This window comes from Edaphobacter paludis (assembly GCF_039993895.1).
Lineage (GTDB): Bacteria > Acidobacteriota > Terriglobia > Terriglobales > Acidobacteriaceae > Edaphobacter > Edaphobacter paludis.
Map to the genome: position 1 here is coordinate 3795347 of NZ_CP121194.1, position 56947 is coordinate 3852293.

The 56947-nt window shown below is 58.5% G+C and carries 54 protein-coding genes and 1 tRNA gene (2 of these 55 cut by a window edge); 24 read left to right on the plus strand and 31 right to left on the minus strand.

Translation table 11 applies throughout. The features are described 5' to 3' along the window. Nucleotides 1–198 carry the end of an Rrf2 family transcriptional regulator gene (locus P4G45_RS15825; RefSeq protein ID WP_348267441.1) on the plus strand. 333 nt of this gene lie to the left of the window's left edge, so the window shows 198 of its 531 coding nt (coding positions 334–531); its start codon lies beyond the left edge, outside the window; the stop codon is at nucleotides 196–198. On the opposite strand, the gene P4G45_RS15830 is transcribed toward P4G45_RS15825, so the two are convergent. The 3 genes from P4G45_RS15830 to P4G45_RS15840 are packed head-to-tail and all read right to left on the minus strand — an operon-like array spanning nucleotide 107 to nucleotide 1605. After that, the gene (locus tag P4G45_RS15830) at nucleotides 107–538 is read right to left on the minus strand and encodes a gamma-butyrobetaine hydroxylase-like domain-containing protein (protein ID WP_348267442.1); all 432 of its coding nucleotides are present in this window, start codon (nucleotides 536–538) and stop codon (nucleotides 107–109) included. The genes P4G45_RS15825 and P4G45_RS15830 overlap by 92 nt on opposite strands. Beyond that, the gene (locus tag P4G45_RS15835; RefSeq protein ID WP_348267443.1) at nucleotides 535–825 is read right to left on the minus strand and encodes a SemiSWEET transporter; all 291 of its coding nucleotides are present in this window, start codon (nucleotides 823–825) and stop codon (nucleotides 535–537) included. Before P4G45_RS15835 ends, P4G45_RS15830 begins: the two co-directional genes overlap by 4 nt. Then, nucleotides 826–1605 carry a sulfite exporter TauE/SafE family protein gene (locus P4G45_RS15840; protein ID WP_348267444.1) on the minus strand — a complete coding sequence of 260 codons (780 nt, stop codon included), beginning with the start codon at nucleotides 1603–1605 and terminating at the stop codon, nucleotides 826–828. Nucleotides 1606–1737: 132 nt separating this feature from the next. Here P4G45_RS15840 and P4G45_RS15845 point away from each other — a divergent pair, with 132 nt between their 5' ends. Beyond that, nucleotides 1738–2328, plus strand: coding sequence for a regulatory protein RecX (locus P4G45_RS15845; protein ID WP_348267445.1), 591 nt, complete (start codon nucleotides 1738–1740; stop codon nucleotides 2326–2328). A gap of 118 nt (nucleotides 2329–2446) precedes the next feature. Here the strand turns inward: P4G45_RS15845 and P4G45_RS15850 are convergent, their stop codons facing one another. Further along, entirely contained in the window at nucleotides 2447–2638 is a 192-nt protein-coding gene (locus P4G45_RS15850; protein ID WP_348267446.1) for a hypothetical protein, read from the minus strand. Between the two features lie 89 nt (nucleotides 2639–2727). Between P4G45_RS15850 and P4G45_RS15855 the strand changes: the two genes are divergently transcribed. Beyond that, entirely contained in the window at nucleotides 2728–3654 is a 927-nt protein-coding gene (locus P4G45_RS15855; protein WP_348267447.1) for a hypothetical protein, read from the plus strand. Between the two features lie 47 nt (nucleotides 3655–3701). Continuing rightward, nucleotides 3702–6392, plus strand: coding sequence for an alanine--tRNA ligase (alaS, locus tag P4G45_RS15860; protein ID WP_348267448.1), 2691 nt, complete (start codon nucleotides 3702–3704; stop codon nucleotides 6390–6392). 182 nt (nucleotides 6393–6574) lie between these two features. On the opposite strand, the gene P4G45_RS15865 is transcribed toward alaS, so the two are convergent. From P4G45_RS15865 to infC, 3 genes are all read right to left on the minus strand, one after another. After that, on the minus strand, nucleotides 6575–7489 hold the full coding sequence (locus P4G45_RS15865) for a hypothetical protein (RefSeq protein ID WP_348267449.1): 915 nt from the start codon (nucleotides 7487–7489) through the stop codon (nucleotides 6575–6577). A 106-nt stretch (nucleotides 7490–7595) separates the two neighbouring features. Beyond that, entirely contained in the window at nucleotides 7596–7772 is a 177-nt protein-coding gene (locus tag P4G45_RS15870; RefSeq protein WP_348267450.1) for a hypothetical protein, read from the minus strand. Between the two features lie 564 nt (nucleotides 7773–8336). Further along, nucleotides 8337–8954 (minus strand): translation initiation factor IF-3, encoded by a 618-nt coding sequence (gene infC, locus P4G45_RS15875; protein WP_373695308.1) that lies wholly within the window; start codon nucleotides 8952–8954, stop codon nucleotides 8337–8339. A 219-nt stretch (nucleotides 8955–9173) separates the two neighbouring features. Here infC and P4G45_RS15880 point away from each other — a divergent pair, with 219 nt between their 5' ends. Next, nucleotides 9174–9734, plus strand: coding sequence for a response regulator (locus P4G45_RS15880; RefSeq protein ID WP_348267451.1), 561 nt, complete (start codon nucleotides 9174–9176; stop codon nucleotides 9732–9734). Here the strand turns inward: P4G45_RS15880 and P4G45_RS15885 are convergent, their stop codons facing one another. Then, nucleotides 9735–9998 (minus strand): hypothetical protein, encoded by a 264-nt coding sequence (locus tag P4G45_RS15885; RefSeq protein ID WP_348267452.1) that lies wholly within the window; start codon nucleotides 9996–9998, stop codon nucleotides 9735–9737. Nucleotides 9999–10149: 151 nt separating this feature from the next. Here P4G45_RS15885 and P4G45_RS15890 point away from each other — a divergent pair. Then, nucleotides 10150–10236, plus strand: a tRNA-Leu gene (locus P4G45_RS15890). 101 nt (nucleotides 10237–10337) lie between these two features. Then, nucleotides 10338–11453, plus strand: a complete 1116-nt coding sequence (gene pheS, locus P4G45_RS15895; protein WP_348267453.1) for a phenylalanine--tRNA ligase subunit alpha — start codon at nucleotides 10338–10340, stop codon at nucleotides 11451–11453. A gap of 49 nt (nucleotides 11454–11502) precedes the next feature. On the opposite strand, the gene P4G45_RS15900 is transcribed toward pheS, so the two are convergent. Together P4G45_RS15900 and P4G45_RS15905 are read right to left on the minus strand one after the other, a co-directional pair. Further along, entirely contained in the window at nucleotides 11503–11940 is a 438-nt protein-coding gene (locus P4G45_RS15900; protein WP_348267454.1) for a universal stress protein, read from the minus strand. A gap of 69 nt (nucleotides 11941–12009) precedes the next feature. Then, nucleotides 12010–12366 carry a phage holin family protein gene (locus tag P4G45_RS15905; protein WP_348267455.1) on the minus strand — a complete coding sequence of 119 codons (357 nt, stop codon included), beginning with the start codon at nucleotides 12364–12366 and terminating at the stop codon, nucleotides 12010–12012. 165 nt (nucleotides 12367–12531) lie between these two features. On the opposite strand from P4G45_RS15905, the gene P4G45_RS15910 reads away from it, so the two are divergent. The 3 genes from P4G45_RS15910 (at nucleotide 12532) to pheT (ending at nucleotide 16503) form a co-directional block, all read left to right on the plus strand. Further along, the gene (locus P4G45_RS15910; protein WP_348267456.1) at nucleotides 12532–13095 is read left to right on the plus strand and encodes a pyridoxamine 5'-phosphate oxidase family protein; all 564 of its coding nucleotides are present in this window, start codon (nucleotides 12532–12534) and stop codon (nucleotides 13093–13095) included. A gap of 74 nt (nucleotides 13096–13169) precedes the next feature. Then, nucleotides 13170–14363 carry an ATP-binding protein gene (locus P4G45_RS15915; protein WP_348267457.1) on the plus strand — a complete coding sequence of 398 codons (1194 nt, stop codon included), beginning with the start codon at nucleotides 13170–13172 and terminating at the stop codon, nucleotides 14361–14363. Between the two features lie 55 nt (nucleotides 14364–14418). Beyond that, complete coding sequence (gene pheT, locus P4G45_RS15920) at nucleotides 14419–16503, plus strand: phenylalanine--tRNA ligase subunit beta (protein ID WP_348267458.1); 2085 nt, start codon at nucleotides 14419–14421, stop codon at nucleotides 16501–16503. Nucleotides 16504–16558: 55 nt separating this feature from the next. Here the strand turns inward: pheT and P4G45_RS15925 are convergent, their stop codons facing one another. After that, nucleotides 16559–18211, minus strand: a complete 1653-nt coding sequence (locus P4G45_RS15925) for an acyl-CoA carboxylase subunit beta (protein WP_348269273.1) — start codon at nucleotides 18209–18211, stop codon at nucleotides 16559–16561. 118 nt (nucleotides 18212–18329) lie between these two features. Between P4G45_RS15925 and P4G45_RS15930 the strand changes: the two genes are divergently transcribed. Next, nucleotides 18330–19682 (plus strand): glycoside hydrolase family 27 protein, encoded by a 1353-nt coding sequence (locus P4G45_RS15930; RefSeq protein ID WP_348267459.1) that lies wholly within the window; start codon nucleotides 18330–18332, stop codon nucleotides 19680–19682. Nucleotides 19683–19694: 12 nt separating this feature from the next. Here P4G45_RS15930 and P4G45_RS15935 read toward each other — a convergent pair whose 3' ends face one another. Beyond that, nucleotides 19695–20492, minus strand: a complete 798-nt coding sequence (locus tag P4G45_RS15935) for an NIPSNAP family protein (protein ID WP_348267460.1) — start codon at nucleotides 20490–20492, stop codon at nucleotides 19695–19697. Between the two features lie 115 nt (nucleotides 20493–20607). Here P4G45_RS15935 and ruvB point away from each other — a divergent pair, with 115 nt between their 5' ends. Both ruvB and P4G45_RS15945 read left to right on the plus strand, forming a co-directional pair. Next, on the plus strand, nucleotides 20608–21672 hold the full coding sequence (gene ruvB, locus P4G45_RS15940; protein ID WP_373695309.1) for a Holliday junction branch migration DNA helicase RuvB: 1065 nt from the start codon (nucleotides 20608–20610) through the stop codon (nucleotides 21670–21672). A 305-nt stretch (nucleotides 21673–21977) separates the two neighbouring features. Beyond that, on the plus strand, nucleotides 21978–22670 hold the full coding sequence (locus P4G45_RS15945; protein ID WP_348267461.1) for a hypothetical protein: 693 nt from the start codon (nucleotides 21978–21980) through the stop codon (nucleotides 22668–22670). A 148-nt stretch (nucleotides 22671–22818) separates the two neighbouring features. Here the strand turns inward: P4G45_RS15945 and P4G45_RS15950 are convergent, their stop codons facing one another. The 3 genes from P4G45_RS15950 to murQ all read right to left on the minus strand — a co-directional run bounded on the left by P4G45_RS15950 (nucleotide 22819) and on the right by murQ (nucleotide 26076). Beyond that, a complete protein-coding gene (locus P4G45_RS15950; protein ID WP_348267462.1) occupies nucleotides 22819–23616 on the minus strand; it encodes a hypothetical protein in 798 nt (265 codons plus the stop codon). A gap of 382 nt (nucleotides 23617–23998) precedes the next feature. Continuing rightward, nucleotides 23999–25102 carry a glycerophosphodiester phosphodiesterase family protein gene (locus tag P4G45_RS15955; protein WP_348267463.1) on the minus strand — a complete coding sequence of 368 codons (1104 nt, stop codon included), beginning with the start codon at nucleotides 25100–25102 and terminating at the stop codon, nucleotides 23999–24001. A gap of 77 nt (nucleotides 25103–25179) precedes the next feature. Further along, entirely contained in the window at nucleotides 25180–26076 is an 897-nt protein-coding gene (gene murQ, locus P4G45_RS15960) for an N-acetylmuramic acid 6-phosphate etherase (protein ID WP_348267464.1), read from the minus strand. A gap of 181 nt (nucleotides 26077–26257) precedes the next feature. Here murQ and bamA point away from each other — a divergent pair, with 181 nt between their 5' ends. Further along, complete coding sequence (gene bamA / locus P4G45_RS15965; protein ID WP_348269275.1) at nucleotides 26258–29218, plus strand: outer membrane protein assembly factor BamA; 2961 nt, start codon at nucleotides 26258–26260, stop codon at nucleotides 29216–29218. Nucleotides 29219–29617: 399 nt separating this feature from the next. Then, nucleotides 29618–30043, plus strand: a complete 426-nt coding sequence (locus P4G45_RS15970; RefSeq protein ID WP_348267465.1) for an OsmC family protein — start codon at nucleotides 29618–29620, stop codon at nucleotides 30041–30043. Nucleotides 30044–30263: 220 nt separating this feature from the next. Here the strand turns inward: P4G45_RS15970 and P4G45_RS15975 are convergent, their stop codons facing one another. Then, nucleotides 30264–31214 carry a cation diffusion facilitator family transporter gene (locus P4G45_RS15975; protein ID WP_348267466.1) on the minus strand — a complete coding sequence of 317 codons (951 nt, stop codon included), beginning with the start codon at nucleotides 31212–31214 and terminating at the stop codon, nucleotides 30264–30266. Between the two features lie 56 nt (nucleotides 31215–31270). Next, nucleotides 31271–31756: a hypothetical protein gene (locus tag P4G45_RS15980; RefSeq protein WP_348267467.1), complete on the minus strand. Its 486-nt coding sequence runs from the start codon at nucleotides 31754–31756 to the stop codon at nucleotides 31271–31273. 305 nt (nucleotides 31757–32061) lie between these two features. Between P4G45_RS15980 and frr the strand changes: the two genes are divergently transcribed. Beyond that, nucleotides 32062–32646 (plus strand): ribosome recycling factor, encoded by a 585-nt coding sequence (gene frr / locus P4G45_RS15985; protein WP_348267468.1) that lies wholly within the window; start codon nucleotides 32062–32064, stop codon nucleotides 32644–32646. 355 nt (nucleotides 32647–33001) lie between these two features. Next, a complete protein-coding gene (locus P4G45_RS15990) occupies nucleotides 33002–34015 on the plus strand; it encodes a hypothetical protein (RefSeq protein WP_348267469.1) in 1014 nt (337 codons plus the stop codon). A gap of 3 nt (nucleotides 34016–34018) precedes the next feature. Here P4G45_RS15990 and P4G45_RS15995 read toward each other — a convergent pair whose 3' ends face one another. Both P4G45_RS15995 and P4G45_RS16000 read right to left on the minus strand, forming a co-directional pair. After that, nucleotides 34019–34489: a nuclear transport factor 2 family protein gene (locus tag P4G45_RS15995; protein ID WP_348267470.1), complete on the minus strand. Its 471-nt coding sequence runs from the start codon at nucleotides 34487–34489 to the stop codon at nucleotides 34019–34021. Between the two features lie 103 nt (nucleotides 34490–34592). After that, nucleotides 34593–35180 carry a TMEM175 family protein gene (locus P4G45_RS16000; protein ID WP_348267471.1) on the minus strand — a complete coding sequence of 196 codons (588 nt, stop codon included), beginning with the start codon at nucleotides 35178–35180 and terminating at the stop codon, nucleotides 34593–34595. A 211-nt stretch (nucleotides 35181–35391) separates the two neighbouring features. On the opposite strand from P4G45_RS16000, the gene P4G45_RS16005 reads away from it, so the two are divergent. Both P4G45_RS16005 and P4G45_RS16010 read left to right on the plus strand, forming a co-directional pair. Beyond that, entirely contained in the window at nucleotides 35392–37554 is a 2163-nt protein-coding gene (locus P4G45_RS16005) for a molybdopterin-dependent oxidoreductase (protein WP_348267472.1), read from the plus strand. 41 nt (nucleotides 37555–37595) lie between these two features. After that, nucleotides 37596–38528 carry a hypothetical protein gene (locus P4G45_RS16010; protein ID WP_348267473.1) on the plus strand — a complete coding sequence of 311 codons (933 nt, stop codon included), beginning with the start codon at nucleotides 37596–37598 and terminating at the stop codon, nucleotides 38526–38528. Nucleotides 38529–38614: 86 nt separating this feature from the next. Here P4G45_RS16010 and P4G45_RS16015 read toward each other — a convergent pair whose 3' ends face one another. The 9 genes from P4G45_RS16015 to dnaG all read right to left on the minus strand — a co-directional run bounded on the left by P4G45_RS16015 (nucleotide 38615) and on the right by dnaG (nucleotide 47815). Then, nucleotides 38615–39037, minus strand: a complete 423-nt coding sequence (locus P4G45_RS16015; RefSeq protein WP_348267474.1) for an NINE protein — start codon at nucleotides 39035–39037, stop codon at nucleotides 38615–38617. Between the two features lie 106 nt (nucleotides 39038–39143). Then, a complete protein-coding gene (locus tag P4G45_RS16020; protein WP_348267475.1) occupies nucleotides 39144–40328 on the minus strand; it encodes a glycosyltransferase family 2 protein in 1185 nt (394 codons plus the stop codon). Between the two features lie 28 nt (nucleotides 40329–40356). Beyond that, complete coding sequence (locus P4G45_RS16025; protein ID WP_348267476.1) at nucleotides 40357–41565, minus strand: acyltransferase; 1209 nt, start codon at nucleotides 41563–41565, stop codon at nucleotides 40357–40359. 135 nt (nucleotides 41566–41700) lie between these two features. Further along, nucleotides 41701–43413, minus strand: a complete 1713-nt coding sequence (gene rpoD / locus P4G45_RS16030; RefSeq protein ID WP_348267477.1) for an RNA polymerase sigma factor RpoD — start codon at nucleotides 43411–43413, stop codon at nucleotides 41701–41703. A gap of 204 nt (nucleotides 43414–43617) precedes the next feature. Next, entirely contained in the window at nucleotides 43618–43872 is a 255-nt protein-coding gene (locus P4G45_RS16035; RefSeq protein ID WP_348267478.1) for a hypothetical protein, read from the minus strand. Nucleotides 43873–43874: 2 nt separating this feature from the next. Further along, nucleotides 43875–44228, minus strand: a complete 354-nt coding sequence (locus P4G45_RS16040) for a type II toxin-antitoxin system death-on-curing family toxin (RefSeq protein WP_373694126.1) — start codon at nucleotides 44226–44228, stop codon at nucleotides 43875–43877. 41 nt (nucleotides 44229–44269) lie between these two features. Further along, on the minus strand, nucleotides 44270–44497 hold the full coding sequence (locus tag P4G45_RS16045; protein WP_348267480.1) for an AbrB/MazE/SpoVT family DNA-binding domain-containing protein: 228 nt from the start codon (nucleotides 44495–44497) through the stop codon (nucleotides 44270–44272). Between the two features lie 55 nt (nucleotides 44498–44552). After that, entirely contained in the window at nucleotides 44553–45947 is a 1395-nt protein-coding gene (locus P4G45_RS16050) for a lipopolysaccharide biosynthesis protein (RefSeq protein WP_348267481.1), read from the minus strand. Nucleotides 45948–46021: 74 nt separating this feature from the next. Further along, nucleotides 46022–47815, minus strand: a complete 1794-nt coding sequence (dnaG, locus tag P4G45_RS16055; RefSeq protein WP_348267482.1) for a DNA primase — start codon at nucleotides 47813–47815, stop codon at nucleotides 46022–46024. A gap of 169 nt (nucleotides 47816–47984) precedes the next feature. Here dnaG and P4G45_RS16060 point away from each other — a divergent pair, with 169 nt between their 5' ends. From P4G45_RS16060 to P4G45_RS16080, 5 genes are all read left to right on the plus strand, one after another. Next, on the plus strand, nucleotides 47985–48209 hold the full coding sequence (locus P4G45_RS16060) for a hypothetical protein (RefSeq protein WP_348267483.1): 225 nt from the start codon (nucleotides 47985–47987) through the stop codon (nucleotides 48207–48209). Between the two features lie 113 nt (nucleotides 48210–48322). Then, entirely contained in the window at nucleotides 48323–49687 is a 1365-nt protein-coding gene (locus P4G45_RS16065; protein ID WP_348267484.1) for a DUF2252 domain-containing protein, read from the plus strand. 308 nt (nucleotides 49688–49995) lie between these two features. Beyond that, nucleotides 49996–50943: a hypothetical protein gene (locus P4G45_RS16070; RefSeq protein ID WP_348267485.1), complete on the plus strand. Its 948-nt coding sequence runs from the start codon at nucleotides 49996–49998 to the stop codon at nucleotides 50941–50943. A gap of 102 nt (nucleotides 50944–51045) precedes the next feature. Beyond that, nucleotides 51046–51804, plus strand: a complete 759-nt coding sequence (locus P4G45_RS16075) for a TrmH family RNA methyltransferase (protein ID WP_348267486.1) — start codon at nucleotides 51046–51048, stop codon at nucleotides 51802–51804. 17 nt (nucleotides 51805–51821) lie between these two features. Next, on the plus strand, nucleotides 51822–54206 hold the full coding sequence (locus P4G45_RS16080; protein WP_348267487.1) for a DPP IV N-terminal domain-containing protein: 2385 nt from the start codon (nucleotides 51822–51824) through the stop codon (nucleotides 54204–54206). A gap of 66 nt (nucleotides 54207–54272) precedes the next feature. On the opposite strand, the gene P4G45_RS16085 is transcribed toward P4G45_RS16080, so the two are convergent. The 3 genes from P4G45_RS16085 to purF all read right to left on the minus strand — a co-directional run. Continuing rightward, nucleotides 54273–54929: a hypothetical protein gene (locus tag P4G45_RS16085; RefSeq protein ID WP_348267488.1), complete on the minus strand. Its 657-nt coding sequence runs from the start codon at nucleotides 54927–54929 to the stop codon at nucleotides 54273–54275. Nucleotides 54930–55018: 89 nt separating this feature from the next. Further along, nucleotides 55019–56338: a DNA polymerase gene (locus tag P4G45_RS16090; RefSeq protein ID WP_348267489.1), complete on the minus strand. Its 1320-nt coding sequence runs from the start codon at nucleotides 56336–56338 to the stop codon at nucleotides 55019–55021. Between the two features lie 74 nt (nucleotides 56339–56412). Next, a protein-coding gene (gene purF / locus P4G45_RS16095; protein WP_373694209.1) for an amidophosphoribosyltransferase crosses the window boundary here: on the minus strand, nucleotides 56413–56947 show its final stretch. 938 nt of this gene lie beyond the right edge of the window; 535 of the gene's 1473 nt are visible here — the last part of the coding sequence; its start codon lies beyond the right edge, outside the window; its stop codon occupies nucleotides 56413–56415.

A 56947-nucleotide genomic window follows, 5' to 3' on the forward strand; every position in this document is an offset into this window, starting at 1 on the left:
GATAGCGCTTACGCTGCCTTCCTGGACAAACTCGACGAATATTCTCTCGCCGAGGTCGCGCGAACTCCACGCCTGCAGAAGCTTGTTTACCTTAAGCCGGGAGTTCTCAGCCCTTCGCCAGGCACTCGGAGCACTGGCAGACGCGCCGCAGATAGTCCCACGAGTAAATCCCGGTCTCGTGCCCGTCGTTCCATTTGAACTTCAGGGCATACTTGCCCACCGGCGTTACCTCGACGGGTCGCGCCGGTGCCTCATACATCGCCAGCAACGCTTGTGCTTTGGGCTTGGCAACGCCTGGCTTGCGACCACTCTTGTCGCGCTCCTCGTGGCAGGTCGCGCAGGGACAGGCATTGCGCAGCCATGCAAAATTCCATGCGCTGTGATGACCATCCTTCCAGTCGATCTCGACTCCAGTTCCCTCGGTCTTCATCACGCGTACCTTCTTTGGAGTCACCGCGTCCGCATGCAACGCCTTGTCCTCCTCGGCCTCGCGCCGGGCGTCATCCGCGTTCACAATTCGAATTCCTTCGTGGCTCATACGGTGGTTACCTCCTTCAGTACGTTGCGATCGAAGCGCAGCTTCAATACCAGGATGCTCATCGACAATACAAATGTCACCGCATTTGCTGCTACGACCGGCCTGGAGTGGGACAGCAGGCCATAGGTCAGCCACAGCGCCGTTCCAATGGAGAAGATCAAAAACATGCCCAGCGATATCTCTCTCGCAGAACGGAGCCTCAGCACCCGGACCAACTGCGGCAGAAAAGATAACGTCGTACATGTGGCTGCAACATAGCCGATAAGGTCAATTGTGTTCCGTTGCATCTAGTATTGCCTCCAGAAAAAATACGCCGAGATGACACATCCCGTGAGAACGACGATCCTTCGTAATACATCAGGATTCATGCGTCGGGCATATCGCGCGCCGATATACCCTCCCATCGCGGCAAACACCATTGAAATCAGGCAGTAGTGCCACAGGACCGCTCCTCTCACAATAAATGTGATGATGGCCACCAGGTTTGAGAGGCAGGCGGTTACGATCTTCATGGCATTGAGAGCATGCATCTCCTCCACGCCAAATAACGCAAGGACCGTCATGATAAGAAAGCCGCCGCCGGCGCCAAAGTAGCCGATATAGAAGCAGATTGGAAACAATGCGCAGAACAGCGGAAAGTATCTTGGGGTACGCTTCGCGTGAGGCTCGGCGGACCGCGCCCGCAACCATCGCGATACCGGTCCGCTGATGCCGAAGATCACTGCCCCCATGAGCAGCAGCCAGGGGATGAGATGCAAAAACGTGACCTGCCTCGTCCGCAGCAGGACTTCCGCGCCCGTCAATCCGCCAAGAATCGAAGCAAGCGCTGCTACCGGCAGCAGGTCTTTGCGAAGATCTGACTTCAACGCAGCTAGCGAAGTCAGTTGGCCCGGCCAGAGCGCGACCGTATTGGTGGCGTTCGCTTGAACTGGCAGAATCCCCATCGACAGCATCGCCGGAAAGGATAAAAATGAGCCGCCACCCGCCATGGCATTCATCACACCGGCGATCAACGAAGCCGCAACCAGCCAGAGATAGTGCCAATGCGAGCTAAAACCTGAGAGCATCCATCTTCAATTGTATTTGCAGCGATGCGATATGGCCGCCGCTAAGTCCATACAGCAGCTCGCCGACCCACTCTAGAAATAGAGGGCGAGTCGCCGAATATTTGAAGGAGAATGGTGGGGAGGAATAAAGTGATGGCGTTTGCGAGACCGAAGAAGCGCGAGCCAGTGGGCGAGGCGGGCCTGTTTGAGTATGCGGTGGGCGTGCTGGCGCGGCGGATGCGGACGGTACGCGATCTGCGCCGGTTGATGAAGAGCCGTGCCGAGGAAGGCGAGGCCGGGGAACGGGCGATGGATGCCGTCGTGGCTCGGCTGAAGGAATTGAATTATCTGAGTGATAGGAGATTTGCGGCGGACTACACGCGCCTGCGCAAGGAGAACGAGAAGCATGGCCGCCGCCGTGTGCAACAGGATCTTGCGCAGAAGGGTATTCACAAAGACCTGGTCACAGCTACGCTGGCCAAGGCATACGACGATGTGGATGAGGTGGCGCTGGCTCGGGAGTACATTGCCCGCAAACGACTGAAGCAGCCGAGTGGAGCGGATGCTCAGAAGCAGACGGTGCGTGTGATGGGCAGGCTGATGCGTGCGGGGTTTTCTGCTTCGGTTGTCTTTAAGGTATTGCGCGAGTGGAATCTGCCGGAGGAGGCCCTAGCAGGGATCGACGAGGGTGGGCGGGATTCAGACTCTTATGCGGAGCGAGATGAAGATTTGCCGGAGTTCTAGGGTGGCCTTTGAATATAGTGCGGTGCAATGTCTCCAGGCGGGATTCCCGATCGTGTTAGGTACTCAGACAGCTGCTTCCCCGCTTCGCTACGGAATGACAAGCAAAGAGACATTCTGTCTAGATGGCCCGGAGAGCCTTTGCCGGAAGAAGGAAGATGGCGGCGATGAGCGCGAATGTGCCTTCGACTACGATGCCCAGCAGGCGGAAGGGCAGCAGGCATAGCCAGATGAGCGGATAGAGGAAGAGAGCGGCGAGCGCGAGCGGCCAGCAGATGAGGAGGAGGATGCAGAAGAGGAAGAGTTTGAGCATGATGTCTCCGGCTTTCCAAGGCGGGGCTTGGGGGATGACTGCATAGAAGTTTACGCTGGAAGGAGGGCAAAGGTTCCAGGCGGGTGGAGATGCGGGCAGAGGCGATAGAGCGGGTGGTAGCGGTGGATTGGTCGGGCGATAAGGGGCCAGGACAGCGAAAGAAGATCTGGGCAGGAGTGTGGACGGCGGCCACAGGGAGGGTGAGCCTTGAGAGTGGGCGAACTCGCGTGGAGCTGGGGGAGTGGCTGGTGGAGCTGGCGCGGGAGACTCCGCGGATGGTGGTGGGCATCGATTGCTGCTTCAGTTTTCCGGCGTGGTTTCTGGCCGAGCATGGGTGCGCGACGATCTTCGACTTCTGGCAGCACGTGGCGGCGGGGCATGGCGAGCGCTGGCTGGCGCGGGAGTGCGAGGACGGGCGATTCTGGGGAAAGGTTGGCGCGTCGCGGACGGGAAAACGGCCGATGGAGTTTTGCGGCGATGGGCTGCGGCGGATGATGCGCGCAACGGATTGGGAGAATAAGATCGCGCCACGGCAGGAGGGAGGCGATCCGGAACGCGCGGCGAAGATGTTTGGGATTACGGCGAAGTCGCCGTTTCAGATCGGCGGCTCGGGCAGCGTCGGGACGGGGTCGCTGCGGGCGATGCCGTTTCTGCTGCGGATGCGCGAGGCGGGATTTCGGGTTTGGCCGTTTGAGGACGCGGCTTTGGACGCGAAGAAGCCGCAGTCCTTACTGGTCGAGATGTATACACGGCTGCTGACGGGGCCGGTGGCGAAGAGCAATCCTGCGGCGCGGAAGGCTTATCTGGCGGCGAAGCAAAAGGAAGATGCCGCATATGCGGGGTTGTCCCGTGGCGTGATGGCGAAGGCACTGGGGTCGGAAGATGCCTTCGATGCTCTGGTTTGCGCGTTGGAGATGGTTCGGTGGCGGGAGGAGTTTGCGAGGTTAAAGGCGACGAAGGATGCTGCATTGCGGCTGGAGGGGATTACGTGGCGGCCTGGAGTGCAAGCGGAATGAAGCTGCGTGTGCGAGAGCTTGAATCAGGCTGATAAACTTTCAGCTATATGGAATATCGTTCGGGAAGCCAGATTCGAGAAGACTTTTTGCGGTTTTTTGAGACCAAGGGGCACCGGCGCGTGCACTCTTCTTCGCTGGTGCCGGCGAACGATCCCACCCTGCTATTTACCAACGCAGGGATGAATCAGTTCAAAGACGTCTTCCTGGGCGCGGAGAAGCGCGAGTATTCGCGGGCGGCCAGTTCGCAGAAGTGTGTGCGTGCAGGCGGCAAGCACAACGATCTGGAGAACGTCGGCTTCACGCGGCGGCACCATACCTTCTTCGAGATGCTGGGGAACTTCAGTTTTGGCGACTATTTCAAGAAGGATGCTATCGCGTATGCGTGGGAGCTGCTGACCTCGCCGCAGTGGTTCGGCATCGATAAGGCGAAGCTGTACGTCACGATCTTTGAGGGCGACGCAGCGGTTCCGCGCGATACGGAGGCGTACCAGTTCTGGCTCGATGTTGGCGTTCCAGCGGAGCGCATCTTCGCACTGGGCGCGGCGGATAACTTCTGGGCGATGGGCGATACCGGGCCTTGCGGACCGTGTTCGGAGATTTATTACGACCTCGGTATCGCGGCTTCGGAGACAGGCGAGGACGTTCCTTTTCCAAAAGACGAGCAGCGCTACGTCGAGATCTGGAACCTGGTCTTCATGCAGTTCGACCGCAGCAGTGATGGCGTGTTGACCCCCCTGCCCAAGCCTTCGATTGATACAGGCATGGGGCTGGAACGGGTGTCAGCGGTGTTGCAGGGAGTATTGTCGAACTTTGAGACGGACTTGTTTACTCCGCTGATTATGCGGGCGGAGCAGTTGACGGGGCATAAGGTTGAACCCGAACACGAGGTGGATGATCGCTCGCGCGCTTCACTGCGGATTATCGCTGACCATGCCCGCGCGGCTACGTTTCTTATTTCGGATGGGGTTCATCCACAGAATGAAGGCCGCGGCTATGTGCTGCGGAAGATTCTGCGTCGTGGGATTCGGCATGGACGCCTTCTGGGGCAGGAGAAGCCCTTCATGCATGAGATGGTCTTCGCCGTTCGCGATGAGATGGGTGCAGCCTATCCGGAGCTGAAGGAGTCCGCTGACCGTGTGGCGAAGGTGGTGTTGGCTGAGGAGCAGCAGTTTGCGCGCACGCTGGAGCTTGGGCTGCGGCAGATGAATGAGGAGACCTTGCGGTCGGGCGCATTGGCGTTCCGGCTGTACGAGACGTTTGGAATGCCGCTGGATTTCATGGTCGATGCGGCGCGCGATGCCGGCATTGAGTTTGATATGACGGGCTTCGATGCTGCCAAGGAAGAGGAGCAGCAGCGGGCGCGTGCTTCGTGGAAGGGTGGCTCGCAGAAGTCGGCGGCGCCGGTCTATCGCGAGTTGCCGAAGACGGAGTTTGAGGGCTACCTGGCGCTGCGGGTCGATGGCGCTCGGATCCTTGCACTGGTGAAGGATGGCGTAGGCGTGCCGGAGCTGAAGGCTGGGGAGCAGGGCGAGGTGGTGCTTGATGCGACCAGCTTTTACGCCGACTCGGGTGGGCAGGTGGGCGATAGGGGCTGGCTGTATTCGGACGACCACAATACGGTTGTGGCCGACGTCAGCGGGGCCACCAAGCCGGTGCAGGGCGTCTTCGCGCATAAGGTCGTGGCGCGGCAGACGCTCGCCGTCGGCGATGTGGTGGATACAGTCGTCGATGCGGAGAATAGGCGTGCGACGGAGCGAAATCATACCGGCACCCACCTGCTCCACGCGGCGTTGCGCGAGGTTTTGGGCAAACATGTGAAACAGGCGGGGTCGCTGGTGAACGCTTCGCGGCTGCGATTTGACTTTTCGCACTTCACCGGCGTCGCCGATGAGGAGTTGCAGGAGATTGAGGACATCGTTAATCGGCAGGTGCTGGGAAACGCGACCGTGCAGACCCTGGTGGACGTGCCTATCGACGTTGCCGTGAATGAGCTTGGCGCGATGGCGTTGTTTGGGGAAAAGTATGGCGACCGAGTGCGCGTCGTCAAAATCGGCGACTTTTCGACCGAGCTTTGCGGCGGAACCCATACTGAAGCGACTGGAGAGATTGGGCTAATCAAGCTGGTTGGCGAGGGCTCGGTCTCGTCCGGCGTGCGCCGGGTTGAGGCCGTGAGCGGCATAGGAGCGCTGACGGAGTTCCGGCGTGGATTTGACGTTGCCAAGGTTGTCGGTCAGATGGTCGGAACTGGCTCTGATGACGCGAGCCCTGCGGACGCGTTGCGCCATAGGATCGCGGCGCAGGAAGAAGAGATGAAGAAGCTGCGACGCGAGCTGGACACCGTTCGTATGAAGTCGGCTTCGGCTTCCGTCTCGGACGCGGCTTCTTCCGCTGTTGAAGTCAAGGGAATCAAGGTGTTGGCGCTGCGAGTCGATGCGCTGGGTAATTCGCAGGACGCCAAGGGCCAGATGAGGACGCTGGTGGACAACCTGCGTACCAAACTCGGCAGCGGCGTCGTGGTTCTTGGCGCTGGTTCGGATGGCAAGGTCTCGTTGATCGTTGGCGTGACCAAGGACCTTACCGCGAAGTTGCAGGCCGGAAAGATCGTAGGACTGCTGGCGGGAATGGTCGGCGGCAAGGGCGGAGGGCGGCCCGATCTGGCGGAGGCTGGAGGCAACGATGTCTCGGCACTGGATGGCGCGCTTGCCAAGGCAGCTTCGATTGTCGAGGGATTGTTGTAGCTAATTAATTAAGCTCCCGACAAACTGGACCAATCTGCACCGATGACCCCGATGTCTGACTATTTGAGGGCGCTGGAGATTGGAATACCAGGAAGTTGTCTTTGAAATTGATAGGGACGGTGGAAAGGGAAACGGCAACAGCGGAGAGCTGTTGCCGTTTTCTTACAGGTATTCAGTAGTTCTTATGCGGAGATGGAGCGCAGATTGGAGGTTGGGTGCGCTTCAACCTTCTGCGGGGCCATCATCGCGGAGGCACGCTTCATGAGCTCTATCTCAGCCGGGGCAAAGAGCTCCGGAGGGATACCGCCGATTGCAACGTAACCAGGCTCGTCGCCCAGAGCAGCAGAAATCTGATTCCAGCGATGAAAGGGCGAGGTAGTGGGCAGTAGGATCATCCGGCGCTTCGGTTCCGGTAACGCAAAGTAAGTCGACCAGATGCAAAGGGTAACGCATATGGCAAAACCACCAATCAAGTTTACAGCTGATTCCATGGTCGAATTGTGGGCAATCCAAGCTGCTCGCACTAGATCGGTCGTCGCCAGAATTCCAAGACCGAGGCTAACCCCAAATATCCGGCTGCGATGAGACAGTCCCATGGGCCGAATCGCGAAGCACACAAAAATAAGCAGACAGAGGGTGAGGATACTCGATGTCCGCTGCATCTGCGTGACTAAGCCGACGATAAACTCTTTGCCTGATTGATTTGGGGCAATGGCGAGACCAACGGTAACTGCTACCGAGATTGCAGCCACCCAACGGAAGATCAACATTCCTAATGCTTGAAGTCCCTTCAATGGGGCCATGGCAAGTTTGAAGATGCTATAGATGATTAAAATCGAGAGGATAGCCTCGATAGCGTAGGAACCCCAGTAACTGTAGAAATAAATACGATAAGCACTGCCAGCTTCAACGACACTCACATGAATCATGGCTTTCAGGCCTAAGTACACCAAGTCAGAAGCCAACCTGACCGAAAGCAATGCCACGAGATAGATGTAGTTACGCCAAGGCTTGATGCGCAAAAGAAACAAGAGAGCCGCCGCACATAGCAGAGGTTCGAGATAAGTGAAGAACGATACTAGCCACGTACTGATCATCTTGCCGTCCCCGTGAGGCTATTAAGAAGCCTAGTCGATTCCACGGGGGTGCACAACAATTAAATCGCACTATTTTGCACAAATTGGATGATCAGGAACCTCGGAACTACCAGCCACCGTTCATACCGCAGGCATTAGGGGCGTTCGGGGGGCATACAGGAGTCGGACCGGCGCTGACCTTGGCGGTGATGATGGTCTTGGCGGAGGCGGAGGAGGTCTGGGTGGAAGCAGCGGCGCCGGTGAGAACGAGGACGATTGCGAAAGTGCGGACGATGTTTTGCATGATGTGTACCCCAGAAGTTGTATTTTCTATCCACGAATTTTGCTGGACAGATTCGATGAATTGAGATTAAGATGGATTTGGAACTAAGTCCATTAGAATCAAATACATACTGGAATATGAACCTGCTGAAGTGACCGACGTAATCACGAATTTTCGCAAATACGCAAAATCCTGCAGTTAATTTCTTCGATAAACGGAATCTGTATTCTCTTTTTTAGCGCGGGATCGGAAGAAATTACCTAATGCGGAAACCCTGAGATGCCTAAAATCATTCCCTAGTTGCCGAGTTTTGGGTTGAGAAATCAGGCTCTATCTCTCGTCTTCCATAGTGCGGCACGCAGGATATCCCCGCTCAGACACTCAACGTCGCTTGGATCGACGTGACGAAAGCTCATGCAGGATTCTTCAAGGCAAGGAATGCCTTGGTCCAGATGACGTGGATTTACGTATTTTAGGGGAGGCTATCCCTCCCCATCCTTCGCAAAAATGTGAAGGATGGGCCACCAGGGATTTGTGGGCTTAAAGAGGAAAAACGGTCGAATCAGCGTGCAGAATCGAGATAAATCAGGCCTGAGTGGGAGCTGGTTCAGCAGGTTCTGCCGACGCGGGAAACGCAGGTACCGGTTTCTTTGCCGGAACGACTTCAGCCTTCTTTGAAGGCGCAAGAATGGCATGGAGGGTCGTGCCTTCCATGCGCGGCATGAATTCGACCAGTCCGGCGTCTCCTATATCTAGGATGAGGCGGTTAATGATCTTGTAACCGAGGTCGCGGTGCGCCATCTGGCGACCTTTGAAACGGAGCGATGCCTTGACCTTGTCGCCATCGCCGAGGAAGCGGACGGCCTGGTTTTTCTTGGTCTGGTAATCGTGTTCGTCTACCGTGACCGAGAACTTGACCTCTTTAATGACAATGATCTTTTGCTTCTTGCGGGCGGCGCGGTCGCTCTTGTCTTTCTCGTAGAGGAACTTGCCGTAGTCCTGGATTTTACAGACGGGGGGAACGGCGTTGGGGGATATCTCTACGAGATCCAGCGCGCGTTCGCGGGCCATTTTAAGGGCTTCGAAGGGAGCCATGACGCCGAGTTGTTCGCCGTTCTCGTCGATGACGCGAATTTCGCGGGCGCGGATACGTTCATTGGTGCGGATGAAAGACTTGGCGGAACGTTTATCAATTGGGGGAATAGGTCGCCTCCACAGCGTGCATTGCGGCTCGCTATGCGTTTGTATAGGGTTAGGCGCATCCTTAAGGTTAAAGGTTGCGCTGCAACGTAAAGTATAGCACTTTCGATGCCACGGTCGGCATGGAGCGCCACGGGGCTCCAGCGGCTTTCATAACCGAGTTTGCTTTGGAGATGCGATAACGGATACTGTGTGTATGCTCCCAATGGTGAGAGGAAACGAATGAAACGTCGAATACTGCTTGTAGATGATGAAGTTGCTGTGCTGTTGACTTTGAAGGCTGTGCTGGAGATTAGCGGATTCGAAGTGGATACCGCCGCTTCAGCGAAAGAAGGCAAGTCGAAGCTGCATACGCATGAGTATCACATGGTGATTACAGACATGCGTATGGAGAAGGAGGCATCAGGCCTGGAAGTGATCAAGGCAGCGCGGGCGGCATCGTACCGGCCGGCAGTGGCACTGCTAACGGCGTTTCCGACGGCGGACGAGGACTGGCAGGAGATGGGCGCAGACAAGATGCTGGTCAAGCCAATGCACACGCGCGTCCTGCTTGAACAGCTTGAAAAGCTCTTGGCTTCACATGAAAACAAACTGGCGAATGGGGCGGGATCAAAGAAGGACCCTGCGCCGAAGACGCCGAGCAAGAAAGCTCCGGCAAAGACAGCTCTGGCAAAGAAGACCCCAGGCATCAAGGCTCCGGCAAAGAAGGCGGCAGCAAAGAAGACACCTGCTAAAGCTTCTACCAAGAAGACAGCGAAGAAGGTTTCGGCTCGAAATAAATAATTAGCTGGGGCTATGAGTCTTGATGTAGTTGCGAAGGGCACCGTTGAGATCGAGAGCCTTCTGAACGCCGCCGTCTAACATCCGCAGCCAGTCGGAGGCGGGCTCCTTCATCTCGGTGGTGCTGAGGAGATAGCTCGTCTGCACGATGATCTCGAGGGCATTGCTGAGGTCGTGGGCGAGCTTGCGTATCTCGATGGCCAGGTCTTCGGGAATCTGAGGAGTGCTGCCGCCGTTCTGAGAGAGTAAGGGATTTTGTTCGGTCATAGGTAAATGTTCCTGCGTCACAGGTAATGAGATGCCAGATCGAGGAATAGGTCTCTTACGCTGTAGTGGAATTGACAGCGGCCCGCACGTTTGCGAGACTGAATGCTCGGGGTTTAGTGGTTTTCGGCTCTGGCTGGAACGCTTACACCGTGCCGTAGTGGCGGAATTGGCAGACGCGCATGGTTCAGGTCCATGTACTCGCAAGGGTGTGGGGGTTCGAGTCCCCCCTTCGGCACCAAAGATCTATGAAAATGAGCACCTTTCGAGGTGCTCATTTTGTTTGTGGCACTCTGCCTCTGACCCCATGGAGTCGGCGGTCATTTATCCTGAATCTCGACTATGAACGAAGCCATCCCACAACTCCTGACCTACGATGAAGCCTCGCTTGATCGCGCCTTTGCCGCCGTCGCCGAGGAGGTCCGCGGCGGGACCTCGTCCCTTGAGACCTCGGAAGCACAGGAAGCCTTTCGGCTGCATTGGCTGGGTCGGAAGCAGGGACGCCTGAAACTTATCAGCGAGGCATGGCTGAAGTCAGCTCCCGCAGAAGCGCGCAAGCCATTGGGTATCCGGTTCAACCAGCTTAAGCAGGAGATCGAAGCGGCACTGCAGGCTCCCGTGGCTGCGGCTGGTGCGGCTGTGGTGCGGGGAATCGATATCACCCTGCCGGGAACGGTTCGGCAGCCGGGAATCGCCCATCCCCTGCTCGAAACGATGCAGGAGATCGTTCGGGTATTTCACCATCTTGGGTACTCAACGAATCTTGGGCCGCAGGTGGAGACCGACTTCTATAACTTCGAGGCGCTGAACTTTCCTCAGAACCACCCAGCGCGGGATACGCAGGACACCTTGCAGATCGCCGATCAAGGCGCGAAGCCCAGCCGCGACCGACTGCTGATGCGGACGCATACCTCCCCTGTCCAGATCAGGACGATGGTCGCCCAGGCTCCGCCGATTCGCATCGTCATTCCCGGCAAGGTGCATCGCAACGACGCCGCGGACGCCACGCACTCGCCTATTTTCCACCAGGTGGAGGGGCTTTGTGTGGATACGAACATTACCTTCTCCGACCTGAAGGGTACGCTCGACCATGCGATGAAGGCGCTGTTCGGGTCAGGGGTCAAGACCCGCTTCTTTCCCAGCTTCTTCCCTTTCACCGAGCCCTCGGCGGACGTGCAGATCTCGTGCATCTTCTGCGGCGGCAAGGGCTGCCGGAAGTGCAAGCACTCAGGCTGGATCGAGCTGCTGGGCTGTGGGATGGTAGACCCTGCTGTCTTTGCCAGCGTGACCGAAGAGCGCCGCAAGCTGGGGCTCGATGACGATGCTTATAATCCTGACCGGATTACAGGTTTCGCCTTCGGCATGGGTGTCGAGCGCATTGCAATGATTCAGCATGGCATTTCGGATATTGGACAGTTCTACTCCGGCGATATGCGGTTTCTGGAGCAGTTTGCCTAAAAAACAGACGGAGGCCGGAACAGTTTCTATGGACTGGCAGCCACAGTTTCTAGCGAACTCCGAGAACATCGCATTTTGCATGCAACGCTAATTGGTGAGCCGTTCCGCCCAGATAGCGACTGATTCCTCCTGGGTCGCGGCGAAGGCCGACTACCAGAAGCTCAGGCAGCAACCGGCCTACGCCCTGAAGCAGGGCATCGATCTCGTTTCCTTCAATCATCTCGGAATGCAGGCTGACACCGGCCTTCTCTGCCGTGGCCCTGGCTTTGTTGTGCAGGTCGTCATAAAACGCACGCTTCTGATTTTTCAACAACAGTGGAACCTCGGGAGCGATTGCCGACACGTAGCTCATGTAAGCGGGCTGGTTCTCGATGACGGTAATCAGGTAGAGTTCCCCTCCAACAAGCTTGGCCAAACCGAGCGCCGAACGAAAGGCGCGTTCCGCTTCCGGTGATTCATCGTATGCAACTGCAATTTTCTTGAACATCGAATCCCTCCACTGCTTGCGAGCTACGGACTCGGGATGCTTCCGACTTCGAGGCCGACGTTTTAAATGCTAGGAGTGCCTTTTCTTTGAAATCCCAAGAAAGCCAAAGAGCAGATGAAGCACCGCCAGCGCGAGCGCACCCCAAAATGCTGCCCCGAAGGTGGTTACGGCGAAGCCCGGTACAAACTGGCTGGAGAACCAGAGAATCACTGCATTGATGACCAGGAAGAAGACGCCGAAGGTAAGAATGCCCAGCGGCAGCGTGATGATCTTGAGGAAGAGGCCCAGCGTCGCATTGAAGAGGCCGATGATGATGACCGCAATCAGCGCGGAGATGAGGCTGCTGACGTGGAAGCCCTCTACGAAATGCGACACGATCAGCAGAGCCAGGGCATTTAGGATCCAGTGCAAAAGCAATCGGAGCATCGTTGGTTCCCTTTTTAGCCTTCGTTAAATTTTTGATTGCAGCCAGCACTTCTGACAACAGAGCATACCCGACCTCCGCCTGGACTGCTCGCATTTTGGTGAGTCGTGCAGACTTTTGGGGTTGTCTAAACTAAAGACTCGACATTCCTTGAGGAGGCTGCGCCCGTGGGAAAGCAGTTTGACCGGATTGAACCGCATCATCGCGAGTTCATTGAGCGGCAGCGGATCTTCTTTAATGCTTCCGCCGCCGCAGACGGACATGTAAATGTTTCGCCGCGTGATGTCGCGGCTCTGCGCGTGATTGATGCCAATACGGTCGCGTATGTCGATCGCACCGGCAGCGGTAATGAGACTGCGGCGCATCTGCTGGCCGATGGACGGCTGACTCTGATGTTCTGCGCGTTTGAAGGACCGCCCCTGATTCTTCGTCTGTATGGTCGGGGTCGAATTGTGCCGCGCCTCAGCGCGGAGTATGCGGCACTGCTGGCAGCGCACTTTGATAACACCGCGCCGCCGGGGGTGCGCCAGATGGTGATGCTCGAAGTGGGCTTGGTGCAGACCTCCTGTGGCATGAATGTTCCCTTTTTCGACTTTGCGGGCGAACGCGATCAGCTTACCCGCTGGGCCGAAGCGAAGGGCGAAAAGGGTCTGGAGGAGTACTGGCACCTGAAAAATGAACGCAGTATCGACGGGTTTCCGACGGGGATGCTTGAGAAGACCCGTTCCTGAATTCATCCACTTAATCAAACATTATCGATATTACTAAAATTTTATAAACTCGCTAACTTTGCTATAAATACAACATGGACTCTATTCGCAACCCCTATGCCCCGGGCGCAGGTACGCAACCTCCCGAGCTCGCAGGACGGGACAGCGTGCGGAAGCAGGTTCATGTCGCCATTGCCCGGCTCCGGATTGGGCGGCCAGCTAAAAGCGTTTTGATGGTGGGACTGCGCGGGGTGGGAAAGACCGTACTTCTGGACAAAATGCGCGCCGATGCCGAGGCTGAGGGTGTCTTTACGGTACGGGCTGAGACACCGGAGAACCGCTCACTTCCCGCGTTGCTTGCCCCTCAATTGCGCTTGGCTTTGCTACGCCTGAGCAAGGTGGAAAATGCCAAAGACCTTGCTCTATATGGCCTTCGTGCTCTCGCCGGATTCGTCAAGGCGTTCAAGCTGAAATACAACGATATCGAGGTAGGTCTTGATCTCGATCCTGAAGTTGGACTAGCTGATAATGGGGATCTTGAAGGAGATCTGGCCACATTGTTTGAGCAGGTGGGACGCGCAGCCAGGAGCGCCGGTACTGACGTAGTACTTTTTATCGATGAGATTCAGTACATCGAAGAAGCTCAGTTCGCTGCTCTTATCTCGGCGCTTCATCGCTGTGCCCAGGCGAATCTGCCGCTCACGATGGTCGGTGCAGGGTTACCGCAACTGCGCGGTCTCGCTGGAAATGCTAAATCGTATGCCGAGCGTCTCTTTGATTTTCCGATGATCGGTCCCCTCGCTCCGTCTGAAGCTCAACTGGCAATTCTGAAACCGGCCCACGATGAGGGCGTTGATTTCACACCTGACGCAGTTGGCAGCATTCTCGACCGCACCCATGGATATCCATACTTTCTTCAGGAATGGGGAAAACACTCCTGGGATGTCGCACGGCAGAGCCCCATCACCCTTACTGACGTAGATGAGGCTTCCAGTCAGGCAGTCGCGGCGCTCGATGAGAGTTTTTTCAGGGTAAGATTCGATCGCTTGACTCCGACAGAGAAGAAATATCTTCGCGCCATGGCGGAATTAGGACCGGGACCTCATCGTTCAGGAGACATTGCTACAACTCTCGGTAAAGCTGTGAACAGCCTTGCACCCCTTCGTCAAAGCCTTATCCTGAAAGGGATGCTGTGGAGCCCGAACCACGGGGATACCGCTTTTACTGTGCCATTGTTCGATGAGTTCATGAAGCGCATCATGCCCGGACCAAACTGGAAGACCGATTGATTCTGAAAGGAATCGGCGCGGATTAACGGAAGGAATTGAATAACCCCCTCTACCCATGAAGATTCTTACAAGCTGGCTCCGCTCTTACCTGCCGCAACTTACTGTCTCCGACCGCCAATTGGCGGATGACCTCACCCTGCGCGGCATCGCCGTCGAAGGCGTGCATGACCTTGGCGAAGGCAATGGCCATCTGTTCGAGATGGACATCACCACCAACCGCGTCGATGCAATGAACCACTACGGCATAGCGCGAGAGGCGGCGACGATCTATAACCTGCCGCTGGCTCCGCTCGATGTGGCGCTGCCTGCTTCGACGGAAGGCGCGAAGTCTTTTCCCGTTCGAATTGAGGCATCTGATCTCTGCGGTCGATTTACGGCGCGGGTGCTGCGCGGAGTAACCGTTGCTCCAAGTTCGGGGCGCATTGCAGAATACTTCAGCCTGCTCGGGCAGAAGCAGATCTCTAATGCAGTCGACGTAAGCAACTTCGTGTTGATGGGAATGGGGCATCCCACGCATGCCTTCGATTTGGACAAAATTGAGGGCGGCATCGTAGTCCGGCTGGCACGCAAAGGCGAGAAGTTGCGCCTGCTCGACGGGACGGAGCGGACCCTGGAGGCCGACGATCTGGTGGTCGCCGACGAGAAGAAGGCGCTGGCGCTCGCAGGCGTGATGGGCGGCTGGGACTCCATGATTACGGCGGAGACAAAGAACATTCTGGTGGAGGCGGCGTGGTTCGATCCAGCGAGCATTCGGCGAAGTTCGCGGCGGCACATGCTGCATACGGACGCTTCGCACCGGTTCGAGCGAGGGGCTGACTTCAATGCCGCTCCTGTAGCCAATGCACTGGTCTCGCGGCTGATCCTGGAGTCTGGCGGACAGGTTGAGGGCGAGTTGGTCGATGTGGTGGTTCCCGCAGCCGCTCTGAAGACTACCGAGCGAGCGCCGATTGCCCTTTCGGTGAAGCAGGTGCAGCGGCATTTGGGAACGACAATCGCCGCTGAGGGGATTACAAAGGAGATTGTTACGCAGTACCTTGCGTCGCTGGGGTGCGAGTTGACGCCTCAATCAGAAGACACTTTTGCGACGAAGCTGCCGAGTTGGCGACTCGATCTGGAGCGCGAAATTGACCTGATTGAAGAGGTGGCGCGCGTCTATGGCTATAACCGTTTTGCCAATACGCTGCCGACACCGGGCGTGGTGATTGCACACCCTCTGGCTGCTGCCGAGAACGCTGTGCGCACGCGGCTGCTGTCGCTCGGATTCAGCGAATCGATATCGAGCACCTTTGCCTCGCAGGCGGACAGCAACTTGTTCAGCGCGGTGGGTAAGAAGACGGTAGCGATGGAGAATCCTCTCTCAGAGGAGGCAGCGCTGCTGCGGCCTTCGCTCCTGCCGGGCATGCTGACTATGCTGACGCATAATCTGAATCGCGATGTGCAGACGGTCCGGCTATTTGAGCAGGGTGCGATCTTTGCGGGCGGGACGGATGAGGTCGCGGAGTCCGCGTCGCTCTCTCTTGGATTGACAGGCACGGTAGCGGCAAGCTCGCTGCATGCGGCGCAGGATGCGCCGGTGTTTGAACTGAAGGGCGTGATCGAGTCGCTGCTGTCGCTGTTCACGCACGGCGAAGTTACTTTTACGATGGAGACTCCGGCCTGGTTGCAGGCGGGGCGCAGTGCAACCGCGCTATTGGATGGCCAACCGGTCGCCCAATTTGGCGAACTCTCCGCTTCAGAAACAGCTCGGCGCAAGTTGCGGCAACCCGTTTATCTCGCCCAGATCGATCTGGCGAGTCTGTACTCGCTTCCTCTGCGCAAGGTGACGGCGCACGAGCTTTCGCGCTTCCAGGCCGTCGAGCGTGACTTTTCGTTTACTTTTCCCGACGCGATGCAGTGGGAGACGATTGCCGCCGCGATCCACGGACTGGCGATTCCGGAGTTGCAGCGGCTTTCGCCGACCGAGATCTTCCGCGATGCCAAGGGCAAATCGGTCCCTCCAGGCTATTACGCCCTTCTGCTGAAGTGCGTCTTTCAATCGAATGAGAGGACACTGCGAGAGGATGAGCTGACGACGTGGTGGGCGGAAATTATTGCGACGCTCACCAAGCTTGGCGGAACGATTCGCGCTCCGGGACTGTAGCGCTGAAGCTGGACTGTTTAGGACCGGAGTGCGGCGTAGACAGCATCAACCGGCTTCACAGCGGTATGTTGCCATGTTTTTTGGCCGGATTCTTCTCGCGCTTCGTCGCCAGCATATCGAGAGCGGAGTTCAAGCGCCGCCGCGTCTCGCTGGGGCGAATGACGGCATCGATATATCCCCGTTCCGCAGCAACGTAGGGATTGGCAAACCGTTCACGAAACTCCTCCACTTTTTCCTTTCGCGCCTCGGTCAGAACTTCCAGCTTCTGCTCTTCACTCAGCGAGACTCCTTGCGGCATAATGGCCTCGGCACGGCGAACGACGGCGTCCAGTTCGCGTTTGTAGACGATATTCACCGCGCCCTCCGGCCCCATCACTGCAATCTCCGCCGTTGGCCATGCCAGGTTCAGGTCGGTGCGCAGATGCTTCGAACTCATCACGCAATAGGCGCCCCCATAGGCCTTTCGCGTAATCACGGTCAGCTTTGGCACCGTCGCCTCGGCAAAGGCGTACAGCAACTTCGCTCCGTGGCGGATGATGCCGCCATGCTCCTGCTGGATTCCGGGCATGAAACCGGGCACATCTTCAAACGTAATGAGCGGAATGTTGAAGGCATCGCAGAACCGCACGAAGCGTGCTCCCTTCACGCTTGCGTTGATGTCGAGCACACCCGCGAGAAACGCGGGTTGATTGGCGACAATGCCTACCGGCCGCCCAGCCATACGCGCAAAACCAACGACGATATTCCGCGCAAAGTACTCCTGCACCTGAAAGAAATAGCCGTCATCGACAACGCGCGAAATGACATCGACCATGTCATAAGGCTGGTTGCTCTCCTCCGGAATGATGCTATCGAGCGCAGCATCGGCGCGCGCAGGATCGTCCTGCGTGGCCTTGCGCGGAGGGTCGTCGAGATTATTCGACGGCAGAAAGCTGAGCAGTTCGCGGACCATCGCGAGACATTCCTGATCGTCGTGCGCCATAAAATGCGCCACGCCCGAGATCTCGTTGTGGGTCAACGCGCCGCCCAGCGCATCCTTGGTCACGTCCTCATGGGTCACCGTCTTGATGACATCCGGCCCGGTGACGAACATGTAGCTGGTCTTCTCCGTCATCAGCGTGAAGTCCGTGATCGCAGGAGAATACACCGCGCCGCCCGCGCACGGCCCCATGATCGCCGAGATCTGCGGCACAACGCCGCTGGCCAGCGTATTGCGCAAAAAGATGTCCGTGTAACCCGCCAGCGACACAACCCCCTCCTGAATGCGCGCGCCGCCGGAGTCGTTCAACCCCACAATCGGCGCGCCTACTCGCATCGCCATATCCATGATCTTCACAATCTTCGCGGCATTCGCCTCTGAAAGCGACCCGCCAAAGACGGTGAAGTCCTGCGCAAAGACAAACACCACCCGCCCCTGTACCCGCCCATAGCCCGTGATGAAGCCATCTCCGGGAACGCGCTGGGCATCCATGCCAAAATCCGTCGCGCGGTGCGTAACAAACTTGTCGGTCTCTTCGAATGTGCCTTCATCTAACAAAAATTCGACCCGCTCCCGCGCCGACAGCTTCCCCGCCCTGCGTTCTTTTTCACGCCGCTCCGGACCTCCCCCCTCTTCGGCGATGGCGTGGCGCACCGCCAGCTCTGCAAGTTTGGAATGGTGCGCGGTGGGCTTCGCGTGCGACGCGACGGATTGTTCGGAGGCGGCCATAGGCTGCGATTTTAGCAGCGCGGGATAGACGGCGTCAGCGCCGCCCATGCCTGTCGCCAATCCATGAACGCTGATGTTTGGGTATAGTGGGCGCATCCACCAATGGAGGCGAGACGGCATGTTGAAGTGTGCGTGGCAGGGAGTGGGTGTGGTGATGCTGGCTGCTCTGATGCAGCCGATGGGTGTGACGCAGCAGAAACCCTTGGCTCCGACGCCGCCGATGGGATGGAATAGCTGGGACTCGTATGGGTTAGCTGTCACCGAGGCTCAGTTTCGCGCGAATGTCGACGCTCTGACCAAGCGCCTGAAGAGCGCGGGTTATCAATACGCCGTGGTGGATGAGGGATGGTATCTGGCCAATCCTGAAGACGCGAGCAAGCCGGAGACGCTGCAGTATCGCATCGATGCGAATGGACGGTATGAGCCTGCGCTGAACAGGTTTGCGACAGCGAAGGGCGATGCAGGGTTCAAGCCTGTGGCCGATTATGTGCACGCTCAAGGACTGAAGTTCGGTATCCACATTATTCGTGGGATCACTAAAAAGGCGGCGGCCGCGAACCTGTCGATTGCGGGCAGCGCGTTTCATGCCGTCGATGCAGCGGATACGACGGACAAGTGCCCGTGGAACCCCGACAACTTTGGCGTAAAGGACAATGCAGCTGGGCAGGCGTGGTACGACTCCCTGATGAAGCAATATGCGGGCTGGGGCGTTGACTACATCAAGGTGGATTGCATTGCGTCGCACCCGTATAAGGGCGATGAGATTCGTATGATCCATCGGGCGATTGCAAAGACGGGCCGGCCGATTGTGCTGAGCCTTTCGCCGGGGCCCGCGCCGCTGGCGGAAGCGGCGGAGTTGGGGGAGAACGCGCAGTTGTGGCGCATATCGAACGATGTCTGGGACCACTGGGAGAAGAACAAGGAGTGGTCGCAAAATGTGAAGGACCAGTTCGCCGTGATTGCAGGCTGGGCAAAGTACGTGAAGCCCGGCAACTGGCCCGATGCGGACATGCTGCCGCTAGGCAAGCTGAGCCCCGTGCCGGGCGATGGCAAGCCGCGGGCAACCCGACTAACGCAGGATGAGCAGAGGACCATGGTGACGTTGTGGTCGATTGCCCGGTCGCCGTTATTCTTTGGAGGCAACCTGACTGAACTCGATGACTGGACGGCAGCGCTGGTGACGAACCCGACGGTCGTGGCGATGGATCAGCACGGAGAGCATCAGCGGCTCGCAGGGCAGGACGGACAGGTGATTGCCTGGACGACGAAGGTTGGCGGCAACGAGTACCTCGCGCTGTTCAATGTGGGAGACTCAGCCGCGACGGTGAAGTCCGCGTTTGCGAAATATGGATTGGCAGGCGGCAAGTATTCGGCGAAAGATGTTTGGGGAAAGAAAGATCTGGGCAGCGTGGCCGAAGTGTCTGCGACCGTAGCTCCGCATGGGGTCTTGCTGCTGGAGCTACGGCGGTAGATCGTTTTCCGGTTAGCGGAGCGGGGAGAACGCCAGCGGACGCAGGATGACGTTGCTGATATTTGCGACGATCTCGGAGTCCTTGAGTTCGGGGTTAGCGCTGAGCGTCTTCCACGCAGGATCGGAGCCGAACTGCTGCCAGTGCTTCTCGCGGCCATCGAGATTATCGAAGGAGAGCATGTAGGTGATGTTCGGTTGGCGGGGACCGACGATGGATTCGCCGATAAAGACCGGGCGCATGCCGAGCCGCTGAAAGATGGCGATCTCGCCGCCGTTGAACATCCCGGCTTTTTTGTTGAGCGCCGTCATGGATTGAGACTGGTAGGTACGCAGCTCGAAGATGCGAGCCGGTCGGGTGTTCGAGTCGGTGGGAAGCACAGCTTCGGGGAGAATGGCGAGGCTGTGGAGGAGGCTGCTTTCGATGGTGACAAAGGGCATTCCCGCGCCAGAACTGAGTTTTTGCGAAGCCTTTTCGTGGGCTTCGTCCTCGGCAACTTTGGCGAGAGTCGTCTCCATGGCGCTGAGAGACGGATATTGCACGATGGTGACGATGTAGGGACCGTTGGGACCGATGAGGTTGGAGAATGCAGCCACGGGCTTTGCGCCAGCGCGACTCAGGGCAGGGAAGAGACCGGTTTCAAGGTACTCGGAGACGCGGCTGGCCTGAGATTCCTCGCTGTTGTGCAGGTACCAGGTTTTGAGCTCCAGAAAGCTGCGGGTGGATTCGCGATTGGGTTGGGCGGCTTGAGCTTTCGAGGAGACGAGGGCGGACATTGCTGCTGCACCTGTAATCATTTGGCGACGATCCATATTTCTAACGTATAGCAAATCGTGACCTGCATCCATCTGCTTCTATGGCAATGATTTATTTTGGAGGATGACAACTGGTTGCTTCGCGGCAGTGTTCGCCTTACCATCGCCGTTAGTGGACATTCCTAAGAACAAGTCGAAGGTGGATTTGAATCGGGCCTCTGCGGAGGCGGAGCGGCTGGTCTCGGCTGGTCGGGTAGACGAGGACGCGGCGTTCGAGCTGAAGCTGCGGCCCACGCGGCTGCGCGAGTTTGTAGGCCAGGAGAAGGCCAAGGAGCAATTGGCGATTGCGCTCGAGGCGGCGAAGTCACGCGGCGAGGCGCTCGACCATGTGCTGCTGTTCGGGCCGCCGGGGCTGGGCAAAACCACGCTGGCCACGATCATCGCCAATGAGCTTGAGGTCGGCTATCAGCAGACCTCGGGGCCGGCGTTGCAGATTCAGGGAGACCTGACGGCGATCCTGACCAACCTGCGCGAGCGTCAGGTGCTGTTTCTCGATGAGATTCATCGCTTGCAGCCGGTGCTTGAAGAGAAACTCTACACCGCGCTCGAGGACTACAAGCTGGACATCATCATCGGGCAGGGCCCGGCGGCGCGCACGCACGTCATGGACATCAAGCCGTTCACCTTTGTCGCAGCGACGACCCGGCCGGGACTGCTTTCGTCTCCGCTGCGGTCGCGGTTTGGGATTCTGCTGCGGCTGGAGTTCTACACCGATGACGAGCTGCGGTTTGTGGTCGAGCGTAGCGCCGAGGTGATGGGAGTTCCCATCGACCGCGATGGCGCGGCGGAGATTGCGATGCGGTCGCGGGGAACTCCGCGAATTGCAAACCGCCTGCTGCGGCGAGTGCGGGACTATGCGCAGGTGCGGGCGCAGGGCATCATCGACAGGCCGGTGGCGCAGGCTGCGCTGACCTTGCTGGAGGTCGACGCACATGGCTTCGACGAGTTGGACCGGCGGCTGCTACGGACGATCATCGAGAAATACGACGGCGGCCCGGTCGGCCTGAACACTCTGGCCGCCGCTCTGGCCGAAGAGCAGGACGCGCTCGAAGAGGTCTACGAGCCCTTCCTGATCCAGATTGGCTTTCTCGACCGGACTCCACGCGGACGTGTAGCAACGCGGCTGGCCTATGAGCATCTTGGCATCGAGATGCCGCGCAAGCTGAGCCTGTTTTAGCCCCGGCATCGCCTTCCGCCGTTCGACTTGCGGGGGTATACCCCCTCTGTACTTTAAGTCTCAAAGTCTTCGAAATAAAGTACTTAAGTCCGGACTTCGGTCTGGACTGGTTAAAGGAAAAGACCCGGCGGTGGGCCGGGTCTCCTGCTTTCTCTCTGATTTAATTGTAGCCGGGGTGTCAAGGGTTTTGGGGTGGGAGAGCGCCAGAGGGATGAGGACTCTGAGATTAGGTGAGCCGAGCTGTCACGCAGTTGAGGGATGGAATTGACGTAGCTTACTCCCATTGCTGGTGATATTTCTTGATCATGCATCGTGTGCTCGTTCTGACATTGCTGAGTACATTTCTTGTCCTTCCTCAAGGACAGAAGCATGCGACTTTTGAGGCTGATGGTCTTGGCCGGATTGATGTGACTTCGTCCTTCCCGGTTGGGGGCTTCCCGACAGCCAACTTCCGGAATAGCTCCGGACGTGTCCTTTATTCCGTTCCCATGGGAAGCACAGACCCTGAGATTTTTCGGATCGAACAGAGATCGCCGGACGATCCGCCTGAGTGGTCCAATCTTGGGCCCTCAAAGATTGTGTACTTCGTTTTGGGATCGAAGGCTCAACAGCGCTCCGTGCTTGCGATCGCACAGTACACGGGAGGTTCGGACTGCGAGTATGTCCCAGCCCTCGTTGGATCGGCGGGGGGACGATTGAAGTCTTGGCTCCAGCAAGAGCCGGTCGTAAATTCTCAGGGCGGCTTTTATGTTGGGGATTTAGGCGGCCACCGCGGATTCGGTCTTGCTGCGTGGACAGACCTTTGGGAGGACGGCGCCCATTATGGAAGTCATCGTTACAACATTCGGCTCTATCGGATCGATCCTGGAACTGGAACCTCTTCACTGATCTTTAAGGCGGATACCAAAAGAAAGTATGGCAAGGGACTGGATGCGCTGAAGGAGTTCGGGTTTCAGTATGAGAACTTCCTCACCAAGTCACCAGCGCTCGGCTGCTGAATGGCTCGGTGTGGAGTGGTTAAAGGTTTGTTCGCGGAGGCGATAACTACAGCAGCGAAGGCGGTTCGCGCTTTGCGCGAATGTCCCCACTCATGCGATGAAGCCGCATGAATGGGGCACCCGGCACCCGGCAGCAGCAGGTCATCTTTTAGGATTCGACCTTCGCCGGGGGAGCACCGGGATCGGGTGGAAGTGCCTTCAGCATCTCTTCGATTTCTGTCACAAATAACTGAACTGACGACTTCAGCACCCTGATCTGCTCCTTCTTCCAAGATCGCTCTTGTCCATCCGGTGTCTTGCCATTCCGATGAACGATATCGTGTCGAAGTTTTATGCCGGCGCGTATGGATTCGGGGATCTCTGGTAATTGCAGTCCGAACGCTTGCTTGTAGATCTTTGTTACGTTGGCCAGGTCGTGCCAGGAGATACCTCCAACGAAACCACGCACGTCGGTCTCGATCGTCTTTGCCCGCTTTAAAACATCTGACAGCGAAATTTGCTTTTCGCGCAGATGGGTGCTGTTATGAACGAACCGCTCAAGATAGGGTCTCTGCTTGAAAACGACGGCGGAGAACGAGTCGCCGAGATATGTTTCTAGCGCAATAACGATGTTCAGATAGAGCAAGCGATAAATCAGCGGACCATCGATTATTGACCGCTTTTCCTTCGCTACGAGTTCAATCTGATTGAGCGCCATCATCAATTCCATATAAGGACCGTCCAGATCAGCTGGCACCCAATCGTCCTTATAGAAATCGTCCTCATCGGGACGAGGAGACCACTCATGATTTAGTTCAGAGAAATCACCCGCCACGGTGTCGATCAGGCCATCTGACACCAAGCCAGAAAACTCATCCCGCAATGCGTCCTTCGGATTGACTGGCTCTCCCCAAATCCACTGATACCCACCCTCTCCAGAGTCATAAGGCAGTTCGTTCGGGTCCATGAATCGCACATCGAACCACCGGCGAAGAACTTGCTCTTGGGCCTCCCTGCCTAATTTGCTCAGCCTGCTTGGAGAGACATCCTGTTTTGTTTTAGGCGACCAATAGTGTGTGGTTGTTCGGAGCATTCCAGGATTGTAAGTCACGTAGCAACCGCAGCTGACAACGGCATGCCTGCTTCCGTCAGTGCCTCTGATACGGCAGAGGTTGGATTAGCGCCCAGAAATCACCTAGTGTGACCAATCTCGCAAATTCTGAACTGTTGCGTACAGGGCGATGCGCTCATCGAGCTAACCTTGCCGCCGGATCATTAGTCTCGACAAACGCGCATATGAGATGTTAGCTCCGGGGATTCGGTGGCGGTTGGCTGTGGGCGCTAATGACTCAGGGTTGACGAAGCGAAGACGGCACGAACTCGGTACTCAGCGTTTCGGGGCTTTCGGTGAGGTAGTACGTGGGGATCTTCGGATACTGCTCTTCGACCAGTTGCAGGGTGCGGAAGTCGAAGCTCTGCACCTCGGAGCGGCCCTCCATGTGATTGCGCATGACAATTCCGCAGAGGGTGGTGACGAAGGTCTGCGGATCGACGGTGTGGTTGGTGGTGGGTTCTTCGCCGGGTATGGGCACGGGCAAGCTGGCTACGGAGTTACCTGCGGGGTCGTTGGGCAGCGGGAGGATCTTGGTCTCGATGTTGAAGCGGACTTTGGCGGCGTTGGCGGCGCGGGTGGCGGCTTCGGGGTTCGATTTGCCGGGGCCGGTTGCGTAGTAATCCGTGTAGAAGGCGACGAAGCGGAAGAGCTGCTCGACCTGGGTGGGGACGTAGGGGTTGATGAGGTGTTCTTGCTTGGCGAAGGCGACGGCGACGGGAGACAGGCTGAGGTCGTTGGTCTGGACGCCGGGCGGATACGAGCCGGTGCGCAGCTTGTCGCAGATGAAGGTGCGCTGCGCCTCGGTGCTGGAGATGTCGCGGATATAGGTGCGGTTCTCAAGGGTGTAAGGAGTCCCGTCGGCGTGGCGGCAGGACTGCGGATCGAGGAACTGATCGTGCCAGATCATGGAGACGTGGTCGGTGGTGACTCCGGTGTCGGTCTCGAGCGTGGTGGCGAGGTGGTCGAGCCCGTTCTCAAACGAGGGCAATGTGTTTTCGGGGCGGAGACCTCGGCCTCCTCGATGGGCGGCGACGTCGAAGCCGGCGAAATAAGCGGCGTCGGCTGCGGCCTCCTCTTTGAGGACAGCCTGCAGAATGTCGGGGCGATCAGTGATGATGCCGTCGACGCGCAGGTGGAGCAGGGCACGCATCTTTGCCGGGTCGTTAGTGGTCCAGGGGACGACGCGGAAGCCTGCGTGATGAAGCTGCGTAACGTCGACTGGAGGGTTGTCGCCGAGCAGCGTCGCGTCGAAGGGCGAAAGCACCGGAGTGGGCGCGCCGTGGGCCTCCGCATGGGTACGGGCTGCGGTCATCAGGGCAAGGAAGGGATTGGTGGGCATAATGGGGGCCTGACTGCAACGGCTTAAGGGTGAAATTGCATGGGAGGCCGATGATAGTCGATGAGATGGTTCCTGAATTAAGGTTCCTTTCGCAGCGCGGTAGTCAGGTTTCCCTTGGCTGCCTTGAGTCTTGCTTCGGCGGCGGCGCGATCGAGAGACAGCTTCTGCATGACGATGGCGGTCTTTACCGTTCCTGCTTCGGCGAGCAGCTTTGCGGCGGTGGGATGATCTACGCCCGTGGCGTCGCTGATGATTCGCCGGCCCCGGTCTATTAATTTCTCGTTAGTTGTTTGCACGTTGACCATGAGGTTGCCGTAGACGGCCCCGGCGCGGATCATGACCCCGGTGCTGATCATGTTGAGGACTAATTTTGTGGCGGTTCCGGCCTTGAGGCGGGTGCTGCCGGTGAGGACCTCTGGCCCCGTGTTGGGCGCGATAGCAATGTCGGCGATGGCAGCGATCTCTGAGCCGGAGACGCAGGCCAGCGAGATGGTGAGGGCGCCGAGTTTACGGGCGTGACGAAGCGCGCCCAGGACGTAGGGAGTGCGACCACTGGCGGCGATGCCGATGAGGGCGTCACGGGACGTAAAGGCGCGGGCGACGAGGTCGGCTTCCCCCTGTTCGGGCGAGTCTTCGGACGTTTCGCTGGAGTGGCGCAGGGCGCTGTCCCCCCCGGCGATGATGCCCTGAAAGAGCGATGGGGGGACAGAGAAGGTCGGGGGACACTCCGATGCATCGAGGACGCCGAGTCGGCCGCTGGTGCCTGCACCTATATAGAAGAGGCGTCCGCCGTGTTCGAAGCGATCGGCGATGGCGTCTACCGCGTTGGCGATTTGAGGAAGTTCGGCGGCAACGGCCGCGGCGACTTTGGTGTCCTCTTCGTTAATGATGCGGAGCATCTCGATGGTGGAAAGCTGATCGATGTGCTCGCTGGCAGGGTTGCAGGCTTCGGTGGGGAGAGTGGCAAGATTCATGGTGCTTCCATGATGGGCCTTGAGGCTAATGACTGCAATGATTGAGTTTCGAGGTTGTAGGATGGGGTGTGGAGATTTTACCTGGAACCTTCAGGTGAACTCGCTAACGATCAGAGTGTCCCATATAATCAAGGCTTCGCTGAATGTGCTGGCGGAGCGTTATTTCAAGAGCAGTGAGGGTGTGCGTATCTTTACCGTGAATCGAGAGAGCGGAAGCTCCCTGAAAAGCAAGACCAAGCCTGTGTGCACGCGCTCCAGCCGCTCCCGTATCGCTCAAGCCGTGCTTCTTTCCTCCATTGCAATATTGACCGGCCCAGCGCTGTTTGCGCAGAATAATGCTGCCACGACGCCTACGGCGGAGCAGGGAGTGCAGACGCTGTGCCAGCCAGAGGTAATTGGCAATCGCAGGATTCCTAAGGAGTCAGTGCTGGCGCGGCTGTTCAGCCACCAGAATGACCTCTACGATCCGGCGGTCGTCGAGCGGGACTTCAACTCGCTGTGGAACACCGGCTACTTTGACAATATCCGGATTGAGCGGGTGGATACGCCGAAGTGCGTGCAGCTCATCATCTATGTCAAAGAGAAGCCCACCATCAAAGAGCTTCTTTATAAGGGTTTGAGTTCGGTCTCGCAGTCGGATGTTCTCGAAGCCTTCAAGAAGGCCAAGGTCGGACTTTCGGTCGAGAGTCAGTATGACCCCACCAAGATCAAGCGTGCCGAGGTCGTCATCAAAGAGATGCTGGCCGCGCATGGCCATCAGTTTGCCACTGTCACCGAGACCATTAAGACCATTCCGCCTGCGGGTGTTTCCGTAACCTTCAATGTGAAGGAAGGACCGACGGTCAAGGTGGGTAAGATCGAGTTCACCGGCAACAACAACCTGAGCGACCGTACCCTGCGCCGGGCGATGAAGAACCTGAAGCCCATTGGGATACCGCACTCCATTATTCTCGAAAACCTGTTCGCGCGGACGTTCGACGCGACCAAGCTCGATGAAGACACCGAACGCGTACGGCAGGCTTATCGCGACCGCGGCTACTTCAAGGCCGTAACAACCGAGCCGACGACCCATGTGCGCGATGCAGGCGGGTTGAACCCATTCACGTTGCGGCCGTCGAAGGGCAAGCGGGTCGACATCCTGATGCCGGTCGAAGAGGGCGAACGCTATCATCTGGGCGGCATTACCTTCTCGGGCAACAAGGCGGTGACGAATACGAGGGTCCTGCGAGCGCAGTTCTTGCAGAAGGATGGCGAGTGGTTCGATGCCACGAAGTTCAGCAAGGGCCTGGACCAGTTGCGGAAGTCGTATGGCGAACTGGGCTATATCAACTTCGTCGGGACACCGATTCCGCGCATCGATGAGGCAAAGAAGCTGATCTACCTCAACATCGATATCGACGAGGGCAAGCCGTTCTACGTCTCGCGCATCGAGTTTACGGGCAATACGATCACACGCGACAAGGTCATCCGACGCGAACTGATGCTCGAAGAGGGCCAGGTCTACAACAGCCGCCTGTGGGACCTTTCGATTCTGCGGTTGAACCAGTTGAACTACTTCGACACCATCAAGGCCGACCAGGACTCCGAGAGCCGCCAGAACGCCGATGATGGAACCGTCGATCTGCTGTTGAAGCTGAAGGAAAAGGGCAAGAACTCCATCGGACTGAACGGCGGCATCAGCGGCCTGTCGGGAACGTTTATCGGGTTGAACTATTCAACCAACAACTTCCTTGGACTGGGCGAGACGCTTTCGGTGCAGGCAAACATCGGCGACCTGTCGCGCAACCTGAGCCTCGGATTTACCGAGCCTTATCTGCGCAACAAGCCGATCTCGCTGGGCGTGCAGGTGTTCACGCAAAAGTACGATTACAACCCGGCCAAGAGCTACGGCATTGCCAACAATCAGAGCCAGAACCTGACGAACGCGCAGCAATCGCTGTTGACGAACTACAACACGGCGACGACCGGGTTGACGGTGACCACCAGCGAGCCGCTGCGGCACCTGTGGGCGCGGACGGGCGTGACCCGGATCGGCGTCTCCTATGCCTTGTCGCGCTCCTCGGTGTCGACGTTCAACGACAACACACGAAACGTGTTTCAGTCGCTGGCGTTCCGCTCGGGAGTCCAGGGACCGAACCAGTTGAACGGCATCGTGACCTCGGTGGTGACGCCTAGCTTTACCTTCTCGAGCCTTGACCGGTCGGTTGGACCGCACAGCGGCAAGGACTTCAACCTGGAAGTACAGGTTGCGGGCATCGGCGGCAATGTGAAGTACTACTCGCCGCAGATGAGCTACCGGCAGTTCTTCCCGATGAAGGGATTGAAGGTCAGCCGTGAAGGCCACAATGTTCTCGGCTACCGTATCCAGTTCGCTCACGTTTCGGGCTTCGGCGGCGAAGTCGCTCCTCCGACCAACCGCTTGTACAGCGGCGGCGACCAGGACATCCGCGGCTTCGACGTTCGCTCGGCCGGCCCATACACCTTTATTCCGACCCGGGTGATGTTCAACCTGACCAACCCGGACGGGAACACCGTGCCGATCGATCCTTCGAACCCGACGGTAGGTTCGGTCAAGATCCCGCTGCCGGTCTACCGCATGGTCTCGATTGGCGGAGACACCAGCTTGACGTCGAACGTGGAATACCGCATCCCGATCGTCAGCCAGGTGACGTTTGCGTTCTTCACCGACTTCAACCTGACCTTCGATGCGCAGCCCAACCAGTTGCGGCAGAGCATCGCCGGCCAATCGGTCATCTCCGGCGCATCGTATGGCTGCCCGACGCTGGTCAACGGCTCCTGCTTCGGCGGTCAGTCGGTAGCGTTCCCGGACCGGCTGCATGTGGTTCCGGGCACGAACTTTGTGCCGCGCATGTCGAACGGTGCTGAGCTTCAGGTGATTCTGCCGATTGTGAATGCACCGTTCCGGCTCTACTACGCTTATAACCCGCTGCGGCTCTACAAGCAGATTCCGCAGGACCTTGCCGTGCCGAACTCAGGCGCGGGCAACAAGTTCCAAAGCTTCTTCCCGACGTCGGATGCGGGCTTGTTCACCTACCAGCAGGCGGTGCAATACTACGGGGCGAACTACCTGCTTCGCGAGCCGCGCAAGACCTTCCGCCTGACGGTCAGCACTACGTTCTAACGCCCTATAAGCAAAGTCTTCAATGCAAATGAGAAAGGCCCAGCGTTCTGCGCTGGGCCTTTCTCTTCTATGCTCTTTATTTTAGCGGTTCAGACAGAACCCCGTTGCAACCTCTATTTCCTCTATTTTCTTGATGTTGGATGATCTCGAGGCTTGACAAGCGATATTAGGCTATCTCTCGGTAGCGCCCATGATCGGTCCTAAATCGGTGCTCAGGGAGGGTTCAAATTGCCGAAAATTCCCTCAGGGGCTAAAGCCCCGTACCCAACAAAAGCACTTTTGGCACGGCTGAAGCCGTGCCCTTAAGCAGAACAAATTTTACTTTCCACAGGTGCCGCTGCGTCGAAGACCCTCGAAGCTGGGTTGATGTTCTACTCTTTCCTATAAAGGAGAAACGCGATGGAACGTAGCGCAAGCGCAGTCTGGCATGGCAGTTTGAAAGAGGGCAAGGGCACGATTTCAACCCAGAGCGGCACCTTGAAGGACACGCAGTACAGCTTTGGCGCACGCTTCGCCGAAGGCGTTGGGACCAATCCGGAAGAGTTGATTGCGGCGGCCCATGCAGGTTGTTTCACGATGGCGCTCAGCGCGCAGTTGACCGAAGCTGGTCTGGTTGCCGACTCAATTGAGACGACCGCCGCGGTTACGCTCGACATGCATGGCGAAGGCCCCACCATCACCAAGATCCACCTGACCACCAAGGCGAAGGTGCCGGGCGCGGACAAGGCAAAGTTCGACGAGCTGGCAAATAAGGCCAAGGTTGGCTGCCCTGTCTCGAAGGTGCTGAAGGCGGCGGAGATTTCGCTGGATGCGACGCTGGTTTAACGGCAATCGAGGTTGAAGTCGTTGTGCAGCGAAAACCGTACCTCAGAGGCTAAAGCCCCGTTGCGTGGAAGTCACTTGTGGCACGGCTGAAGCCGTGCCCTTAACAAAACGGGAGTTTAGGCACACTCCGAAGGCCCGCTCGACCTGTACGTGAGGTATAGGTCGAGCCTGGGCTGCCCTTCGGCTACTATGATTCGCGCCGTTGCCGCTTTGGCGGACGTCAGTGCGAGTGGGAGTGGCCGTGGTGATGGTCGTGTGCGCCGACCGCCTCCAGCTGTGGTGGGGCGCTACAGCCGTGGGTGGTCTCGCAGCCTCGGGTTTCGAACTGGATGGTGGTGTGGTGGATGTGGAAGCGTTCGCGCAAGGCGCAGTTGATGGCCTCGAGGATGCTGCTGCACTCCGACATGGGCATCTCCGGAATGGTGACATGGCTGGCCAGCGCGCGGGAGTGCGAGCCGAGCGACCAGATGTGCAGGTCGTGGACATTGACCACTCCCTCAACCGACTCCATAGCATTGCGCACAGCGGCCAATTGCAGGTTGCGCGGCGTGCCTTCAAGCAGGATGTTCAGGGTCTCGCGGACGATGCCGATCGAACTCCACAGGATCATGGCAGCAATGATGATGGAGAGTGCGGGATCGATCCAGGTCATGCCGGTAAAGAGAATGGCCGCGCCGCCGGCGATGACCGCGGCGGTCGAGAGCGTGTCTCCGAGCATGTGCAGGAAGACGCTGCGGATATTGACGTCTCCCGAGAAGCGCCAGAGCAGCGTGGCGACTGTGCCGTTCATCAGAACGCCGGCTGCGGCGACGTACATCATCAGCTTGGGCTGTACGGCGACAGGAACGTCGAGACGATGGATAGCGGCGATGGCGATCCACACCGAGAGCACCACCAGCATAATCGCGTTGACGAAGGCAGCGAGTACACCGGCGCGCTGATAGCCAAAGGTCTTCTCTTCGGTAGCGGGGCGTGCCTGAAAGTAGACGGCGACGAAGGAGAGGATGATGGCGAGCAGGTCGGAGACGTTGTGTCCGGCTTCGGAGATGAGAGCAAGCGAATGGGCGCGGATGCCAAAGACAAAGGTCGCGACAACATAGGCAAGCGTCAGCCCCATGGAGAACTGCAGGACGCGCTGCATCTTGCGGTTCGGGGTGGCGACCATGTGCATGATCTAAGTGTAGACCCGCCTCAGGCGGGGTTCAATTCGCTTCTGCAGAGAGAGAATCAGGGTGTTTCGTGCTTCCCTGTTTCGGTATCGTGGAGATGGTGGTTGAGCCGCAGACCGTTCCATGACTCGGAGACGACGATGCTGTTGGCTGGATTGTGCAGGTCGTAGCGGACCTGGATGGGCAGGTCAACGCGGACGTCGCGGACGTGCTTGGCGAGCAGGGTGACATCCTGGGCGCACTCGTAGGCGACGCCGGCGATGCGGTAGTTGTAGACGACGATGAGAGGCTCTGAACTCGGAGTGTCCTGATTATCCGGTTGAGTTAGTTGGATCGGGACGTCGGTGATGCTGCCATCGGTGATGCGTCCGGTGGTGGCCAGCAGCTCGCGGCGTTCCCGCTCGATCTCTTCAGCGCTGGGCCGGGGCCGTCTGAGGGTGTACCACGCGATGCCCGCGACGGCGGCGGCTCCGACGGCCATGGCAGCGATGTTGCGTGGAGAACGGAGGTGAAGCGACAGATGCGACGGAAGCGAGGAAAGCACAGATGGTCTCCGCCCAAAAGCATAGCCTATTGCCGGTGAAGAGGCGATGATTCCGGGGCGGTAATCGTGTCAGACGATATTCCGCAGTGCCATAGGGGAACGCCACAGCGGCTGGAAGACCAGCCGAATGGTGAAATGCAGGGGTTCCTCCGGCTACGGCGGTCAAAGCGACGCCTGCGGTCTAGATGAGGCAGGTTTTAGTGGATTTGCGGATGAGTCCTAAAAAAGCGGCGTGGGCTTTGCCGGGATGCGGTCGATTTCCAGTAGAATTTGCTTTGGCGCATCCGCGCATGAGGACACGATTTATGGCATCGGCGATGGCGAGTATCGAGGCGTTGAAGGGGACACACCAGGAGTTGAAGACGCGGATGGAGAAGTCAGTCGAAGACTTCCGGGCAAACCTGCTCTCGGCGCGTACCGGACGGGCGAATGTGCACATGCTCGACCAGATTCGTGTGGATTACTACGGCACCGATACGCCAGTCGCACAGATGGGCCAGGTGAGCACGCCGGAGCCGACGCTGATTCTGGTGTCGCCCTACGATATGGGGATGGTCTCGGCGATTGAGAAGGCGATTCGCACTTCGGGAACGGGACTCAATCCGATGTCCGACGGCAAAGTGATCCGCGTACCGGTTCCCCCTATGACCGAGGAGCGGCGCAAGGATGTGGTCAAACAACTGAACAAGACGCTCGAAGACCACAAAACCGCCATCCGCAGCATCCGGCGCGACGGCAACGACCAGATCAAAAAGGCCGCCAAGGACAAGCTCATCTCCGCCGACGACGAGAAGCGGGCGAGTGAAGAGGTTCAGCAGTTGACCGACGCCGAGATCAAGCGCATCGAGGAGTTGTTCAAGGCCAAGGAAAAGGAAATCATGACGTTCTGACGTCTGCAAAAGGCATTCGCGTTAGGCATGAAAGAGACAAGGCCGGGCATTATGCTCGGCCTTGTCTTTCGCGTGCAGCTTCAGAGAAGCTATCCTGATGCGGCGATCATCGTGCCGGGGGGAGATGGGGTCGACCGTGTAACCGAAGCACAATGTCGTCTGCCTCGGCGACGGTCACTAGCCTTCGCCACGTACTTTCCGGAACAACGTTCCCCCTTTCCCCGATAGATGGTCATGGGGCCTCGGAGTGAGATTGTCTGAAGGAAAAATGAGATAGGAACTGGCGTAACGGGTGCGGATTCTACCAAGTCATGTGTCGGCACGTTATACTTTGCGGTCTATGAAGAATTCGATCGTGTTGCGTACTGTAGCGGGCGGCGTTTGCCTGGGTTTATTTTCCGGTGCCGGGTTGGCCCAGAATCGTCCAGGTGCTCCGGGACATGCGGCGCTGGTGGTAGTGAACCAGGGAGATAGCGATGTCAGCATCGTCAATCCCGCGACCGGCAGCCCACTGGGGACGATTGCGGAGAATACTCCCGGCATCCACGGCCACGAAGCCGCTACCTCTCCTGACGGCAGGCTGGCCTATGTGCCCATCTACGGCAGCACGGGAGTGGGCAAACCGGGACTGAATGGGAGTTCGATGCTGGTGATCGATATCGCCAGCCGCAAGATTGTGAATAAGCTCGACTTCGGCCATGAGGTCAGGCCGCACTGCGCTGTCTACGATCCCACCAGCGGCATGCTGTACGTCACAACGGAGTTGGACAAGGCAGTCACCGTAATCGATCCGCGCACGCTGAAGATCGTAGGCAAAATTCCCACCGGGCAGGAGCAGTCGCACATGCTGGCGCTCTCGAGCGACGGCAGCCGTGGTTATACCGCCAACGTTGGCCCGGGAACGGTCTCGGTGCTGGATATGAGGGGGCGTAAGACGCTGGCCATCATCCCGATCTCGAAAGATACGCAGCGCATCTCGGTCTCGCGCGACGATTCGATGGCGTTTACAGCGGACCAGACACAGCCTCGGCTGGCCGTCATCGACACGGCGACCAACAAGGTCAAAAGCTGGATCACGCTGCCTGCAGTCGGCTACGGAACCGCCTCGACCGAGGACGGACGCTGGTTGCTGGTAGCGATGCCTTCGGCGAGCAAGGTCGCGGTGGTGGACCTGAAGAGCATGAAGGTGGCGCGGACGATCGATGTGCCGAGCGCTCCGCAGGAGGTCCTGATGCGTCCCGACGGCAAGGTAGCCTATGTCTCCTGCAACGTGACGGGTCGCGTCGCCGTGATTGATCTGGTCGGGTGGAAGGTACAAAACATCATCGCCACTGGCAAGGGAGCGGACGGGTTGGCCTGGGCTAAATAAGTTTTAGGTGGTGTGGTCGAGGACGATCTTCCACCCTTTGTCGGTCTTTTCGAGCACGACGCTGAAGACCCCCTCGGCATTGCCACCTTCCTTTTTGGCTCGCTCCAGATGGTACTTGCCTACCACGATGGCGAAGTTGGCATCGAGCGGCCGCGCCTCCAGTTCGGAGAAGGTGAGTATGCCCATGGCGGCCCTGTTGGGGTAGTCGTGCCTGTACTCCTCCACCAGCCCGGCGAAGCCATGCGATATCTGGTGCGTCACCATAAGCGTGTCGGGGGCATCTTTGTAGGTCTGCACGAAGGCTTCGATATCGCCGTGGTTCCAGGCGGCTTGCTGGGTCAGCAGCACTTTGACGACGTCGAGTTGTTCTCGCGACGCGGTCGTGAGCGCCTGAAGGTCTTGCGAGTGCGCGGCAGGCGCCGCAAACAACACGGCGGCGACGAGAACAAGAATGGCAACACGAGAGCGCGACATGGGAGCACCTCAAAAATTGCTACGGCCAATGTAGCAAATCCGGGTCAGAGAAAAATCAGCCAATTCTTTCTTCATCGGATTCAGGCGCAATCCAGCGGTTATCTTACTCGCGCGGCTTCGCACCGGCGGTTGGGACGACCCAGATCAGCGTCACCAGCGCGATATCGGCCAACGCCAGCGATCGATGATAGTACGCCAGCGGCATGGCCAGCAGATAGAGGCCAAGGCTAAGCAGGTGCTTGCGCACAAGGGCTGCACCTATTGGGTGAAAGGTGCCTGCCGCCCGCATTTGCCGCTCGATGGCCAGCCGCAGCAGCAAAAAACTGAACCCGGTCACCACCATCGAGGTGGCATACAGCGCGGTGGAGAACGAATCGCTCTTGTTTTCGAGCACATATGAGGTGAAAAACGGCAGCAGCGACAGGCAGAACAGGAATCCGAGATTGGCGTAAAGAACCCACGGGTCGGCCCGCTTGACGCGTTTCACCAAGTGGTGATGGTTCACCCAGTAGATCGCCGTGAAGCTGAATGAGATGAAGTAGACCGCCAGCGTCGGCAGCACGGAGAGCATACCGGCAACGCCGCGTTGCGCGGGCACCTTCAGCTCCAACACCATAATGGTGATGATGACGGCGATGACTCCATCCGAGAAAGCTTCGAGCCGGGATGTGGAAGAGAGTTGGTTGTCCATAGCAGGTTCAGGTGGCAACACAGGCTGCGGTAAAAGTCGGTGTGCAAAGAAAAACGGTACCTCAGGAGCTAAAGCCCCATTGCAAGGAAAGCACGTGCGGCACGGCTGAAGCCGTGCCCTTAACAAAACTGAAGTTTTTCCGCAGCCGCTTCAGTCGCTGTGATGCAGCATAAATGACGATATGCCTCGCGCAGAGGACTAAAATTAACCCATGCCTGAGGTATCGACAGCAACGCGGGTCGTTCATGCAGTGTGCTCGCACGACTGCCCGGACTCCTGCGGCGTTCTGGTTACGGTCGATGAGGTGTCCGGACGCGCCGTCAAGTTGCAGGGCGATCCTGCGCATCCGGTGACGCGGGGGTTTCTTTGCGGCAAGGTGGCGAAGTATCTCGACCGCGTTTACTCGCCGGATCGCCTGCTCTACCCTATGCGCCGCAGGCTCGGCGCACCCAAAGGGCCAGCCGGATACGGCCACGCCAAAGGCCGTGAGGCCGACTCCTTCGAGCGCATCACCTGGGACGAAGCACTCGACGAAATCGCAGCGCGGCTCAACAAGATCGCAGCCGAACACGGCCCCGAGAGCATCCTTCCCTACAGCTACGCCGGAACCATCGGCCAACTCGGCTACGGCTCGATGGACCGCCGCTTCTTCTATCGCCTCGGGGCGTCTCAGCTCAACCGGACGATCTGTTCGACCGCAGGCGGCGAGGCGCTCGAGAGCGTCTACGGCGTAAAGCTCGGCACCGACCCCCGCGACTTCCGGCATGCGAAGCTCATCATCGCCTGGGGCGCGAACATTCACGGCAACAACATTCACCTGTGGCCCTTCATCGAAGAGGCACGCCACGCCGGGGCGCGGCTTATCGTCATCGATCCCTACCGCACCCGCACCGCCGCGCTGGCCGATGAGCATCTCGCCATCAACCCCGGCACCGATGCGGCGCTCGCTTTGGGCATGATGCACGTCATCCTCAACATGGAACTGCACGACGCCGACTACATCGCGCAGTGTACACACGGCTTCGAAGAGTTGCGGGCAGAGGTGGTCAAGTCCGAGTATTCCCCTGATAATGTCGCGGCGGCAACCGGCATCCCGGCCGAAACCATTGTTCGCCTCGCTCGGGCGTACGCGACCACCAAACCCACAGCCATCCGGCTCAACTACGGCATCCAGCGCAGCGAAAACGGCGGGACCGCGGTTCGTGCTGTCGCCATGCTGCCGCTGCTTACAGGTGCGTGGAAGCATCAGGGCGGCGGCCTGCAACTGTCCACCTCCGGCGCTTTCCCGTTCAACTCAAAAGCGACGCAGATGCCTGAGTTGATGTACTCGAGCCCACTCGCTCGCGCCTCGCGGGTGGTCAACATGGTGCGGCTCGGCGAAGCGCTTACGTCGCAGGATGCAGGCGTCGGCGGCCCACCAGTCAAGGCACTCTTCGTCTATAACTCCAACCCTGCGGCGGTCGCTCCCAACCAGAACGATGTGCTTCGGGGGATGCTCCGCGACGATCTCTTCACCGTCGTTCACGAGCAGTTCTTTACCGATACGGCGGACTATGCCGACATCCTGCTCCCGGCCGCAACCTTTCTCGAAACGAAAGACGTTCAGGGGGCCTACGGGCATAACTTCGCACAGCTCTCGCAGCAGGCCATCGCTCCGTTGGGCGAAGCACGCAGCAACGTCGCCCTCTTCGGCGACCTCGCGCGCCGCATGGGCTTCACCGAAGCCTGTTTCCACGACACCGAAGACGATCTCATCGACCAGGTATTGACCACCAGCCACCCATGGTTTGCCGGCGTAACCCGCGCACGGCTGGAGCAGGAAGGCCAGGTTCCCCTCGCGCTGCCTACCGATGCCAGCGGAGCGGTGCTTCCCTTTTCGACGGCAGCATGGTTCCGCACCCCCAGCGGACGCGGTGAGCTAACGCCGGTTCCCGTCTTTCACGCTCCGGTCGAATCGCGCGGAGGCACGGCTGCACGTAGCGGCGAGTATCCACTGGAATTCCTGCCCCGCAAGGCCGACAACTATATGAACTCGACCTTCGCCAATATTGAGACGCACCAGAAGATGCAGGCGCGAACGGCGGGCGTTCTGGAGATGCACCAGACCGACGCGGCGGCCCGGGGCATCGTCTCAGGCGATGCTGTCGAGATCTTCAACGGACGCGGCAGAATAGCCCTCCACGCCGTCGTCAACGAGCAGGTCGCGGCGGGTGTCGTCTCTGCCCGCCTCGATTGGAACAAGCTTTCGGCTGGCGCGGGAAACGTGAACGCCCTGACCAGCGAACGGCTTACGGACATAGGCGAAGGCCCGACATTCTATTCAACTTTGGTTGAAGTCCAAAAGGTCCCGGAGAGAATGCCTGCGGAGTCGTAAAATAGTAGGGATTGTCGAAAACACAAAGGATGGCACGGTAGATGAGTATTGAGGCGCAGACAGTTTTGGCAGGACAGGTAGTGACGGCAGCCCAGGCAGCCGGTCTGGTGGTAGTTTCGAGCGCCGAAGGCAAGGACTTCTCCGGCGGACCTACGACCCGGTTTACGCTGGGGCTGGCTGCGGATCAATCGAAGACCCAGGTATTGGAGTTGAGCTCAGGCTTCGACTTCAGCAGCGCCGAACTGGCCGCCGTGGTGAAGGAGTATCTGGCGGAGACGGCAAAGCGGCTCAAGAGCGCGCGGCCGGATTGTTATCTGACATTGGGCGGTCTGCCCCTGAGCTTTGGAAGGTTCGAGTGGCCCTTTCACGCGTCGACCTCCGGCGCGGACACGTCGCTGGTGCATGGCGAGGTTTGGCTGGAAGATGGCAACGAGCGCGTGCTGCACTCGAAGGTTGCAGCCTCCATGACCGTGACCTTCCGCGAAGTGGTGGCCGCACCTGAGCAGCCTTTTGCCGAGAGCTTCATCTACAACGCCGTGCGCAAGACGATGGATCAGGGCCAGTTGGAACTGGTCAAGAGCGGCAACCGCCAGCCGGTTCCGGTCACGACACGGTACTACAGCGCCAAGCACAAGAAATTTGTCTTCAACGATACGACCGAGGCGCAGCGGCGGGAGTTTTTGGCCGCGAAGGTCTTCTGGCTCTCGGGCGTGCTCGGCGGCGGCGGACCGGTGTGGCTCCTCGATCCGCGCGATGCTCAGTATCTGGACACCACGGTGGACGAGTTGAAGAAGCTGACGAAGGCATTGGCGGCGGAGGGCGCGATCCAGTTGGCGGCGGATGCAGAATATGCCACGCCGACCGAGAAACTGATGGCCCTTCGTGAGCACTACGGTCAGGAACTGGCAGAGGCGCTTGCGTTTACCAAGCCGACGTTTAATGAAGACATGCGCGGCGGCCATACAAATATGTAACTGCTCTAATCCCAAGAAGCCTGAACGCAGGAAGCCCGCATGATCATCATGCGGGCTTCTTTGCGTCGGGGAACGCCGAAGTTCGTTCAGGCCGGAATGTTAGGAGCAATGGGGTTTCCGCAGTGCGGGCAGAAGGCAGCGTCCAGTTCTGTCGGCATTCCGCAGACAGCGCATTGCGTAGTGGGGGTGTTGTAGACCGTGGCGGTGCCAAGAATGTGGCTGGCGATGTAAGCCGCCTGCGTCGCGTTGTAGTCGCGCACTCGGCCCGGCATCAGAAAGCACTCGATGAAGCCCAGGATGGCGGTGATGCCGGTCCAGCAAAACAGCAGATAGAGGACTCCCCATCCGTTGCGGCGGAGGTAGAAATGGTGAATCCCGAAGCATCCGAGAAAGAGCGCGAAGAGGACGCCGACTACCTCGTCCTTGTGGGCGCGCTCGTACTCGGCATAGAACCAGGCGCGCTGCTGCGGGTTCATGTTGGCGGTATAGATGGGATTGTTGAGCGGCATGGCGGCATTCTCCCCGAGCGTGAGACCAGACTCTGGGAGAAGGTACGCGCATTTGCCGGTGGCGGTTCCGTTGACGCTTGCGGGTGAAGCCAGAACCGCCACTGGCTTAGCGACGGTTCATCCCCAGGAGACTGAGAAAGAAGCTGCCGAAGATCGCTTCGATTCCGAGCATGAAGCAGGTGGCCGAAGGCAGCGTGAGGCGAAGCATCGTCTGCGGCGAGAGGTTGCCGAATCCCGCAGCGTGCCATAGATGGAGGGCGTAGCCAAGGATCACGGCACCGGCAAGCAGCAGAACGCAGCCTACGATGAGGCCGACTTCAAGGTTAATGACCTTGAAGACGCGCTCGAACTTTGGATTGGGCGGAAGAAAGCCCTCCTGCGTGCCGAAGACCTTGGCGCTGACGGCAAAGACGGAGATGTGCGCTCCAATAAGAACAAGGCCGAGAGCGTAGGTGAGGGTATCGACGTCGAAGGTCCAGCGGCCGATGGTTAGCGGCCCCGCAATCAAAAGCAGCGAGATTACCAGGCCGACGACAAACGTGATGACTCCCGGATAGAAGAAAAGCCACCGCGGGCTATAGAGCAGAAGAAAGCGCAGGTGACGCCAGCCATCTCGCCAGGTGCGGAGGTGCGGTGCGCGGGTGCGACCGTCAGGCGAAAGCGTAGTGGGAACTTCGGCTAGACGCAGCCCGGCGAGACTGGAGCGAACGACCATCTCGCTGGCAAACTCCATGCCGGTGGTGCGCAGTCCAAGCGCGAGGACAGCGTCGCGGCGCATGGCGCGGATGCCGCAATGGAAGTCGCGGACAGGAATGCCGAAGAAGAGGCGTCCGATGAAGCTGAGGACGGGGTTGCCCAGATACTTGTGCAGCGGAGGCATGGCTCCGGGCTTGATCTCGCCGCTGAAGCGGTTGCCCATGACGAGGTCGTTGCCTTCTTCGAGCTTCGCGAGAAAGCGCGGCAGGTGGCCGAAGTCGTAGCTGGCGTCAGCGTCGGCCATCAGAACGTATTTGCCGCGCGCGTTTTCGATGCCGGTGAGCAGGGCCGCGCCATAGCCGCGCACAGGAACGGCAACGACCCGCGCGCCCTCATCGACGGCGATCTGCTGCGAGCCGTCGGTGCTGCCGTTATCGGCGATGAGCACCTCTCCGGCGACATTGTTATCGCGCAGAGCGGCGACAGCCTGCCGGACGCAGAACGCGAGCGTCTCCGCTTCGTTCAGGCAGGGCATAAGGATGGTGACGGTGAGGTCGCTCATGTTTTGAATGCTACCAAATGGATTTGTTTGCATAGGGATTTCGCCAGGGATAGGAAGGGGCTCAACCATTCGCGGCTTCGGTCTTCTTGAAGGAAGCGGATGGATGCGAAGGAGCAAGGACATACTTGCGTAAGGAGAGGGCTGGCCGCTCGATCAGATAGTAAGTTAGCAGCGACAGTAAGACACTGATGCCGAGTACGGTGACAAACCGGATCGTATAGGCTGTGAGGTTGCCAGGAGACAGCGGCCCGCGCAGGTGATCGTAGGCCATCAGAACATAGGTGTGGATCATATAAACGGCGTAGCTGATGAGGCCGAAAAACGTGAACAGGCGGGAGCGGAAGATCGCGAGATAACGGGCCCCCGTATGCACAATCACGAAGGCAATCACGGAGCCGGCGAGCAGCGAGATGCCGGTCTGGTAAGCCGCTGCCATGAAGGCGAACTCCCTTTGACTGCTGTAGGGAAGAAAGATGCATGCGAACAGAACTACTCCTGCGACAAACGCGGCTGCGATCCATTTGGTGGGGATGGCCGCTACTGGTGGGCTCTGGCCGCTTCTTTGGGAGTAGCGGCAGGCGACGAATGCTCCGATTGCGAGACCATCGCAGTGTAGAAACGTCAGGTCATAGTTGTGATGGCCAATGGAGGCTGCGGCGAGACGAAGAATCACAGCGCTCAGGCCGATGCCGACGCTCCAGCGAACCAGTTGCGGAACCGAACGGCGACGGACGACGGTCGGCCAGAGAAGGTAAAACTGCTCTTCGATGGCAAGCGTCCAGAACGGGCCGGTCGAGGCAACGTGGAAGACCTGGGCAAAATTCACGACGAACAATGCTGCCAGCAGGACATAAGCGTGCGAGTCGGGAACGAACAGGTACACGCCGACAAGGCAAAGAATGTAGAGAGGCAGAATGCGCAGGACGCGCTTCCAGTAGAAGTTGCGATAGTAGACAGAGCTGTCGCGGTCCTGAATGAGCAGCGATGTGATGAGGAATCCGGAGAGAACGAAGAACAGGTCGACGCCGCTGCTGCCGTAGGAGGAGAGATGGTAGAGCGTCCGAATGCCCGGTCCCCAGTCGCTCAACCGAATAGAGGTAAAGCAGAGATGATGAAAAAAAACCATGAGAGCAGCCATGCCGCGAATGCCATCCAACTCACGGATATGAACGAGGCGCGGCTTGCGGGGCTTTACGGTTTCGCCAATCGAGCGATCGAACCCGGCTGATGAATCTGCGGGAGAAGCGAATGCTGGCTGAGTGGCTTCCATTGGCTCTCTCCGTTGACTGACAGGACTCAATCTCAGTGTAAAGGGTGGTCTGGTATGGGAAAACAGCGCCTAAGTGGTCGGAATACAACGGCCACGATTGCTCGTGGCCGTTGTCGACTTGATTCGCAGATGAATCTACATATCCTTGACGCCGTCGACGAAGGCCTTCAGCTTGCGGCTGCGGCTTGGGTGACGGAGCTTGCGGAGTGCCTTCGCCTCTATCTGGCGGATGCGCTCGCGGGTGACCTGGAAGGACTGTCCGACCTCTTCAAGCGTATGCTCGGAGCCGTCTTCGAGGCCGAAACGCATCTTGATGACGCGCTCTTCGCGCGGCGTCAGCGTGCGCAGCACCTGGGAGGTGTACTCCTTCAGGTTGACCGAGATGACGGCGTCGGACGGCGAGACGGCCATCCGGTCTTCGATGAAGTCGCCAAGGTGCGAATCTTCCTCTTCGCCGATCGGCGTTTCGAGAGAGATGGGCTCCTGCGCAATCTTGAGGACCTTGCGGACCTTTGCGACCGGGATGTCCATGCGGCGAGCGATCTCTTCCGATGATGCTTCGCGGCCAAGCTCCTGCACCAGCTGACGCGAGGTGCGGATGAGCTTGTTGATGGTCTCGATCATGTGCACCGGGATGCGGATCGTTCGTGCCTGGTCGGCAATGGCGCGGGTAATGGCCTGACGAATCCACCACGTCGCGTAGGTCGAGAATTTGTAACCGCGACGGTACTCGAACTTGTCGACGGCCTTCATCAGACCGATATTGCCTTCCTGAATCAGGTCGAGGAACTGGAGGCCGCGGTTCGTGTACTTCTTGGCGATGGATACGACGAGACGAAGATTAGCCTCGATGAGCTCACGCTTGGCGCGCTCGGCGTCCATGTCGCCCTGAATCATCTCGCGCTGCGTGCGCTTGAGGTCGGCGATGCTGATTCCGGCGTCCTGTTCGACGCGCTCGAGATCGATGCGGCAGTTCTTCTGCTGACGCTTGTATTCTTTGCGCAGCTCCTCGGACTTCGAGGCCTCGTACTTGGTATCGAGGGTCTTGATCTGACGCTCGAGCGTGCGCATGGCGTCGACGGTCTTGTTGACCTTGTCGAGCAGGCGCTTCTTCTCGGCGTTGGTGTACTTCAACTCGCGGATGATGCGGTTGATGTAGACGTGCTCGCGTCCGATGAGCCAGCGAGTCTTGCGAGTATCTTTGGCCTTCGCCTTGGAGTCCTTGCCGACAGGCGCCGCAAGCTTTTCTTCGAGCGCGTGAATCTTCTTCTGATGCTTGGTGATGACGTCGATGCGACCAGCCGTGGCGCGCACGCGGGCAGCCAGGATCTCTTCGGTCAGCTCTTCTTCGTCGAAGGTGACGACTTCCTTGATGTTGCGCACGCCGCGCTTGAGGTCTTCACCAAGTGCGACGATCTCGCGGATGACGATGGGTGAGCGCGAGATGGCCTTCATCACACGGATCTGGCCGCGTTCGATACGCTTGGCAATCTCTACTTCTCCCTCGCGGGTGAGCAGAGGAACCGTGCCCATCTCGCGGAGATACATGCGGACGGGGTCGTTCGTCTTTTCGAGGGTGCCGGGCGTGAGGTCGAGCTCTACGTCATCGGACTCTTCACCTGCCTCGGGCTCGTACTTGTCGCGGTCTCCGCCGAACTTCGATTCGCCGGAGAGAACATCGATACCCTGAGTGTTGATGGTGGTGAGAAGATCGTCGAGATCGTCTGGAGTGGTGATATCACCGGGCAGCAGATCATTGACCTCGCCGTAGGTGAGATACCCCTTCTCCTTGCCGGTATCGATCATCTTGTCTATATCTTCTTCGTACTTGTCAATTTCTTCAGCCACGGATGTGCGCACTCCTGCGAGAGATTCTGTTGATTGGGATGCCGCCGGCGTCCATAGTGGTATTCAAGCGGAGCAATCCCTTGGTTGTAACGTGATGAGCAGGGAGTAAATTGCGGTTTAGACCGCGATGGCAAGCCCGGCGACCTCATGGGGTCAGGGCATTCAAAGGCACACGTCCCAGCGACTCATAGGATACCACACTGTTTAGACGTTCTCGGCAGAGAAAAGACTCGGGGCAGGCTCGCGGAGGGCCTCCCCTTTGGCCCCATCCTGATGGCGGGGACAGCGCCGAAGGTGGATATCTTTGCCATTGGAGCCGTAATCGTGGCCGCAATGGGCGCAGCGCAGGTGATAGATTGTCTGCCCGGGGAAGGATTCCGAGGGGAAACCGGTCCGGGAGATGACGATCTGGCCGTGTTTGTTCTTGTATCCGGGGTCTGTGGTCTGAAATCGGGGCATTTTTATACAGTCAGGCGGACAGCGTGTTTGGTGAACCAGCCGGTAAGGTCCTCTTCGCTGAGGCTGCCTTCGGCGAGATGAAGAAATGTGAAGTAAGTGGCTTCTTTTGAGGCCGCGATGTCCCAGCCGTTTCTGTCGAGGAAGGTCATGGAAACCACCAGAGCCGTACGCTTATTGCCATCGATAAATGCGTGATTGCGGGCTATGCCAAAGGCATAGGAAGCCGCGAGTCGGAAGAGATCCGGGTTGTCATTAGAGGTAAAGACATTGTGCGGCTTCCCAAGGGCGGAATCGAGCAGCGTTTCATCTCGGATGCCGGCTGAACCGCCATGTTCCGCCAGCTGTTCGCTATGCATGGCCAGAACCGCCCTTTCTGATACCCAGACAGGCTTGTCCACTATTCTGCCAGCCTGCGCAGAACGTCGCGGTTCTTCCTCATGACCCGTTTTGCTGCTTCCATCTCTTCGGCAAAGTTCTGGTCGTAGGGAGTGAGCTCGACGCCACTAGGTGTCTCCGTAATATAGACCTGATCCCCCTTTTCCACCCGCAGTTTTGCCAGGACTTCTTTGGACAGGATGATGCCGACAGAGTTTCCAATCGTGGTTATTTTTGCAGTCGATGCCATGGCTAACTCCTCAAGCATATTATAACAATTGTTATATAAGAGAGCAGCGTATGGTTCAGCTCTCCAAGCCCGGGCTTGACCTGCGAACGCGGGCAAGGAGGGCGGCGGGACGCAACGCCTTTGGATAGTGGAACATACTGGCGGCGAATGCTGACAAGGTGTCCTGCGAGATGCGTAAGGTGGCAGGGACTACATACAGATTCATGACGATCTCCGACACGAGCAGTGAGGCGGCGGCGCCGTACAGGCCAAAGGCACGGGCGAGGAAGTAGCAGAGAGTACAGGCGATGCTGGTTCCTAGGACGTAGAAGGTAGCGAGTCGCTGGTGCTGATTGGTAGACGTCATCAGCACCGAACTGGTGGACCAGAGCGCGTAGAGAATGACGACCAGCAGAAGAATGTCGAGCAGTACGCGGCTGGGCGGTACATGCCCACCGGTCCAGTGATGAAGAAACCAGGGGCCGACTGACATCATTCCCAGAACGATGACGACCGCAACGATCAACGCCAACTGGCAGGCACGGCGCAGAAGAGAGCGGACGAGCGGAAGATTCCTTGCGCCATAGGCAATCGACATCTCCGGCTCGAAGGTGCTGTTTACCATTTGGACCATCTGGAGCGCGACGCGGGAGACGGTGCGGGCGGTGCCGAAGACGACGACAGCGGTCGGACCCAGGGCGTATCCGACGGCGAGCAAGGTGCCTTGCAGGTTCAGCGCATTGCCGATAGGAAAGCCCATAAACGCAATCGCAGGCCGGGCGAGAGCGCGGATTTCGGCGAAACTGGCGTGTTTCCATCCATATTCAATCCAGGGGATGTCTCGCTGAACCAGAATGCAGAGGATGATGGTACCCGTGATGTTGGCGCAGGCGAAGACAAGGGCGGTGATGCGCGGGCCGGCGTTGAAGACGACGGCGAGGATCATGCAGGTGAAGGCAGAGAGCGAGAAGATGCTCTTGATGAAAGTTCCGTAGGGATAGCGGCCGATGCAGCGATAAGCAGACTGCAGAAGCTGCTCAAACTGCCCCAGCATGACCGAGACGCCCAGATAGAAGATGATCCATTTGGCGTCGGATGGGTTGATATCGTGAATTTTGAGAAGACGGGCTGCGGGAACGTAGTACAGAATGACGCTCAGCAGAGCAATGACCGCACTACAGATCATGCCGATAAACCACCAACAACTCTGAAAGACGCGAAGCGCGCCCTGGCGGTCTTCGCGGGCGACCATCATGGTCATCTCATTGCCAGCGACGCTTCCGAAGCCTATGTTGCTGAAACTAAGGTATGAGGGGATGGAGTTGAGGATCATCCACTCGCCATAGACCGGCACGGTCCAGAAGTGGAGGAAGACCGGAACCTGGATGAGTTGAATGATGGTTGAAGCTAACTTGCTGATCCAGTTGGAGATAAAGCCAAGGGTCAAGCGGCGTTTTACGGAATTATCCATGCGTCGTCGTTGGCCTCAGGTTTAGTTTACCGGGTGCGATATTTCGGCGGGGAAATCCGGGCATTTAGGTTTGTTCAGCGCTGACGGAGTGCCCGGTCGATCTGAAGCTTTTCGGCGGTGAGCTGGGCGAGGATGGCCTGGTCGCCACGGCGATCAGCTTCGGCGATGAGCGAGCGGATCTCGCGCTGGCGTCGTTCGAGGCGTCGGGATTCGAGGGCGTGGAGAGCATTTTCGACCTGCTCGGTCATGGATTGGGCATCATGCCGGGCATCGGCTTCGACGGGGTCTTCGTGGTGCTGGAGGGCGAGAGCCAGCAGGGTGCGACTCTGCGGATCGGGCGCAACATCGAGCGGGTTGGCTGGGACGGGAGCGTTGGCCAGGGCTTCGAGGACGGACGCAGCGGGCAGGTTCTCGTACCACTCGGGATGCTGGCTGAGCTGGTCCGAGGCGAGGATGCGGGCGGGGTCAGATTCGGGGAGTACGAGGGCGCGGAGGAGAATGCGCTCCGTCTCGCTGGCGGGGGTGCCGGTGTGGGTGCGGACGCTTTCGACGCGCTGGGCGGCGGCCTGTTTGATCTCCTGGCGGAGAATCATGGAGTCGATGCCGAGCTTCTGGGCGGCGTCGGCAGCGAACTCGTCGCGATGGATGCGGTTGGGCATCCGGCGAATGTGGGGCAGCAGAAAGTTGAGCGCTTTGACCTTGGCATCGGCGGTGCGGGCCGGGAAGAGCTGGCGGGCGCGGTCGATGAGGTAGTCCGAATGTCGCTTGGCGGTGCGGAGTGCGGCCATGTAAGCCTGAACGCCGTGCTCGCGGACGAAGCGGTCGGGGTCGAGGCCGCCTTCGAGAGTGACGACCTTCACTTCGAAATCTTCCTCGGTGAGCAGGGCGATGGATTTTTCCGCGGCGTTAGCTCCGGCAGTGTCGGGGTCAAAGTTGACGATGATTTTCTTTGTGAAGCGGCTGAGCAGGCGCACCTGCATCTCAGTGAACGCGGTGCCGGAGGTGGCGAGGACATTGTGGATGCCGGCCATGTAGACGGAGATGCAGTCCATCTGGCCTTCGACCAGCAGCGCGAAGTCGTGGCTGCGCATGTCGGCTTTGGCCTTGTCGAGATTGAAGAGGACCTGGCCCTTCGTATACAGCCCGGTCTCGGGGGAGTTCATGTACTTGGGACCGGACTTTTCGTCGGAGTCGAGGGCGCGGGCAGTGAAGGCGATGGTCTTGCCCTGCTCGTTGGCGATGGGGAAGGTGATGCGCTTGCGAAAGCGGGCGTAGAGCTGGCCCTGAGTTCCATCGGCTTGCTCCTTTGAGCTGAAGAGTCCGCTGGCACGCATGACCTCTTCACCGAAGTGCGGCTTGAGGCGGTCGCGCATGTCGTTGAAGTCGTCGGGCGCGTAGCCGATGCGGAACTTGGCGATGGTCTCGGCGGTGACGCCGCGGCCGGTGAGATATTCGCGGGCGCGGGCGGCTTCGGGCGATTTGAGCTGTGCCTCGAAGTATTGAGTTGCGGCTTCGTGGATATCGATGAGTTGGCGGCGCAACCCGGCTTCGCGAGCCTCTTCGGGGGAGCTGAACTCGCGTTTGGGCAGAGGGATGCCGCACTTGACGGCGACGGTACGGATGGCTTCGGGGAAGCTGACGTTTTCGAGCTTCATGACGAAGGTGAAGACGTCGCCCTTTTCGTGGCAACCGAAGCAGTAGAAGTAGCCGTGGTTCGCGTTGACGGAAAAGGAGCCTGTCTTCTCCTTATGGAAGGGACAGAGCCCGGTGTAGTTCTGCGCGCCCGTCTTGCGCAGCTTCACGTAGTCACCGACGATCTTGACGATATCGGCCTGCTGCTTAACGGTTTGGGCGAAGTTGTCGGACATACCTGGTGGATGAATTCTTAGTTTAGATGAGTGAGCGACGCGGAGGCATAACACTGGCTCTCACCGATTAGGCAAAGACGGCCACACTCAGACGTTTACGATCCACCCTTCGCGAGAAAGTGACCCACGTCAGAAACTCGCGTAAAGGCGTCGTATCATAGATGACTGTATGGCATTTCCTATCAAAGTTTGTGTTGTGTGCTCCGAAGAGTTTGAGTTGAAGCCGGACAAGCCTGGTTTCGCTAATCGTTGTCCAGAGTGCAGTGCGCCCGAATCGAATGACGATCCCCTCGACAAACAGCGCATGGACGCGGATGAACGCAAGTCTGCCAGCGAAGCGAACGAAGCCCGACGGCAGGCGATGCGCAATCTGCTTTATCGCAAGGACAGCTAACGGCTCTTCGTCCAGACAATGCTCCATAGCTGAAAGTTTTCGGCCCCCCTCGATGTTGGTGACGCATGGAGCGCAGCGGTTATGCTTGCGTGGCTCTTCAGGAAGGAATGTTTATGGCAGCGGCCCTGGATCTGAAGGAACGGTTTGCCCACGGACAGGAACGGCGCAAGCAGATGCGGCGGACCCTCCACGCGGAGTGGAAGGCAGGGACGCGCAGGAAGAGTCCGCTGAAGCTGCTGGCCGCGTCGATGCGGGGAAGGGTTCCGGCGCTGGTGACGCTGAAGTATGAGCGTATGACATGCTCTCCGTTTGGCTACTTTCGCGGTGCGGTGCCGGTAATGGCGTATGACCTGTCGCTGGTGAGCAATACGGGCATATTGAGTCAACTGTGCGGCGATGCGCATGTGCGCAACCTCGGCGCGTATGCCGGGCCGGATGGGCGGCTGGTCTTCGACATCAACGACTTCGATGAGACGATCGTGGGGCCGTTTGAGTGGGACGTGAAGCGGATGGCCACAAGCCTGGTGCTGGCGGGACGCGAGGCGGGCGCTAAGAAGATGCATTGCCGCGAGGCCGCAGCGGCGTTTCTGGAGCGCTATCGCTGCTGCATCGCTGGGTTTGCGCGAATGCCGGTGCTGGAGATGGGGCGGTATCAAGTGCATCGGTTGAAGGATGTGTCGCCGATAGAGGGAATCTTGAGGATGGCGGAGCGGGCGACCCCGCTGCATACGCTGTCGGCATTGACGGAGGCGCGGAAGGCCTCGGGCCATCATAGTGATCGGGTGTTTAAATCGACGCCTCCGGTGCTGACGCGAGTGAAGGGTAAAGAGGCTGAGCGTGTGGTGGCTTCTCTGAAACTTTATGTGGAGAGCCTGCTGCGCGAGCGGCGACATCTGTTCTCGCAATACAAGCCGGTGGACGTCGCGTTCAAGGTAGTAGGGACAGGCTCGGTGGGGCTGCGCGATTACTGCGTCTACATGGAGGGCAATGGGCCGAAGGACCCACTCTTCATCCAGATCAAGGAAGAGGCGGCGTCGGCGTATGCGTCTTATGTTGGTCAGGTGAACGAACGTGACGGGCTATCGAATCGCAGGGGAACCTATCACCAGGGGCGGCGCGTGGTAGAGGGAGAGCGAGCGATGCAGATGCAGTCCGATCCATTTCTTGGCTGGACAACGATCGAAGGGCGCGACTATCTGGTGCGGCAGCTCAGCGACCATAAGGCTGCGATTCAGGTGGGCGACCTGAAGGCAGGGCTGATGGAGTATGCGACCGTGTGCGGGGAGCTGCTGGCGCGAGGTCATGCTCGGTCAGGCGATTGCATGATGCTGGCAGGATATCTGGGGAAGTCAGCGAGGTTCGATGACGCAGTGGCGAAGTTCGCCGAAGCGTATGCGGACCAGACAGAGCGCGACTGGCATGAGTTAGTGCAATGGATGAAGAAGGCTGGAAAGAACCTTGGCACACACCACGACTAACCATCAACTTGCCACCGAATAAAACTTAACAAATTTGCGCTCTATGCAGTGTTCACTGCTGCGTTGCCTTTTACGACGCGTGCGTCTGCTGGGTGGGAGCGCCTGTGCTGTGCGTGCCACCTTTGTTGTAGTTGAAAGGTATTTTGCATGCAGGTGGAAACTTCGGGATAGTCTGTGTGTTTCAGTAGAGGCAGGTTAGAACGCGGCCAGTATGGCGCTGCTCTAAAAGATTTGAGGCGGCGGCGTTGCCGTAACGCTATTTCCGAGGTAAGTGAATGCGATCTTTCAGCTCAATTCGTAAGTTAGTTATGGCGGCGGCACTGATACTGGTGCCTGCTGCTTCCTTTGCCGGTGTCTTTATCTCGGTGAACATTGCTCCTCCCGTGCTGCCCGTTTATACGCAGCCGCTTTGCCCGGGCGACGGATATCTCTGGACGCCGGGTTACTGGGCCTATGGGCAGGAGGGCTACTACTGGGTTCCAGGTGTGTGGGTGCGGCCGCCACAGGTTGGTTTTCTCTGGACACCGGGCTATTGGGGATGGGGTGGTAGCGCCTACATCTTCCACGCTGGATATTGGGGACCGCACATCGGCTTCTATGGCGGCGTGAACTATGGCTTTGGCTACACGGGGCGCGGCTACGAAGGTGGCTACTGGAACCATGGTGTGTTCGCATACAACCGCAGCGTGAACAATATTAATGTCACCAATGTTCACAACGTCTACAACAAGACGGTCGTGGTGAACAACTACAACCGCGTAAGCTATAACGGTGGCAGAGGTGGTCTGCAGGTGCGCGAAAATGCGCAGGAGCAGGCGGCAATGCGTGAACAGCGGATTCCGCCGACGGCAAATCAGATCAGCCATCGCGACGCTGCGGCGCAGGACCGCGGCCAGCTTGCCTCTGTCAATCATGGGCGTCCACAGGTCGCCGCCATGCGTAGCGTGAATGAGCGTGCCTTCAACCAGCAGCAGCGCGTTGCCAACGGTGTACGCTCCGGCCAGATGACGGCGGGGGAGACTCGCAATATCGAGAATCGCGAAGCCAGCATCAACCGGGAGACTGCGAATGACCGCTCTGCAAACAATGGGCGCTTGACGCAGCAGCAGCATCAACAGATCAACCAGCGGCAGAATAACGTAAGCCGATCGATCAACAATGACAGGCACAATGCGGCGCGGCAGCCGCAGGTGCAGCGGCAACAGCAAGCACGTCAGCAGGGCGGTAATGGCGGGGGACGTGAGGAACATCGCTAGACGGTAGTTGCAAAAGAAAGTGAAACAGCCGGCGCCTATGTGCGCCGGCTGTTTTGCGTCTGGGCTCCAGGCAAGCGAGGTTGCACCTAAAATGATGAGAAGGTGCTGAACCAACAACAACTCGATCAAGTTTGCGTGATCCTGGTCCGCGCGCGCAACCCGAACAACATTGGCGCAGTAGCGCGGGCGATGCACGACTTTGGATTTCGCAACCTGCGTGTGGTGAACGAGTATGCCGTACCGTTCGCTACGGCACGCTCTGCCGTCGATGCGTCGGAGGTGCTCGCGGGTGCGGTAGAGTTTGGCAGCGTGGCCGACGCGGTCGCGGACTGCACATTGGTAGTGGGGACGACGGCGGTGGGCGAGCGGGCATTGTTGCATCCGCTTCATGCCTTGCCTGAAGCTGCTGCAGAGATAAGTGAAGCAATGGCGCGAGGGGGACGGGTAGCGCTGCTGTTCGGCTCTGAGAAGACGGGACTGAGCAACGATGAGTTGAGTCATTGCCATTGGCTGCTGACGATTCCGATGCAGAAGCACGAGGACCTGCGGCATCCGTCGATGAATCTTGGCCAGGCCGTCGCGGTATGCCTATACGAGCTGGTGCGCGAGACGGGCATCCATGTGGGTGTGGGCGTTCCGGCTGCGGCTGAGGCAGGTGAGGTGGAGAGGCTGACAGCACTGCTGACCGAGGTGTTGGAAAAGACAGGCTACACGCGGCGTCATCCGGCGAATTGCGATGAAGCGCAGATAAGGCGGCTGGTTCTGCGAATGGGAGTGGCAGCGAGCGATGCGCCGGTGTGGATGGGGATTCTGCGGCAGATGTTGTGGAAGGTGCGCGGCGGCGAGGCTAAGGATGAATAAAATTTGGAGGCTGCTGGATGTTGGTTGGTAAGCGCGGGCTGTTGGTTGCGGGAGTAGTTGCTGGTTGCTGTTTATCTGTTGGGGCGCTGGCGCAGGGGAGGCAGCTCACACCGGAGGACTATGCGCGCGCTGAAAAGTTCATGGACTACAACGTCAATCCTCTCGTGTTTCACACGGTGGAGCATCCCAAATGGATGGAGGATGGCCGCTTCTGGTACGCCGATCGCGGTCCAGATGGAGTGACGTTCATACTCGTCGATCCGGCGACAGGGGCAAAGACTCCCGCCTTCGATCAGGACAGATTAGCAGCAGCACTAACGACGGCGACTGGAGGCAAGACGAAGTTCGATGCCCATCATCTGGCGATTACAGATATCGCGTTGAAGGATGCGCGAACCGCGTTCGTGAATGTGAGTGGAATGACGATGCGCTGCGATCTGAATGCTCCAGTGAAATGCAAAGAAGTAACGATGCCGAAAGAGGGTGACGCAGCAAGACTGCTATCGGAGAGTCGCGGCGTGGCCGAGGCGGATATCTCTCCGGATGGAAAGAAGGTCGCGTTCATCCGCGACTACAACCTGTGGGTTCGAGATACGACGACGGGCAAAGATACGCAACTCACCAAAGACGGAGTGAAGGACTTTGGCTATGCCACCGATAACGCCGGATGGCAGCAGAGTGACAACGCAATTCTGGTGTGGTCGGCGGACTCGAAGAAGATTGCGACGTTTCAGCAGGACCAGCGCAAGGATGGCGAGATGTACCTGGTGCCGGTGACGAATGGGCATCCGGTACTGAAGGCGTGGAAGTATCCGCTGGTGGGCGACGCCGATGTGACGATGATTGAACGCGTGATTATCGACGTGGACAAACGCAAGGTGATTCGACTGAAGATGCCGCCAGACCAGCATCGTTCGACCTTGTGCGACGACGTCAGTTGCGAAGCGACAAAGACCTGGGATGACGTGCAGTGGAGTGAGGATGGCAAACATCTTGCCTTCGTTTCGACCTCGCGCGATCACAAGCAGGAATGGCTGCGGGTGGCCGATGCAGCGAATGGCGATGTACGCGATGTGATGAGCGAGACAGTGGCCACTTACTTCGAAAGCGGCAACGGCAAGGTGAACTGGAAGTATCTGCCGCAGTCGAATGAGGTGCTGTGGTTCAGCGAACGCGACAACTGGGGACAGATGTATCTGTATGACCTGACGACCGGCAAGCTGAAGAACCAGATCACGCATGGCGACGGCAATGTGACGCAGGTGCTGCATGTGGATGAGAAGGCGCGAAAGATTTACTTCCTTGCAGTGGGAAAGGAAGCAGGGCGCGATCCTTATTTTTCGAGTTACTACAGCGTCAACTTTGATGGCACTGGACAGAAGCTGCTCACGCCTGAGAATGCAGACCATGCGGTGACTTCGTCACCCGATGGCCGCTACTTTGTCGATGTGTATTCGACGCCGACGCAGCCGCAGACGACGGTGGTCCGCAATAGCGAGGGCAATCTGGTCGCCGAGGTGGCGAAGCAGGACATTGCGCGGCTGCTGGCTGCGGGGTGGGTGCCACCGACACCGATTACGGTGAAGGCCCGCGATGGCAAGACCGATCTTTATGGCTTGATGTTCAAGCCGACGAGCCTCGATGCCGCAAAGAAATACCCTATCGTGAACCATGTTTATCCGGGACCACAGACGGGCTCGTGCGGCAGCCGCAGCTTTGCGGCGGCGCACAAGGACGACCAATCGCTGGCGGAGCTGGGGTTTGTAGTGGTGTGCATCGACGGCATGGGAACGCCGGGTCGGTCGAAGGCGTTCCACGACTTCTACTCTGACAATCTCGGCGATGACACCATTCCCGATCAGATGGCAGGGATGAAGGAATTAGCTATTCGATACCCGTTCATCGACATCGATCGTGCCGGCATTTATGGACACTCCGGCGGCGGCAACGCAACCGTATCTGCGATGTTTCACTATCCACAATTTTTCACGACCGGCGTAGCGGAGAGCGGCAACCATGACAATCGCGACTACGAAGATGACTGGGCCGAGAAGTGGGCGGGGCTCGAGGTAAAGAGACCAGATGGCAGCAGCAATTACGACAGTCAGGCCAATCAGAATTATGCAAAGAACCTAAAGGGCCATCTTCTGCTGGTGCATGGAACGATGGACAATAACGTTCCGATGAACAATACACTGCTCGTCGTCGATGCACTGATCAAGGCGAACAAGGATTTTGATCTGTTGTTGATTCCGAATGCGGCCCACGCCTATGGCGAAGCTACCCAGTACATGACTCGGCGGCGGTGGGACTATTTTGTGCGCTATCTGGCAGGCGATGTGCCGCCGCATGAGTATGAGATGAAACCGTATGCCGAGGCCCAGGCAGCGTTGGCGCAATAGGCAGGGAGCGGAAACATTTTGGATGTCCATGTCCTGGAGCGGACATGGACACCCGGCTTGCACTGCCTACTGAACAATCTTGCCGTCGGCGGGAGTTGCGGGATTAGAGGAGTTGGACTCTGCTCCCGTCACCTGCCAGCCATTGCTGGTGTTGGTCAGTGTTGCGTGGGCAGCTTGCGGGCCGCTCACATCGGCGTGGATCTGGGGGTAAGCGTTCTGAGTCTCGGCGGCGGTGGCCCAGGAGGGCGCGTCTGCCAGAGTGTAGTGATATGTGACCTGCGTGGTGGCGCCGACATCCGATGTGGTCGGAGTTGAGCTGTCGATGCTGCTCACCTTGCGGTGACCGTAGCAGAAGTTGCCGAAACCGGGCTGCTGCACGTCGGCAGTCCAGGCAGAACGACCCTTGTCTGATAGGTCATAGTTGGTGACCTGTTTGCTGGCAATGATCATCTTCTTCTTTTCAGCGGTGGTACGCGTGAGCAGGCCTTGATCGACGAGTGCGTCGTAGCCGCTGGTCTTGCTGGTGTCAGAGGTGTCGGCCTGGACAGGAAACTTCACTGACTCGGGCCAGAGGCAGGCTGGGTGTGCGCTGTAGTAGGTATCGATGGCACTTTTAAAGTTCATGCTGTTATCGGTTTTCTTGTTGCAGCCAACGGTCAGCAGAGCGACTGCACCGCACAGGACAGCTGTGTGCAGCGTGGAGCGAATAGCTTGGGGTCTCATAGAATCTCCTCTTTCCCTATATGGGATGCAGAAGAACGGGCCCGCGTCTTATGCGTACGAGGTTGCCTGCACGCAGAGAATTTTTGCGGCTACATGTAGTCAACCCCATACTGCACGGGGATCTGCGTGAAGGCGATGCGCGTCGGCGCGGATTCGCGCGCCGACAGCATACCGGCGAAGTGCAGGGTGGTGTGGCCGTATTTGAGGTTGAGTTTGTCCATGGTGGCGGAGAGCTCGGCGCGGTTGTCGGGATCGCCGAACAGCTCCGCCTGGTATTCGCTCTCGGGAATGAGGTTGCGAAGCGTCACGCCCACGAAGAACGGCCTCTGGAAATCCTCTCCCTGCGGGCGCCGGCTCCAGATGCCGCGCAGCACCTCAAGCAGAGTCAGGGTGTCGCGGCAGTTCCTGAAGCGGGCCTCCATGCCCCAGCCCGAGTGGGTGAGGCCGCTGAAGTGGCGCTTCGTCTTCATGCGCGCCGCCTGCTCCTTCGTCATGGCAAAGCGTATTGTTACCGCCATCGAACCGCTGTAGAACTTCTCCATCCTGAGCCGCATCGCCGCCTTGTGCAGCAGCTTGTGAGCGATGGCCCATGCGCCCTCCTGCGTGCGGAACTCCGGCGCCATGACGTGCGAGTGGCCGAGCGACTTCTGCACGCCGCTCGCTACCGGAGCGCCGTCATCCCCAGTCTCTTCGCCGCGCAGCCAATGGTAGAGTCGGTCGCCCCATACGCTGTCCCAGAGCTTGTGCATTCCTGCGCGGTCGAGCGCCAGCAACTGCTCCATGGTGCGGATGCCCTTGGCGTTGAGGCGCACTTCAGTCTTTGCGCCTACGCCGGGGAGGTCGCGCAGTTCGAGATGCGCGATAGCGCGGGGCAGTTGCGACGGCAACAGGCCGATCAAGCCGTCGGGCTTCTGCATGTCGCTGGCGATCTTGGCAAGGTAGCGGTTGGGGGCCATGCCGATAGAACAGCGCAAGGCCTCGCCCACATTCTTGTAGATGGACTGTTTGATTTCGAGTGCAATCTTTCTCGCCCGCGGCGGCTCCTGCTCGCGGCCTATCAACTGGCACGCCATCTCGTCGATCGACGGATTATGAGCTACAGGACAGACCAGATCCACGGCCTCAGAGATGGCTTTGGAATACCTCGCATACTCTTCGTGGTCTCCCTCGATCAGCACAATGTCGGGGAAGATTCGCTTGGCCTCGCCGACCTGCGTTCCTGTCTTGATGCCGAGAGCCTTTGCCTCATAGCTGGCGGCGATGCAGCAGGTCGTGTCCGCCTGCGTGGGCACCACCGCCAACGGGCGTCCACGATACTCCGGATGCAGTTGTTGCTCGACCGACGCGAAAAAGCTGTTCAGGTCGATGTGCAGGAAGCCGAACCGGTCGTGTTGAGCATGGGGCAGCATCTGAGAATTGACTCAGATTATATTCGCTCTCTATTCGCTATTCAGTCTTTTCTTTGCCGAAACGCTACAGCAAATCAAACACTGGCCGTAGCGGGCAGAATCTCCGAAACATCGACCCACTGCGTCGGGTAATTCCCCGTATAACAAGCGGTGCAATAAGTATTCGGCTCTGCATCGCCCTCGGTGCAGCAATGGAGCAGCCCATTCAGCGAAAGATAAGCCAGCGAATCCGCCTCGATGAACTCGCAGATCTCCTTGACCGACTTGTTGGCCGCGATAAGGTCTTTCTTACTCGGCGTATCGACCCCATAGAAACAAGGTGAGATCGTCGGCGGACACGAGATGCGCAGATGCACCTCAGTCGCCCCCGCGGCACGCACCATCCGCACGATCTTCCGCGAAGTTGTGCCGCGAATGATCGAGTCGTCGATCAAGATGACGCGCTTGCCTTCGAGCAGCGAGCGCACCGGGTTCAGCTTCATGCGTACGCCAAAGTCGCGCGTCCGTTGCTCCGGCTGGATAAACGTGCGGCCAACGTAGTGGTTGCGAATGAGTCCGAGGTTGAACGGAATTCCAGACTCCTCCGCATAACCAATCGCCGCGGTCACA

Excerpts from the sequence above, each read along its gene's own strand:
- P4G45_RS15830 (WP_348267442.1), bottom strand. The coding sequence starts at position 538 with ATGAGCCACGAAGGAATTCGAATTGTGAACGCGGATGACGCCCGGCGC.
- P4G45_RS15835 (WP_348267443.1), bottom strand. The coding sequence starts at position 825 with ATGCAACGGAACACAATTGACCTTATCGGCTATGTTGCAGCCACATGT.
- P4G45_RS15840 (WP_348267444.1), bottom strand. The coding sequence starts at position 1,605 with ATGCTCTCAGGTTTTAGCTCGCATTGGCACTATCTCTGGCTGGTTGCG.
- P4G45_RS15845 (WP_348267445.1), top strand. The coding sequence starts at position 1,738 with ATGGCGTTTGCGAGACCGAAGAAGCGCGAGCCAGTGGGCGAGGCGGGC.
- P4G45_RS15850 (WP_348267446.1), bottom strand. The coding sequence starts at position 2,638 with ATGCTCAAACTCTTCCTCTTCTGCATCCTCCTCCTCATCTGCTGGCCG.
- P4G45_RS15855 (WP_348267447.1), top strand. The coding sequence starts at position 2,728 with ATGCGGGCAGAGGCGATAGAGCGGGTGGTAGCGGTGGATTGGTCGGGC.
- alaS (WP_348267448.1), top strand. The coding sequence starts at position 3,702 with ATGGAATATCGTTCGGGAAGCCAGATTCGAGAAGACTTTTTGCGGTTT.
- P4G45_RS15865 (WP_348267449.1), bottom strand. The coding sequence starts at position 7,489 with ATGATCAGTACGTGGCTAGTATCGTTCTTCACTTATCTCGAACCTCTG.
- P4G45_RS15870 (WP_348267450.1), bottom strand. The coding sequence starts at position 7,772 with ATGCAAAACATCGTCCGCACTTTCGCAATCGTCCTCGTTCTCACCGGC.
- P4G45_RS15880 (WP_348267451.1), top strand. The coding sequence starts at position 9,174 with ATGAAACGTCGAATACTGCTTGTAGATGATGAAGTTGCTGTGCTGTTG.
- P4G45_RS15885 (WP_348267452.1), bottom strand. The coding sequence starts at position 9,998 with ATGACCGAACAAAATCCCTTACTCTCTCAGAACGGCGGCAGCACTCCT.
- pheS (WP_348267453.1), top strand. The coding sequence starts at position 10,338 with ATGAACGAAGCCATCCCACAACTCCTGACCTACGATGAAGCCTCGCTT.
- P4G45_RS15900 (WP_348267454.1), bottom strand. The coding sequence starts at position 11,940 with ATGTTCAAGAAAATTGCAGTTGCATACGATGAATCACCGGAAGCGGAA.
- P4G45_RS15905 (WP_348267455.1), bottom strand. The coding sequence starts at position 12,366 with ATGCTCCGATTGCTTTTGCACTGGATCCTAAATGCCCTGGCTCTGCTG.
- P4G45_RS15915 (WP_348267457.1), top strand. The coding sequence starts at position 13,170 with ATGGACTCTATTCGCAACCCCTATGCCCCGGGCGCAGGTACGCAACCT.
- pheT (WP_348267458.1), top strand. The coding sequence starts at position 14,419 with ATGAAGATTCTTACAAGCTGGCTCCGCTCTTACCTGCCGCAACTTACT.
- P4G45_RS15925 (WP_348269273.1), bottom strand. The coding sequence starts at position 18,211 with ATGGCCGCCTCCGAACAATCCGTCGCGTCGCACGCGAAGCCCACCGCG.
- P4G45_RS15930 (WP_348267459.1), top strand. The coding sequence starts at position 18,330 with ATGTTGAAGTGTGCGTGGCAGGGAGTGGGTGTGGTGATGCTGGCTGCT.
- P4G45_RS15935 (WP_348267460.1), bottom strand. The coding sequence starts at position 20,492 with ATGGATCGTCGCCAAATGATTACAGGTGCAGCAGCAATGTCCGCCCTC.
- P4G45_RS15945 (WP_348267461.1), top strand. The coding sequence starts at position 21,978 with ATGCATCGTGTGCTCGTTCTGACATTGCTGAGTACATTTCTTGTCCTT.
- P4G45_RS15950 (WP_348267462.1), bottom strand. The coding sequence starts at position 23,616 with ATGGACCCGAACGAACTGCCTTATGACTCTGGAGAGGGTGGGTATCAG.
- P4G45_RS15955 (WP_348267463.1), bottom strand. The coding sequence starts at position 25,102 with ATGCCCACCAATCCCTTCCTTGCCCTGATGACCGCAGCCCGTACCCAT.
- murQ (WP_348267464.1), bottom strand. The coding sequence starts at position 26,076 with ATGAATCTTGCCACTCTCCCCACCGAAGCCTGCAACCCTGCCAGCGAG.
- P4G45_RS15970 (WP_348267465.1), top strand. The coding sequence starts at position 29,618 with ATGGAACGTAGCGCAAGCGCAGTCTGGCATGGCAGTTTGAAAGAGGGC.
- P4G45_RS15975 (WP_348267466.1), bottom strand. The coding sequence starts at position 31,214 with ATGCACATGGTCGCCACCCCGAACCGCAAGATGCAGCGCGTCCTGCAG.
- frr (WP_348267468.1), top strand. The coding sequence starts at position 32,062 with ATGGCATCGGCGATGGCGAGTATCGAGGCGTTGAAGGGGACACACCAG.
- P4G45_RS15995 (WP_348267470.1), bottom strand. The coding sequence starts at position 34,489 with ATGTCGCGCTCTCGTGTTGCCATTCTTGTTCTCGTCGCCGCCGTGTTG.
- P4G45_RS16000 (WP_348267471.1), bottom strand. The coding sequence starts at position 35,180 with ATGGACAACCAACTCTCTTCCACATCCCGGCTCGAAGCTTTCTCGGAT.
- P4G45_RS16005 (WP_348267472.1), top strand. The coding sequence starts at position 35,392 with ATGCCTGAGGTATCGACAGCAACGCGGGTCGTTCATGCAGTGTGCTCG.
- P4G45_RS16010 (WP_348267473.1), top strand. The coding sequence starts at position 37,596 with ATGAGTATTGAGGCGCAGACAGTTTTGGCAGGACAGGTAGTGACGGCA.
- P4G45_RS16015 (WP_348267474.1), bottom strand. The coding sequence starts at position 39,037 with ATGCCGCTCAACAATCCCATCTATACCGCCAACATGAACCCGCAGCAG.
- P4G45_RS16020 (WP_348267475.1), bottom strand. The coding sequence starts at position 40,328 with ATGCAAACAAATCCATTTGGTAGCATTCAAAACATGAGCGACCTCACC.
- P4G45_RS16025 (WP_348267476.1), bottom strand. The coding sequence starts at position 41,565 with ATGGAAGCCACTCAGCCAGCATTCGCTTCTCCCGCAGATTCATCAGCC.
- P4G45_RS16035 (WP_348267478.1), bottom strand. The coding sequence starts at position 43,872 with ATGCCCCGATTTCAGACCACAGACCCCGGATACAAGAACAAACACGGC.
- P4G45_RS16040 (WP_373694126.1), bottom strand. The coding sequence starts at position 44,228 with ATGCATAGCGAACAGCTGGCGGAACATGGCGGTTCAGCCGGCATCCGA.
- P4G45_RS16045 (WP_348267480.1), bottom strand. The coding sequence starts at position 44,497 with ATGGCATCGACTGCAAAAATAACCACGATTGGAAACTCTGTCGGCATC.
- P4G45_RS16050 (WP_348267481.1), bottom strand. The coding sequence starts at position 45,947 with ATGGATAATTCCGTAAAACGCCGCTTGACCCTTGGCTTTATCTCCAAC.
- dnaG (WP_348267482.1), bottom strand. The coding sequence starts at position 47,815 with ATGTCCGACAACTTCGCCCAAACCGTTAAGCAGCAGGCCGATATCGTC.
- P4G45_RS16060 (WP_348267483.1), top strand. The coding sequence starts at position 47,985 with ATGGCATTTCCTATCAAAGTTTGTGTTGTGTGCTCCGAAGAGTTTGAG.
- P4G45_RS16065 (WP_348267484.1), top strand. The coding sequence starts at position 48,323 with ATGGCAGCGGCCCTGGATCTGAAGGAACGGTTTGCCCACGGACAGGAA.
- P4G45_RS16070 (WP_348267485.1), top strand. The coding sequence starts at position 49,996 with ATGGCGGCGGCACTGATACTGGTGCCTGCTGCTTCCTTTGCCGGTGTC.
- P4G45_RS16080 (WP_348267487.1), top strand. The coding sequence starts at position 51,822 with ATGTTGGTTGGTAAGCGCGGGCTGTTGGTTGCGGGAGTAGTTGCTGGT.
- P4G45_RS16085 (WP_348267488.1), bottom strand. The coding sequence starts at position 54,929 with ATGAGACCCCAAGCTATTCGCTCCACGCTGCACACAGCTGTCCTGTGC.
- P4G45_RS16090 (WP_348267489.1), bottom strand. The coding sequence starts at position 56,338 with ATGCTGCCCCATGCTCAACACGACCGGTTCGGCTTCCTGCACATCGAC.